Origin of the sequence: Aliiglaciecola sp. (assembly GCF_039982535.1) — a bacterium.
Lineage (GTDB): Bacteria > Pseudomonadota > Gammaproteobacteria > Enterobacterales > Alteromonadaceae > Aliiglaciecola.
On sequence record NZ_JBDWYG010000011.1, the window covers coordinates 1 to 57671 of the forward strand.

The following is a 57671-nucleotide window of genomic DNA, read 5'->3' on the forward strand; positions in this document are numbered from 1 at the left end:
TCACTTGCTTTACCACGCCAATATGACTTTCAACCTGGATGATATCGCCAATTTTAAACGGTTTTTGAATACTCAAGAGCAAGCTAGAAATAAAGTTTTCCGCAATATCTCTAAATGCAAACCCGATAATTAAACCCGCAACGCCCGTACCGCTTAAAATGGCAACGGCAAACTCACTTAAACCAGCAAAACGCAGAAAAATGTATGCGCCCAATAAAATAATCAATAATTGGAAAACTCGTCTAATAACCACCTTGATAAGTAAACTGGAGCTAATGTAAGAGAAGGGTTTAAGCATCCACTCTGAAATGTAGCGAGAAGATAGATAAAAAACGATGAAAACTACCAATCCAAAAATAACAGAGGGTAAAGTTTGCAAGAATTCCAACCAATAAGATTGGACTTCATTCCAGATAACATTCGACTCTTCAACGATAGTCGTAGGTGTACCTATCTCGCTTTGTGCGTGCACTTGGGCGCAACTCATGATGAATATGCATAGGAGATTAAGCGCTAATTGTTTAAACATAAAAAATAACACCTCACCTACAATTACTGTAAAACTTTACTCTACTATTCTTTCGTTGCGAATGCGCAGTTTTTTACTCAACCGGTTATCTAACAACTTTTCGCCCCTCAAATAACCCTCTTAGTACGCAATTTTAAATGGGTCACTTAGGGTATTGCTTAGACTTCATTTAACTGCATTTTTAGTTATCTTAGCCACCTATTTAGCCATTACGTTAAGCATTAAGCATTAAGCAAATAGATTTTGTAACTGTTGCAAACTTATTGGTTTGAGCAGTGCGCTTTTGATGCCGTTATCTGTTAATTCCTGATCAGAGACTTCTTCACCACTGATAATGATTAAATCACTACTTTCCTGAAGCTGATGAATTTCAGTAGCCAAATTAAGGCCGTTGCCATCAGGAAGATTTTTATCTAGTAAAATATGACTAAACTTGTTGCTTTGCGCAATACGATTTAGACATTGCTTACAAGAATTGGCAACCTCTGCCTTAGTTCCTAAACTTTCTAATAATAGAACAATGAGTTCAGCGGCGTCTGCATCGTCCTCTACAACCAATACACTTGCCTGTTCTTCATTATCAGCTTGGGTTTGTTTAGCGCTTTGTATTTCAAGCTCGGTTTCACTCGTCGATAAATAGGCAGCAATGGATTGATACAATACGTTGCGATCGATTGGTTTGCCGATAACGTTATCAAAGCCTAAGGACGTCAGCTCGATGTCAACACCTTTCATATTCGCTGCCGTTAATGCTAAAACAGGTTTATTGAAACCTTGATTGCGTATTTCAACAATTGCTTTTCGACCATCCATAACGGGCATATGAATGTCCATTACAACTAAATCAAAATCACTATCAGGCTCTTCAATTGCCATAAGAGCTTGACTACCATCTGCCGCGAAACAAACTTCAAGTCCAAACGAACGACACATTTCACCCACCAACTGCCTGATATCTAGCAAGTCATCAACAATTAATATTTTTCCTGCGAGCTGAGCAAAGCTGTCCATTTGTTGAGTGTCAGATACTTTAACGTCCAAGGGCTTAAGGGTAGTTCGCAGTTGCTCAGGTAGGTTCAAACTAACGGAGAATTCACTGCCTTCGCCTAGTTTTGACTTTACGCTTATTTCCCCTTCCATTCGCCTCACTAATTCAGTTGCAATGGCTAGACCTAGACCAGCTCCCTGCTCTTTTTTTAAGGTAACATCTTCTAGTTGCTGAAAAGGTATAAAGATGACGTCAATTTCACTCTCAGCAATGCCAATTCCCGTATCAGAAACCTTAAATCGAATTTTTTCGGGCTCAGCGGGATCATAATCAACCCATAACGCTACCTCACCAAAATCAGTAAATTTGATAGCATTGAACAGCAAATTGATGATGACTTGGCGAAGACGAGTAGGATCGGCATAAATGGACTCTGGAACCCTTGCAGAAGAGTAGAACTGCAGACTCAAACCTTTTTCACTTGCAGGCATTTGCATTAGAGTCAAAATATCCCCAACAAAACTATTCAACTTTACATTAGCAGGTTTAAGTTGCAGTTTTCCGGCAGCGATTTTTGATAAATCCAGAATATCGTTAAGCAGACTAAGTAGATGCTGGCCATTATTAAGAATAGTTGACAGCTCTTTAGTTGCATCTCGGGCTTTATCGCCATTTAACAATAATTCAGTGTACCCCAAGATTGAGGTAAGAGGCGTGCGTAATTCATGACTTAGGTGGGCAATAAAACGGTCTTTTGAGCGACTTTCTATTTCAGCATCTAGGCTCTGTTGCCGGGCTTTTTCTATCTCAGCTCGAGATATGGCGTAACGAATAGCGCGAGTAAACCTAGCGTTAGTAATATCCCCTTTTACCAAAAAGTCAGCTGCACCAGCCTTTAATGCCAGTCTATCGAGGTCTTCGTCAGACTGACCAGTTAACATAATTATTGGTACATGAGAACCTAGCGCTTGGGCCTTTTCTAATACATCAATGCCGGTATAAGCGCCAAGACGATAATCCAGCAGACAAATTTCATGAACATTACGCTCTAGTTGTCGCAATGCATCTTCTAGATTAGTAACCCAATCGATTTTAAAGCGATAACGATCAAGTTTCTCTAATTGATCTTGGGTGAGAATATAGTCATCTTCATCATCTTCAATAATTAAGATCCGCGCTGATTTCACATCCATATTAGACAATCACCCTAGTTTTTTATTCACTATTTTCAGGTAGCTCTACTATTTCTACCCAATATTTCCCCAACGCTTTCATCACCTCAACTAGCCCTTCAAAATTAACCGGCTTGGTTATATAAGAAGCGGCCCCTAAACCATATCCCTTAACTTTATCTTCCTCTTCTTTAGAGGTAGTTAAAATAACCACTGGAATACTTCTTAGGTTTGGATCAGCTTTAATTTCGACTAACGCCTCACGTCCATCTTTACGGGGCATATTTAAGTCGAGCAAAATTAAACCCGGTCTAGGATAGGTTTCCTTATCAGCGTATTTGCCCACCCGTTTTAAATAGTTCATTAACTCGACGCCATCTTCAACACACTTTAGGCTGTTCAAAACCCGGCTTTCATTCAAAGCGTCTTGTGCTAGTAGTCTGTCATCATCGTCGTCATCCGCCATTAAAATAATTAACGACTTTTTATTTGAATAAGGCATTTATTTCCTTTCTAGTTTATTTGTTTCATTAAATTTTATTCAGCACAGCATCAGTGGGTAATTTAATCACAAAAATAGACCCTTTACCTAATTCACTCGTAGCTGAAATCGTTCCACCATGTCGTTCCACAATTCGCCGACACACAGCAAGGCCTATCCCCGTACCTTTGTACTCATTACGCCCATGTAAGCGCTGAAAAGGAACAAATATTTTTTCAGAAAATTCATTTTCAAATCCAACGCCATTGTCTTTAATTGTGAACACATGCATGTCACCACTGGATATACCATTATCAATGATGGCCTCTTCGTGTCTGTATTCCAATTCAATAATAGGAGCAGTATCTGCTTTTCTAAATTTGATTGCATTTGACAATAAATTTAAAAATAACTGGTTCAACTGACTGGGGTCGCCTTTGATTACAGGCAATTGAGGAATAATAAGAGTTGTATTACTTTCATCTATGGCTATTTCTAAATCACCTTCAATCGCCTCAATCACCGATGACATATCAACGTCAGTAAAGTCTTTACCTCTAGTTGAAACCCGAGAAAACTCGAGTAAATCACTAATTAAATTAGACATACGCTCAGCCGCATTTTTCATCCGGTTTAAGTAGTCAGAACCTTTATCACCTAACTTTTCTGAATAGTCTGATTGTAATCTATCACCAAATGCGCGAATTTTTCGAAGTGGCTCTTGCAAATCATGGGATGCCACAAAAGCGAAATCTTCAAGTTCGCGGTTACTACGGGCTAACTCTTCAGAATAAACCGTTAATGTTTGAGTTCGCTCTTCCACTTTTAAGGCCAAGTTTTGGTTTTGTTTCTCCAATGAGTTTCGAAACTTTTCTTCGCTCACCAGATTCAGTCTTGCTAATACAATTAACCCCAACAACAATAATGCACTGGTTATCGCAGAGGTGAAAAATGTAAATACGGATTCTTTCTCCGCTCGATTTAGCTTGCTGTACAGAAAGTTTCGATAAGTTAGCTCGTTATCAATTACTTGCGAAAATAATTGACCAAGATCTTTAGTCAACTCGTTACCTTCTCCCCCTTTCACTAAGCGAATTGCTGAACGTTCACGATCAGATTGCGCTAAGGCAACGGTTTTTTCCATCTCATCCATTTTCATTTCGGTAAGTTGGATTATTTCGTTGATCAGCGTTTTTTGGCCTTCTATATCCACTTCAACTACGCGTACTTTTTCAATCTGATCAGACAGTTGTTTAACTGAACTTATATAAGGGGCAAGATATTCTTCAATTTCAGTTAATAAGTATCCTCTTTGACTACTTTCCGCTGCAAGTAACATGATATGTAACTCATCGAGCACTAAAATCACGTTACCGGTATTGGTCAGGTTTTCCTGTACTTTGGCTAGATCACGGGTAGTTTTAACAGCCAAATAAGCATTTACGCTGATAACACCTAAAACGATAATAGTAACTGCAAACCAAGTAAAAACGGTATTGCCAAATAAACGACCTTGTCTCATAAATTGTTACTCATTGTTAAGTCATACTGAAACGACAACACTAATCGTTTTTGTTTTTTTGAGAATCACTAATCATCTGAAGTTTGTCGCTGCAATCTTGACAGGCTGTAATAATTTTACTCAATGCATCAACCGCTTTATCGCGAGGTAAATCATTCTCCAAAACTAACTTGACCAATTCTGCGTTCATCGAAATACGATTTAAAGGACCTCGTGCATCGTGAACTAAGGTGCGAAGATCAAGGTTTTGATTACTTTCTGTTGTCATTGAATATCCTGTTATTGTTCAAAGTCACCATAGGCATGTAAACGGTTATATAATGTTTTGGTGCTTATACCGAGCATCTCAGCCGCAAGAGTCTTGCTGCCATTTACTTTTTCCAACGTTGCGCGAATTAACTCTTTTTCAACGTTTTCTATGGTTTGTCCTGCTGAAATCTGATTCGTTGAGCTTGAATTAGATGCAAAAGGAGAAGCAAAACTATTAGGTAAATCTACCGTCGACGAATCTGGATCGCTCATTATAAATGCCCGATGAACCGCGTGACGAAGTTCTCTCACATTGCCGGGCCACTCATACTCAGTTAATCGTGTTAACTGCGGTTGACTCCAAGCAAAAGATGTTCCGTTTTCTTGATTAAGCTCATTTAAGAAAGCCTCTGCCAGTAACGGGATATCTTCTTTGCGCTCACGCAAAGTAGGAATATCTATGGGAAAAACAGCTAATCTAAAATAGATATCTTCTCTAAGAACCTTACTTTCAGCCAACTCACTAACGCTTCTATTGGTGGCTGAAACCACTCGACAATTGACGTCAATTTCCTTAGTTCCCCCCACCCTAGTAACTCGTTTTGACTCTAGTACACGTAGCAGGTTAGGTTGCATATCAATGGGCATCTCGGTCACTTCATCAAGAAATAACGTTCCCTTCTCTGCCCGCTCAAATACGCCATCTTTTCGCCCAACAGCGCCGGTAAAAGCCCCTTTTTCGTGACCGAAAAGTTCGCTGCCAATTAGTTCCTTAGACAAGGCTCCACAGTTGGTGGCAATTAGTGGGCCTTCGCATTCGCTTGCAGCATGGATAGCTTGAGCTACGACTTCTTTTCCCACGCCACTTTCACCCATTAACATAACATTGGCGTTGGTTTTAGCGACTCGCTCTATCATTAGGTAGAGTTCTTTCATCTGAGCAGATTCACCGATTAAACAACCAAAATGCAGAGACTTACTTGATTTTTTAGGCGCTTTTTTTGTTTTGCGATTCAATACCTGTTCAATATCTTCTCGCTGAAGAGGTTTTACTAAATAGTTAATATTTGGACCACACAGGCCAGCTAACATGCCTTTGACAGAAGGGTGGCCTGTAATTAAGGTAATAAAAGTTTGCTTTCCAGCGCTTACCTCAAGTTCATCAATAAGATGTAATCCGCTACCATCAGGCAACATAAAATCAAGTAATATATGATCAAACTGTTGATGCTCTAACCATTGCCGAGCTTCCTTTAACGAGCCCGCTACGGACACCTCATGGCCCAAGAATTCGATAATTTGATAAGCCACATCTGTAAACTCATTATCATCATCAACCAATAAAACTTTTAACACATCATCGTCCTTTAATAATCAATATGTTTAAACTACGAACATTTATTACGAAGTGAAAGAACATTGCCCTACTAACTTGTTTTAATCAACTTTTACGTACTACATAAATTCGGAGTTTTTCGTTAAAACGTGCAAATTTTTCACACTAATGAAAGTATTACTCAAATAAGCATATTTCGATCACTCTAAAACTCAGAAATTTTTAAATGGCGGATTCACGAATCGGTTAACAACACAGCGCCAGTAATAGTAATAACTTCCGTTACTTTCATGTAAATGTTGCTTTGGTGTAGATATTGCTGTTTTAAGCAAAATGAATCTTCGTTTAGTACGTTTAAGCCGTTTAGCAGACTAAAACGATGAGTTTTCAAAAAGGTTTAGCATTTACATTTTGATTATTTTAAATCGGTAAACGGAATCACCGATCTGAAAAATCTCAGTTGATTACATTAAAAAGGCAAATCCTTAAGTGAAAAGATTAGCGGGTTTAACGATATTAATTGCAGATGACAACGCATTAACGTTGGAAGCTTTGAAGCGATTACTTAAAATGTCTGGAGCAGCGGTTTCCGCCGTTGCGAATGGAGAAGAAGTGATTGTTTGTCTGCAATCTTCGCCAAAAAAATTTGACGTCATCTTATTAGACATTAATATGCCTACCATGGACGGTCTAACTACAACTAAAAAAATTAGATTAGATCAACGCTTCGACAATTTACCCATTATCGCCGCTACAGCAGATTGTCAGCCTGAAGATCAGCTTAAGTGTTATGAAGTTGGCATGAATGCACACCTAGCTAAACCCATTAGCTTGCATAAACTTTGTGAAGGAGTACTCGCAGTTTTGCAAAAACACCCTAGTAATCAATCCGTTGAGAGTTTAAAAGACTCTAGCGCTGTGACCGATTCAGAGCTTAGACAACAAGTCTTAGACCGCTTCGGTCAAAACCATGAGGTGGTGGAAAACTTAATTCCCCTTTATGCTCAAGAGTTTTTAGAACAATTAAATATTCTAAAACACACTCGTGATTCAAAAACGATTATCTCATCGTTACATATTCTCAAAGGGTTAGCCGGAACAATAGGTGCTAACGATGTATATAATTATGTGGTTAATTTTCATGCTTCGGCTAAAAAAAACCAATTAAACGAACAGCAAATTATAGAGATGCTGGAAACCCTTTCTAGATTACATGCGTTCAACCTCCAACGTTTACAACAATTGTTTATAAAAACTGAGATGCCGAAAAACACCGAACCACATAGCAACCCGAAAATTACGCAAGAAAGTCGTCAAAAGATCATTCATTTATTAGAAGAAAGTGATCTATCTATCATCCGATACGTTAACAACCTGATTAAACAGTTTCCCAACGACAATGAATTAGCAACTCTCAACAAATATGTAGAGCAGTTGAAGTTTAAAGCAGCATTAGAATTCATTTTAGGTCAATCATGAAACTGTATACAGAGTACCAATAATGACAAATAAACAGGTAAGTTTTGGCAATATATCTCATCGGACACCTATTATGCTTATCGCAGACGATCAGCCTTTAGTGGTGAGACAGATATACGAAGTGTTTCAGGACGACTTCCACATTTTTATGGCAAGCGACGGCGCTCAATGCGTTGAAATGGCCAACGAATTACTACCGGACATCATCCTCCTAGATATCAATATGCCGCATTTAGACGGCTTTCAGGTTTGTGAAAAAATAAAGGAGAATGTAATCACCTCACATATCCCGGTAATTTTCATTACCTCAAATATTGATGAAGCTGATGAAGTAAAAGGGTTTGAGGTGGGTGGTGTTGACTTTATACGTAAGCCAATTAACCCCACTATCACTTGGGCGCGAGTGCAAAGCCATGCACAGATCAAACGACAATCGGATTTGCTACGCAGATTAGCCTTAATTGATGGTTTAACTGGCGTCAGCAATCGTTATCAATTCGACGAACAGTTGCTTACTGATTGGTTATCCTGTGCACGAGAGAAAAATCCCTTGGCACTACTGATGATAGATGCGGATAACTTCAAACAGTTAAACGACACCTATGGACATCAAGCTGGAGATAAATTCTTAAAAGTACTTGCTGAAAAAATAGCTACCTGCGCTCATCGTCCCGATGACTTAGTGGCGCGATACGGTGGCGAAGAGTTTGCGTGTATCCTTCCCAATACTGATCTTGCAGGAGCGTTAAAAGTTGCAGAAGACATTCGCACTTTAATTGAACAAACCGTAGTTTGCTTAGAAACAAGCCAAGACCAAAACTCAGCCATTAAAACCACCGTTAGTATTGGTTTGCACTGCTTAGTGCCAGACCGAAAGGATCAACCTGATGTTTTAATTAAAAGTGCAGATCAGGCATTGTATCAAGCCAAGGCCATGGGAAAAAACCAAGTGTGTGTTTTTGAACATGAACATATTGAACAGGCTTCAAATTAAAATAAAAGCAGACATACCCAACCTAGGGTTCCGAATAATCGTCTTGTATAGTATTTAGAAAGGTGGAGGGCAGACTCCGTGCACTTTTTTGCCTGTAACGGGGTGCTCAAAGACAATACTTTCCGCATGCAACATTAGCCTGTTAGCCCCTTGATGACTTTCGCCAGTAGCATATAAATCACAACCTAAAATAGGATGTTGTATAAACTGGCTGTGAATACGTAATTGATGGGTCCTGCCCGTGTGAGGATAAAACCGAACACGGGTAGAAAGAGGGTTATGTAGGCGTTCTAAAACGGTATAGTGAGTTATGGCTTCCTTACCTTCTGTCGAACAAATTTTTACTTTGGGAAATAGGCTTGCATCTTTAGCAATAGCTTGATTAATTTGGCCTTCATTTTCATGCAAATGCCCTTGGAGCAAACTCACATAAGTTTTGTGTACTTTACGCAATTGAAATTGGGTTGCTAGATGACTGTTAACCTCTTTGTTCAGAGCAATGACCATAATGCCAGAGGTTCCAAAATCAAGGCGATGAACCATAGTTGCAGAACTAAACTGTTTCACTAACCGAAAATGCACAGAGTCATAGTTCTTGGGATTTTTACCCGACAAAGAAAGCAAACCACTTGGTTTATTGATCAGTAAAATAGACTCATCTTGATAAAGTACGCTAATGTCATCTAAACATTTTGGTGCTACAAAATTATCGACAATGATGTTTTTCGTAGCTTTGGTCGTGGCTAAGTCAGGCTTATTTTCCACCGACAAAGTCACACCACGAATTTAGAACTTGCTTGAAGTCTTCCAGTCCACAGCCTGAGACAGATTCTTGATCATATAACTCAGTCCCTTCGGGAAGTTCATCAGGCCCCTGCATATCCAAGTCCTTAGATCTAACTTCCACTTCATCAGAGTCCATTTGCAGATCAAACTCTAATCCCGTTGACCGGTACTCTTTGATTTGGCGTTTTTCGAGTGAATCAATAGCAGAAAAGATTTCCACTATCTTATCTTTATTTGTCCCAAGCTCTTCTGAAAACCAACGGGAAAAAGCCTCATGTCCCATCTCAAATTGAGCTTCAGGAATACCTCGTAAATTGCGTATAAATTGATAATTCATGGTTACCTTATTAAGGGTGTTATGGCAGGTTCTGATAAACCTCGCCTTTATGCTCAAGATGCGTTAGATAAACTCGTACATCAAACTCTACCTGGTGGTAATTGGGTAACATATGACAACAAAGTTGATAAAACGCTTTGTTATGTTCCTTTTGTTTTAGATGCGCCAATTCATGCACCACTATCATGTTTAAAAATTCAACGGGCGTATTTTTAAATAAGGTACTGATACGAATTTCATTCTTACTTTTAAGCTTCCCCCCCTGCACCCGAGAAACATAACTATGTAAACCTAGGGCGTTATCAACCACATGGATCTTCTTATCAAATACTACCTTACTCAGAGGTTGGGACTTTTTAAGGTATTGATTTTTTATAGCGATGACATATTCACGCAGTGCATTATCGTTTGGCACACTGTGCACCAGCGGATATTTTTTCAGCAGATAATCAGTTAAACGATCAGACTCTAACAATTCAGTTATTTGCTGTTGTAAATCAGGGGAATAGGCGGATAGATATTTGAGCGACGACACAGTGTTACTTTCAATAATGGGTGAGAACCTAGTTTAACTTGCTAACAACAGTTAGTCACTAACGGTGTTAGTGCGCTATTCAACTTAATAAGCAGTTTAAAATTTTGGAAAAATGTTTGCTAAAGACTCTTGCCAGCAAATGATGAACTAGGTTTTGAATGTAACGCAAAGGTTGCTAAATATGCTTTAGCAAAATCAGGGTTATTTTAGCGGTTAGCTTAGTACACGCAAAAAAGGCCTCAAATTGGCCGTCCAATAGCAGCGACGTACGTTACGTGAAACTCAGTGGTAATAAGGCGTATCGATTAGAGAAACTTGAGATGGACGTGACCTAGGTATGATTGACTCTCTTCAAACAATGTAGATTAAACTTAGTTCATGGGCCCAAAGAATCAAATTTTAATATCATAAGGTGGGTGCCTGGATAGGTAGCTTACTCTTTGTCGCATAAATTTTACCTGCGTAGCAGAACACTCTACAATGGCGCTACTGAACGAATGGTCCATTCAATTATATATATCATCTCAAACCTATGAGATCGTGACAAAACACCAATAGGAAACATTAATGAAAAAGCTCGTTTGCCTTTTAACGTGCAGCTTGGGCATTTGGTCGGCCAATGCAATAAGCGAAACCCAATCAGCTGAATCACTAACAATAGAACGTATTTTTGAATCTCCTACTTTACAGGGATCATCGTTAAAAAAACTAAAAGTATCGCCAGATGGTCAACGCGTGACCTTTTTACAAGGCAAAAAAACAGATTATGAACGTTTAGACCTTTGGGAATACGATATTAAAAGTGGTAAAACCCAATTGTTATTTGATTCAAACGACCTAAGCTCTGGCCCAGAAATATTGTCTGATGAAGAAAAAGCCCGTCGAGAACGCATGCGTTTAAGTGGTTCGGGCATAGTAAGTTACGATTGGTCTGATGATGGCAAAGCCTTATTATTTCCTTTAGCCGGTGATGCTTTTTATTATCGTTTAGGCGATAAAAAAGCCCAGCAAATTTTAGACACACCAGAGTTCGAAACCGATGTTAAGTTATCACCCAAAGGTAATTACTTGTCTTATGTGCGTAATCAAGATTTGTACATAAAACATATTCAAAGCGGGGTAGAAACGCGCTTAACTACAGACGGTCAAGGCCCGATTAAAAATGCTATGGCTGAATTTGTCGCTCAAGAAGAAATGAAGCGAATGACAGGTTACTGGTGGTCGCCAGACGAAAAACACATCGCTTTTACGCAAATTGATGAATCTCCTGTTGAGCAAATCACCCGCAGCGAAATCTATGCTGATTCAATTAAAATGATCACCCAACGTTACCCTAGTGCTGGTACCAACAATGTACTAATTAAACTAGCGGTAATTGATTTAGCTTCTAAACAAAAACAATGGATAGATTTAGGCCAAGAGCAAGATATTTACTTAGCCAGAGTCAATTGGCTGAAAGACAGCCAAAGCTTGTCATATCAAATACAAGACCGTAGCCAACAGCATTTAACACTAAAAGCATTCAATTTAAAAACCAACAAACAAAACACACTGCTTGAAGAAAGCAGTAAAACATGGGTTAACTTAAACGAAGACTTACGTTTTTTAGATGACCAACAACATTTTATCTGGGCTTCTGAAAAAGACGGCTATAAGCATTTATACCTGCACAAAAACAACGGCCAATTAGTACGCCAATTAACTAAAGGCGAATGGATAGTCGATAAAATAGAAGCCATAGACCAAACCAATAATGTTGTATATTTCACTGGTCGGGCTGATACCCCAACCCAAAGCCACTTATATAAAGTTAGTTTAAAGGGCGGGCCTATAACTAAAGTCACTAAACGTAGCGCTTATCATTCTATTTCGTTTAGTGATGATGCTAGTGTCTACATTGATAGCTTTTCTACTACTAATACCCCGCAACAGGTTAGTTTGCATAATGCCAACGGTAAGCAACTGACTTGGTTAAGTGAAAACAATATCGACAATAATCATCCTCTTAAGCCATACCAGGCTAATTGGGTCAAACCGACTATCGATAGCTTTAACGCAGAAGATGGCACCGAAATATTTTATCGCTTGTACAAACCGCAAAATATTCAAGGCAAACACCCAGTAATTGTTTATCTGTATGGTGGACCAGGCGCGCAAGTCGTTAAAGATAGCTGGGGCGGCAATCGTGGCTTACTAATGCAATATTGGGCTAATAAAGGTTATGTGGTATTTAGTATCGACAACCGCGGCTCAGAAGGTAGAGGCAAAGCCTTCGAAGATCCACTCTACAAAAAAATGGGCAGTGTTGAACTGACCGACCAAATCCAAGGCGTGAAGTTTCTACGCAAACTCCCCTATGTAGATGTAAACCGTATTGGCGTATATGGCCACAGCTACGGTGGTTACATGACATTAATGGCCATGTTTAAAGCGGGTGATTATTTCAAAGCAGGCGTATCGGGCGCTCCCGTCACCGACTGGGGATTATACGACACCCACTACACTGAGCGTTTTATGGGGCACCCACTACAAGAAGTAGACGCTTATGCTGCATCGTCGGTGTTTCCTTACGCAAAAGACTTAAAAGGCGACTTGCTGATTTATCATGGTATGGCCGACGACAATGTTCTTTTTACTAATAGCACTAAGTTGTACAAGCACCTTCAAGATTTAGCCATTCCATTCGAAAGCATGGACTATCCAGGTAAAAAGCACAGCATAAGAGGCAAGCAAACCGGCATACATTTATACAAGACGATTACTAACTTCTTTGATAAACATTTTGGTATGGAATAGCTGTAACAGCCAATTTGTAATTAAGATAAAGTGAAAACATTGCCGTCAACGGTGACGGCAATGTTTGTATTGAGAATTTGTTTTAGCTCAATGATCATAACTAGCAGCTCGAAATCGATATTCATAAAATCGACACTAAGCAATTGAGTTAACTTGCCTTTTCTCACGCTATAAACACTCTTTCGGTGATACCCAGCCAGATAATTGATCCTGCATGCAACTGACAAGGAAGCGACAAATCAATATTTCTGATACCCCTTATTACCATTGTGTCTCTCGCTGTGTTCGACGAACATTAAAATATTTTGTTGACCTTTAATCATGATTTTTTACCCAATCACAACTACCTGAAAAGATGCCTGTCCATGTATTTTCTCAAGAGCTTGAGTCGGGAAATTTTCTAAAGAGGCCACTATTGCTTTGCGTTGATTGGTAGAGAAATTAGAGCTTAAGGCTGCAGGAAATGTAGATTTAGTTTTAAACCCTTTGGGTTTAACACAAACAAAAAAGGCCTCGAATAATCGAGACCTTGAATGTGGTTGCGGGAGCAGGATTTGAACCTACGACCTTCGGGTTATGAGCCCGACGAGCTACCAGACTGCTCCATCCCGCGCTTGAAACTGGTGTTGATTAAAGAGCGATTTAACTCACTTCCTTATCAAGAGGCGCGTATTATACATCGTTAGTTGAGTAGCACAAGACTTTGTTTATTAAATACAAATAAACGCGTTCACTTGAAACAAAAAAAGGCCTCGAATTATCGAGGCCTTTGAATGTGGTTGCGGGAGCAGGATTTGAACCTACGACCTTCGGGTTATGAGCCCGACGAGCTACCAGACTGCTCCATCCCGCGCTTGAAACTGGTGTTGATTAGGGAGTGATTTAACTCTGTTCCCTCTCAAGTGGTGCGTATTATACATAGCCATTAAGGCCACGCAAGAGGGATATGCAAATTATTGCAATAAAAGTTTAATATAACTGACCAATAGGTCAAAAATAGCACTCAACGCTTATTTTACGTACGATAGCGGGACTTTGCTAAGTAAGTCTTAATGAAATAAATCCATTTTCTGGGCTAATTTAAAATCTAATTCACTGATCCCATCCACATCATGGGTGGTTAATTCAACTTCCACCTTGTTATAAACATTAAACCATTCTGGATGGTGGTTTAATTTTTCTGCCCAAATCGCAACTTGTGACATCCAACCAAAGGCACGAACAAAACTTTTAAACTTGAAGGTCTTAATTAATTTACTACCGTTAACTTGCCACTTTTGTTCTTCACTTTTTCCTTCGTTAAGATCTAACAGTGCATCTCTGATTTGTTGTTGGTTGTATTTTTCAGCCATAACGTAGTGTCCTTAAATTAACTTGTGGATGTTAAGTGTTGATAAAAAATTAAAGAATTGAAAGCTTTCAGGCAAAAAGTGATTGCTCAATATGGCAGGGCTTATTTACAAAAAAATCCCCGAACTTAGTCGGGGATTTTGTATGGTCATTATATGGCTTAGAACTCTACCGCTAATCTAGCGTATATTTGTCTGCCACGTGGATCATGAACTTTCGAGTCAAATCCACTGTTAGTGAACAATTGCGGAGGCTCTTCATCCATTAAGTTAATACCACCAATAGATAGTACATAGCTCATGTCAGTTTCAAGCATAGAACCTAAGTCCAGGTTATATTGAGCATCAATAGTTACATGGCTATCTACTTCATAATAACTATTGGTTGCACACTCACCGCCCGTTGCCAAAGTACCATCGCTACAGTTTTGGTCATCGTCATAACCACTGATGTAACGAACAAATACATTAGCCGCATGAACACCTGTATTCCAATGTAAGCCAACATTCATACGTAACTCCGGTGAGGACACACCGATATTATTGAAGTTACGTCTGCCTGCCCCATCAATCATTCCAGCTTGAGGATCATCTAAATCATATTTAGTAATGTAAGTGGCATTAATCGATGGCGTAAAAGTACCCGCGTTGTCGGTTTCGATTTTGTAGCTACCGACGATATCTAAACCAGAGGTTTCCAACGAGCTCGCATTAACATAAGTGTTGTTAACTTGTAACACTGGGCCGGTTAATGGGTCTCCCGCTCGCACTACACGATCAGGATTGGTTGCATCAGCGTTTAACACAGCTTGTGCATTCTCTTGAATGATCAGGTTATCAAACTCAAACGTCCAGTAGTCCACTTCAATTGACAAGTCATCAATAGGTTCGAAAGATACACCTAGGTTGTATGCCGTTGACTCTTCTGGAGTCAGGTCTTCATTCCCCGATGTACGTACTGCTGCAAATGCCTGAGCTTCTTGAACAGGATCAACTAGCTGTTGTAATGACGTGGCTCCACCATTCCTTAAAAATACCGTTGGCGCTCTAAATGAGGTAGAAATTGAACCCCGTAGTGAAAATGTATCACTTACTCGATAAGAGACAGCAAGTTTTGGATCTAAAGTATCCCCTATAGTACCGCCGTAATCTTCGTAACGTAACGCAATTTGAATATCAAGATCTTCGGTTACCGGCAGAGCTAGTTCACCGAACATTGCCCACACATCTAACGAACCGTCAAAATCGGGGTTACCAATAACAAATGTGAAACTGTCTTGGTTTGCAAGTGAATCATAATCTTGTGACAGTTGCTCTTCTCTATATTGCACTCCCAACGCAATCCCTACAGCACCACCATCCAGTTCAAATGCCTCAAAAGATGCAAAACCTTCGAACACTTCTAGATCAGATTTGGAATCAATGACTTGTTCGCCAGTAAATGAGTCAACCACATATTGAGAATTAGGTGCGGTTGTATAAGAATTAGCAAACGGATTAAAGTATTCACAATCCCCTTCTCCAGGTGTTCCTGTTAACGGATTACACTGTCCACCGCCTAAACCATTTAAGGCTAAGTTAAACTCAGTATTTAACACATCAGGTACTTTAAATAAGAAATCATTCACCGCTCGGGTATAACTGACTTCCCAGAAGCCATTTTCTAACTCACCTTGTAAAGCCGTATTGAATCTAAAGGTATCCGATTCAGTTTGTGCAGGATCGCCATCAAATCCATTTCCTTCTGCACGGCCGAAGAATGCAACGGGTGCGCCAAAGGGATTTTGCGGATGATCTGCTGGTACTATGGGTGAGGTTAAAATAGGGAAGCTTGGTGCACCACCACGCTCAGCTCGGTTTCTTGCGTAACCAAACTCAGTAGTCCACATAATTTCGTCAGTGATTTGATAGGTACCTTGAGCATAAATATTCGTACGAGATTCATCTGCTACGTATGAATAGTAAGGGCCAAAGTCAAAACCACAAAGACCAATTTCAAGGCCAGGAATAGTGCCACTTGGAGCACGTAAATCAGGATAGCCGCCAAACTCTTCACAACCGTAAGGGTCAATAATAGGTAAGGTCCCTACCCCTGGAATAGTTAAAAAGTAAGAACCTGGGTTACCCAAGGCACTAGTATCATCTTCTGGTCGACTTAAACGGCGGTCGCTGATAAACAGAGGGGAACGATTTGTATAGCTAACGGCAGCCATAATATTGCCTTTATCACCGTTAGCGCCCCATAAACCTTGAACTACGTATTCTTTGTTATCGCCATGAGCACCGTCCTGATAGTCAAAACTCATCATAGCGCCTTCATAATTGCGTTTAGTTATGAAGTTAACCACACCTGCCACCGCATCAGAGCCATAGAGTGCAGAAGCACCATCTTTGACCACTTCCATACGGTTTATGGCAATCATAGGCACCAATGAACTGGTATCAACGAAGTTTAGACCGTCATTTGTTGGTTGTGAGTTAACAACCTGACGACGATTATTTAAAAGCACAAGGGTTGACGCAACTCCTAGGCCACGCAAGTTAATATTAGATGTACCTGCAGTTGCATTTTGGGTAAACGCATCAGGATTGTTTTCGGCTCCTGAGTTGATGGTTAAGGTTTGAGTTATGTCAGCTATGTTTTTAGCACCGATAGCGTCTATTGCGACGCTATCGATGACGGCTAATGGAGATGGTGATTCAAAATTTTCGGAGCGTCTAACGAAGCTACCGGTTACCATTATTAGTTCAACTTCTTCATCAGCCTGTTGCTCTTGCGCAACTGCCAAATTAGGCATCGCTAAAAATTGCGTAGAGACAATTGCCGCTATCGCGCTAATACGAGTCTTGATTTTCATTGAGTGTCCCCTAAATCAATGTGAGTAGTAGCGGTCGAAGCAACATCCAATCGCAATGTGTTTTAACCTATACTTTCACTTGATAGTTTAATTTTTGTTTTGAGCTAGCAATTTCTCCCAGCCTCAATCAAATATTAGGGACATATTCGCCATATGTAAATTTACTGTTAGTTATATGTAAACATTTTCTAAATATATGGCCCTACCAGTCAATGGGTAGGCAAATAAACTTCTATTGAATCAATAGCATCAAAAACTTACCAATCATGGCAGGCTTTTCTCTATTTTCAATTTCTACTTGCGTATTGAAGCGATAAAGTACGCCTGTAGATTTAGTTGTTTTAGAATCCAAACTAACCTGATAGCGAATGCGATCATTTACTCTCACCGGCTCTAAGAAGCGCAAAGTATCAACACCATAATTCAGTAACGTTTGCTTAGCTGGATTCAATTTAATTAGTTGATAAAACGCATTTGGCATTAATGCAGTTGACAATAACCCATGGGCAATTGGCATTCCAAATGGGCTTTCTTTTTCACAACGAGCTTGGTCCACATGGATCCATTGATGATCATTAGTTGCATCAGCAAATTGATTAATTGTTTCTTGATCAATAGTAATCCAATCGGTATGACCCAACTCATCACCTTCCACTAAATCGATTAACGCTTTTGACATGTATCATCCTTATTTATTTACATTTATTAACAAATTCTTTAAATCTTACCAACCTAAGTACTATTAATAAAATGAATGTTATGTATAATGTTCTATCATGATTTCTAATGAATTATCCATCTTGGTTAAGTGCAATTTAAATATAGGAACCACATGAATTTAAATCGAATTGACTTGAATTTATTTGCTGTTTTTGATGCGATTTATACCGCAGGCAGTCTTACCAAAGCAGCAGATGTATTATGTATCACCCAACCAGCGGTCAGTAACTCTCTTGCTAGATTAAGAGACATGCTAAATGATCCATTATTCGTCCGTACTGGACATAGCATGACACCAACGCCAGTGGCTCAAAATATTATTGGACCCGCTCGTGACGCACTCTCTTTGTTGCGCAAAAGTGTACAAGACAGCCATACATTTAATCCTGAAACCGCAGAAAAGACCTTCCACTTTGCGACTCGAGATCTTTTTGAAGCCAGTCTAATGCCTCGCCTGCTGGCCAATTTGCAAACACGAGCGCCCAAAATCGCTATAACCAATTTTGAACTATCGAGAAGCGCAGTGGTTTCAGCAATGGCAAGTGGCAGCCTAGACTTCTTTGCTGACTCATCTACATTTACAGACCCCCATTTGTGCAAACATCAATTTGCTCAAGATAGATTTGTAGTAATGGCGCGAAAAAACCATCCTGATCTTCGTAATGGCATCGATTTGGAAACCTTTTTAAGACTCGGTCAGGTCAATGTATCCCATAGAAGAAGCGACCCAGGACCAATTGAATTGGCCTTAGATAAAATAGGCAAACGTCGTAAAATAGTCTTACGCGGTCAACATTTCCTGACGATACCCAGTATCATCGTAAAAACAGATTTAATTGCTTGTATCCCCTATCATTTAGCGAAGCATTACGATCTGTCTTTTTATGAACTGCCTTTTGATGTGCCCCCCGTAGAGCATTATTTATATTGGCACGTAAGTGCGGATCACGACCACGCGCACATTTGGATGCGAGAGCAAATTTTGGAAGTAGCTCGTCAATTTAATCATCATTAAATTGTCATTTTAGCCATTCCAATTAGCACTCAGGCTCCACGTTAAACTTATCATTCCCCTACTCTAGGGGAATGACTTTATGCTTGCTATTTCCCCAAAAAGCTCAAACGATTATGAAATTAGAGCTGACTTGCTTCGTATCTGACTATATACCTTAGTATTAACAGTAAGGTTTTAATTGTTCAAAAATTGGCTTTTAATTAAAACCGTCAAACGCAGACGCAACTACTATTTTAAATTACTGAGGAATTTAACCATGTTGAAAATTGTTAAAACTTCGATCGCCATCGCAGCCACTTCTTTACTTTTAACGGGCACCGCTCAAGCTAATATTAACGATGCTTTGCAAAACATTTGCACCATTGTCAAAACCGATGATAAAGGTGAACTTCGTAAGAAGATGAAAAAAGTCCAATCTGACTACAGATTGAAATTAAAAGATTATTACGCCGGCGTATCCTGTGGCGGAAATAGTCTAATACGTACAGCAATGTTAAATGATGCTGTTGAAACAGGTACATTAATGGTTAAAAAAATGCCGAAGTCGGACCTAACTTCGCCAGAGAAAGACGGAAAAACATTACAAACTTGGATAGCAGAAAAGGGCTTAGATGGATCGCCTATCTCAGCCGTCATTAAAGACCGTATCTAAAAACGAATATAGAACTGAACCAGTTCAACATGGTAGGTAGACATGCGCTGTCTACATCCTCGGAAAACAGCCTCTTTTGAGGCTGTTTTTCGTTGGTCAGAATAAGCGTTGCCTAATTACTAATTAATTAAAATTCCGCCTGAGATTTTGAGGTGCTATGTAACAAAAAACAATTGAATGGTAACCATAAAAAAGCTTATTCACTCAAACAAAAAAATAAATTAAATGATTAAAATCATATAGATAGAATAAACCACCACCATAAAGGTATGACTTGGAATACCTTAGTATCAAGGTTAAGATTTTAAACTAAAGTCTAATACTGTTTAATTGAAAGCGTCGAAACACGAACCGAAACTATTAACTAATGAGGACTTTAACCATGTTGAAAATTGTTAAAACTTCTATCGCCATCGCAGCTACTTCTTTACTTTTAACGGGCACCGCCCAAGCAGATATTAATGATGCTTTGCAAAATATTTGCACCATCGTCAAAACCGATGATAAAGGTGAACTTCGTAAGAAGATGAAAAAAGTCCAATCTGACTACAGATTGAAATTAAAAGATTATTACGCCGGTGTAACCTGTGACGGGAACAGCCTAATACGCACAGCAATGCTGAGTGACGCAGTTAAAACAGGTACATTAATGGTTAAGAAAATGCCAAAGTCTGACTTAACCTCGCCTGAACATGACGGTAAAACGCTACAAGCTTGGATAGCAGAGAATGGCCTTGATACTTCGCCTATCTCAGCTGTTATCAAAGAACGGATCTAGAAAATCAAATAGAACTGAACCAGTTCAACATGGTAAGTAGGCAGGGCGCTGTCTACGTCCTCGGGAAACAGCCTCTTTTGAGGCTGTTTTTCGTTTCACAGACAAAATATTGCTTATCAAACACTGGCAAAACTGCATAAAATCAACTCAGCCCTAACCCAAAAAATGTTCAATTTGTTGGTTTACTTGTTGCGGGTATTGATGGTGTAACCAGTGATTAGCATTCTCAAAGGGAACCACTTTTAAATCCGCTACAAATTCATCTAAGCCATTTAACACCTCTGGCACAAATGCTAAATCTCGGATCCCCCACATCACTAAAGTAGGTACATTAATTCTAATATTTGGGATCTTCATATTATGTGTGTCAGTCACAGGGCCTGACGCATGACCATTAGTATTAACCGGCGCTAATTGCGGCATAGCGCGATAATAGTTCAACATGGCATCTAGAACCCCTGGGATTCGCCAACTGCTTTGATATTCTGCGATTTCATCATCGCTCAATGCTGAATTACCATCTTCATCTAAGAACATATCGGTTAAGAAGCGAAAGTTATCTTTTGCTACCGTTTCAATTGCATCCTGAGCAATCAATTGATGTATGTAGCCACTTTTTTCCCGTTGCTGTTGATTGCATATCATTTCACGAGTAAATGTACTTGGGTGAGCGGCGTTTAGAATAATTAAACGTTCAAATAAATCACCATGAAAGGCCACAAGCGGCCACGCAATTGCCCCGCCCCAATCATGTGCTACAAGTGAAACAGGCTGGCCTGACGACACAAAGCTGATAAATCGACTCATTACCTCAATTAAATTGGTAACTTGATAAAACTCAACGTCATTTGGTTTCGATGATTGATTATAACCGGGTAAATCAGGTGCAATAACACGATAGTGTTTTGAAAAGTGCATTAATTGATAACGCCAAGTTTGCCAATTTTCTGGAAAACCATGCAAAAAAACAAGGGTACCTTTTGGCGACTCGCATTCACACATCTCTATGTAGTGAATATAACATTCATCAATTTGAGCCAATTTACTTTGCATTCTCATATCCCATAGTTGTAATGAACAGAACAAAAAAAGCGGATGATACTTCATCCGCTTTCATTATTTATCGACTTACATTTTTAATGTCAGTTTAGTCAATTAAGAAATAATCAACAGGCATACTCATTAAGTTTTCAGAACCTGTTTCTATAGCCGATGCATGAGAACGCGTACGTGAAAGTAAACGTGCAAAATAGAAGTCAGCCGTTTGCAGTTTCGCTTCATAAAAAGCGACTTCAGAAGTGCCAGCATCTAGCTTTTCCTGTGCAACAACAGCCATTTTCAGCCATAAGTAACCAACAATGATGTAGCCAGAATACATTAGGTAATCTACAGATGCTGCGCCCACTTCATCAGGATTACTAGCTGAACGTTTAGCAATTTCCTGAGTCATTTGAGACCACTCATCAATGTGTGATTCAATTGCATTTGACCATGCATTAAATTGAGACTTATCACGAACACTCAAGCAATACTCTTGAACTTCCTTAATAAAAATCGTTAACAGTTGGCCTTTAGAACCTAAAATTTTACGACCTAATAAATCAATTGCTTGAATACCAGTGGTGCCTTCATACATAGTACAAATTCGTGTATCACGAGCTAATTGCTCCATGCCCCACTCTTTGATAAACCCATGACCACCATAGACTTGCATACCATAACTAGTAGCTTCTTGGGCAGTTTCCGTTAAGAATGCCTTAACGATAGGGGTCAATAATGCCAATTTAGCTTCAGCAACTTGTTTGTCTGCTTCGTCTTCACTGTAAAGGGTAACATCTACCATTTGCATACAATAAATGGCTAACGCACGATTCCCCTCAGCGAAAGCTTTTTGGGTTAGCAGCATACGACGAACATCTGGATGTACAATAATAGGATCTGCTGGACCGTCTGGATTAACAGCGCCCTTAGTAGAACGGAATTGTAATCTGTCTTTAGCGTAAGCTAATGCACCTTGAAACGCGGCTTCTGTTCCAGCTAGACCTTCTAAACCGGTACCAATTCGAGCACTGTTCATAAAGGTAAACATACAATTCAAACCACGGTTTGGTGGTCCAATTAAGTAACCTTTAGCATTATCAAAATTGATCACACAAGTGGCACTCGCTTTAATTCCCATCTTGTGTTCAATTGAGCCACAATTAACATTATTGCGATCAACAATTTCACTTTGCTCGTTAACGTTAAATTTAGGTACAACAAACAATGAAATACCTTTAGTTCCTGCTGGTGCATCTGGCAAGCGAGCAAGTACGATGTGCACGATATTGTCAGAGAAATCATGTTCCCCAGCAGAAATAAAGATTTTTGTTCCTGTCAGACTATAAGTACCGTCATCATTTGGAACCGCTTTGGTTTTCAACATACCTAAATCTGAACCACAATGTGATTCGGTCAAACACATGGTGCCTGTCCAGCGACCTTCAATTAGTGGTGGTAAGAATGTTTGTTTTTGCTCTTCTGTACCATGACTATTGATAGTGGCAATACAACCCTGGCTCAACCCTGGGTACATTGCCCAAGAATGGTTTGCACCAGAAGTCCATTCAGCAATTGCTGAGGCCAGAGAATACGGTAATGCTTGACCACCAAACTCAACTGGATGTGTCATTGACGGCCAGCCGCCTTCACAATAGGTTTTATATGCTTCTTTGAAACCTGGAGGAGTGGTGACGTTGCCGTCTTCCCACTTACACCCTACTTCATCACCAATAGCATTGATTGGCGCTAATACGTTTTCAGTAAATTTCGCAGCTTCTGATGTAATAGCTTCAACCATTTCTGGATTGGCATCTTCAAAACCTAATTTTTCATAGTGTTTTTCAAAACCAAGCAGTTCGTTCATAACAAATAAGGTATCACGTACCGGAGATTTATAATTTTGCATAATTTTTACTACCTTATTATTCTATTAATATACTTCAAACAGACCAGCAGCGCCCATGCCACCGCCAATACACATAGTACATACTACGTATTTAGCGCCTCTGCGCTTGCCTTCAATTAATGCGTGTCCAACCATACGCGCACCACTCATACCGTAAGGGTGTCCAATAGAAACCGCACCGCCATTTACGTTAAGTAGTTCAGCTGGAATACCAAGGGTTTTCTGGCAATAAAGCACTTGTACAGCAAAGGCTTCATTAAGCTCCCAAAGACCAATATCTTCCATTTTCAAACCATGCTGTTTAAGCAACTTAGGAATGGCAAAAACCGGACCTATGCCCATTTCATCTGGTTCACAGCCAGCTACAGCAATGCCTCTATACGCACCTAACGCGTTAAGGTTCAATTGCTCAGCTAGTTTGCTGTCCATCATTACACTGGCTGAAGCGCCATCAGATAGTTGACTTGCGTTACCTGCCGTAATACAGCCACCTTCGATGACAGGTTTAAGGTTATTTAAGCCTTCAAGAGTCGTCTCAGCACGATTACCTTCATCTTTCGTCAAGGTAACTTCTTGTAAGCTTTGCTCTTTAGTTTCTTTATTAAAAACAACTTTGGTTGCAGTTACAGGAACGATTTCATCGTCAAATTTACCTGCTTCTTGTGCAGCAGCAGTACGCATTTGACTTTGATAAGCGTATTCGTCTTGTTCATCACGACTGATGCCATAACGATTAGCAACCACTTCAGCGGTTTGCAACATAGGCATATAGATATCTTTGTGCTTGGCTACTAAAGCTTTATCAACCGCGCGATACATGTTCATTTTATCGTTTTGAACTAAGCTGATTGAATCCAATCCTCCCGCAACCATAACAGGCACATTATCGGTAATAATGTGTTTCGCTGCAGTGGCGATAGCATACATTCCAGAACTACATTGGCGGTCTAGCGTCATGCCACCAACAGTCACAGGTAGTCCGCCAGCAAGAGCACCTAAACGACCAATATTCATACCGCCAGAGCCTTGTGTTAAGGCACTACCTAAAATAACGTCATCCACACTTGCTGGATCAATGCCGGCTTTTTTAACCGCAGCGCTAATAGCGTGACCGGCTAAGCTTGGTGCTTCTAAATTATTAAAGGCACCGCGATACGCGCGGCCAATTGGAGTACGTGCTGTTGAAACAATTACTGCTTCTTTCATAGTCTTTCCTTAAATTCTTGTTTTCTTAAAATCTTAAAATACGTTTGCTGTTGATAATGCTTACTTACGGAAGTCAGCGAATCGCTTACCTTGCTCTGCTAGTTGTTTTAATAAAGGCGCTGGTTCAAACCAAGCTTTTCCGTATTCGCCGAACTCATCACGGTATTTACACATGGCGGCATACACTTTATCTAAACCAATTTCATCCGCGTATTGCATAGGGCCACCACGATGCACAGGGAAACCATATCCGTATACATAGATCACATCGATATCACTGGATTTAGCGGCAATGCCCTCTTCCAAAATGTAAGCACCTTCGTTGATAAGTGTGAAAATACAGCGTTCTAGAATTTCTTGATCACTATGCTCACGCTGCTCAACGCCTAGACGCTCAGCTTCTTTTTTGGCAATCTCTGCTACTGCAGGATCTAAAATAGGTTTTCTATTACCCTTCTCATAAAGGTAGGCACCTTTACCCACTTTTAAGCCCACTCGGCCATCTTCGACCAAACGATCGGCGACCACGGCATAAGTTGGATCATGAGCAATATGTTCTTGTCTAGATTGACGGATGAAATAACCAATATCCAAACCGGCCATATCACCCATAGTGAATGGTCCCATGGGTAAGCCAAAATCATAGATGACTTTATCCACGTGCTCTGGAGATGCGCCCTCAAGAAGCATTCTGTTAGACTCTCGGCTATAAGGTTCGATCATACGGTTGCCCACAAAACCGAAACATACGCCAACTAACACACCCACTTTGCGAATTTTCTTGGCTAATTGCATGCTTGTTTTGATCACATCAGCAGAGGTCTTTTCACCTTTAACCACTTCCAACAACTTCATTACGTTGGCTGGACTGAAGAAATGTAAACCAATCACATCTTCTGGACGTGAAGTACACTCAGCGATCTCATTTACGTCTAAGGTAGAGGTATTGGAAGCTAAAATTGCACCTGGTTTACAAACGGCATCAAGTTGAGTGAAAACTTGCTTTTTCACATCCATCTTCTCAAATACCGCTTCGATAACTAAATCGACATCGGCTAAACCCGCGTATTCTGTTGTGCCTTGTAACAATGCCATGCGGTCTTCAACATCTTGTTGGCTAAGCTTGCCTTTCTTCGCAGAGTTTTCGTAGTTACGACGAATAACACTTAAGCCTTTGTCTAGGGCTTCTTGCTTAAGCTCTAGCATGACAACAGGGATACCAACGTTCGCAAAATTCATTGCAATGCCGCCGCCCATGGTGCCTGCACCAATAATACCGACAGACTTAATTTCTCTGACTGGGGTGGATTTATCAAAATCGGAAACGTGCCCTGCTGCTCTTTCAGCGAAGAAGAAATGCTGTTGCGCACGAGCTTGAGGTGAATTCATGCACTCCATAAACAATTCGCCCTCTTTTTTGAGGCCCTCATCAAGAGGTAAGCGAACTGCAGCTTCAACAGCTTGAATACAGCGCTCTGGAGAGAAGAAACCACGGGCTTGCTTGGCAATTCCTTGACGATACTGCGCAAACAATTCTGCAGGGGCAGTAGCAGGATCAATCTCGATGTCTTTTACTCGTTTGATTGGACAACCATCGCTGATTAGCCCCTGGATGAATGCCAAACTATCAGTTAATAAGCTTTCAGGTTTTTCAACAATTAGGTCGAACACACCAGACACTGAAGAAGCTTTAACAGGCTTACCAGACACAATCATATCCAACGCTTTAGCTACACCGGCTAAACGTGGTAAACGCTGAGTACCACCAGCACCAGGTAAAATTCCCAAATTCACTTCTGGCAAGCCAACTTTATTGGCAGCAAAAGTAATTCGGTAATGGCAGGCTAAAGCAACCTCTAATCCGCCACCAAAGGCTGGACCATTTAATACTGCGATAATGGGTTTGTTGGCATTTTCAATTAGATCGAGGACTTCGGGTAAAGGAGGCTCAATATCTCCTGAAGAAAATTCGCTGATATCAGCACCACCGGAAAATAAACCTAGCTGAGATGAAATAGCGATTGCTTTCACATTTGAATCTTCTAGGGCTTTTTTTATCTCGTCAATTAATCCTATTCGTACCGACTTCGACAATGCATTGACGGGTGGGTTTTGCATCATCACTAAGGCGACTTCACCTTGAATTTGACTTACTACAGCAGCAGATTGTTCAGCGCTCATAAAATCCTCTATTTTTAGATTATGAATTAATAGAACGAAGATACTAGGCCAGCCCAACCAATCATCCAAATTTATTGATTTTATAATTAGAAATAAATGAAATTGATATACCCGATAACAGTTGATTTTGCTGATTATCAGCCAAACTGCTTATAGACGCTTACTTCACAGCTGTTGACTTTCGGTTTTGCATCTGATTTTCTAAGTGTCTAGCTTTACATGCCATTAACACAAAGATATTTTTTAGCTTATTAAAAAATGGTTAGATTTAGACTGATTTTCAACAACTAAATCCAACATCATTGCGCGCTAAAGTAGTAGCTGAAAGGTTGTTAATACGATTTAAATTGTTTTTAAAGAAGGTATATTTTTTTGGACTCACTTCTCAATTTTAGCGGCCAAGTGGCCATGATCACAGGAGCTGCCAGTGGATTTGGTCGTCTGCTGTCACAAGGATTAGCAGCTAGAGGTTGCAACTTAGTAATAAGCGATATAAATCGTGAAGAACTAGACAAAACGGTTTCTTCTCTTCAGTTGGGTGAAAACCAAGTTATATCAATGCTTTGTGACGTCAGCGAAGAAGACCAAGTTAAGGCAATGGTAGATGCCGCCATGGAAAAATTTGGTAGGTTAGACATAGGTGTAAATAACGCTGGCATTGCCCATGCTTTAACGCCCCTGCATAAAATCGATCAAGGCATTATGGACAAGCAAATGGCAGTTAATGTAAATGGTGTTTTATATGGCATGAAGTACCAAATTGAGGCCATGTTAAAACAAGGATCTGGACATATTCTCAACCTAAGTTCAATGGCTGGCATCGGTGGCGCGCCTAAAGGTGCAGCTTACGCCGCAGCGAAACACGCAGTGGTTGGTTTAACCCGTACTGCCGCCGTGGAATATGCCAAAAAAGGGATCCGTGCTAATGCTATCTGCCCTTTTTATAGTCCGACTAATATTTTAGCAGTAGACGGTTTTGACTCTCCAGAAAATCAACAACGTTTAGCTCAAGGATCACCCATGCGACGCTTAGGTGCCCCCCAAGAAATAGTGAATACCATGATATTGATTTTATCGCCTGGCAACTCGTATATGAGCGGCCAAACCATCGCGATTGATGGAGCCGTTAGCGCTTGGTAAAGGGCGTCAGCGCTTGGTAAAACGCCCGAAGTGCCAGCTGAACTAGCTGGCACTAAACAGCAATCACATAAACACTAAAATACTGATATTAAAGGTTATTAATAAACTGATACTGCACCTCCACAATAACCAATATCGCTATATTAAATGACAATTTATTTCCCTAAATAGGAGCCGATAAATGCAAGGACTAATGATGAAAACGCAATTGATGATATCGTCAATTTTGCGTCATGCTGAAAGAAACTTCCCCACCCGTGAAATTGTATCTGTCACCGCAGACAATCCAAGACATCGATATACCTATAAAGATTTTGCCAAACGTACTCGCCAATTAGCTAATGCGTTGGAGTCCATGGGTGTCGAATTTGGCGATCGCATAGGCACCTTAGCTTGGAATGATTATCGTCACCTTGAACTATATTACGGCATTTCCGGGACAGGTATGGTCTGCCATATGATCAACCCAAAACTTTTTCCCGAACAAGTGAATTACATAATCAACCATGCAGAAGATAAAATTTTGTTCGTTGATGTGTTAGTGATGCCATTAGTGGAGTCGTTACAAAGTCATCTGAAAAGTGTCGAAAAGATTGTAGTATTGACCGACAAAGATCACATGCCACAAACGACCTTAGACAATGTCATTTGCTATGAAGATCTCCTAGCCCAATTTGATGATAACTACCAATGGCCTGAGTTCGATGAAAATAGTGCTGCAGGTATGTGTTATACCTCGGGTACAACGGGCAATCCAAAAGGTGTTGTATACAGCCACCGCTCAACTATTTTACATGCCTATGCTGGTTCATTGCCCGATACCACAAACGCTTCATGTAAAAGCGTTACCATGCCTATCGTACCTATGTTCCATGTTAATGCGTGGGGTATCCCTTATGCGGGAGTCATGGTTGGCAGTAAATTAGTTATGCCAGGGCCTAAAATGGCAGATGGTGAAACTTTACAATCTTTGATTGAAAACGAAGGGGTTACCCTCAGTTCAGGTGTCCCCACCATTTGGATGGCGTTATTGGAATACCTTGATAAAACAGGTAAAAAAGTCCCTACTTTAAGCGCCGTTACTTCCGGTGGAGCAGCTTGTCCTAGAGGCATCATTGAGCGCTTCAAAAACGACTATCAAACAGAAGTGAAACAGGGTTGGGGCATGACTGAGATGAGCCCCCTTGGCACTGTGTTTACGTTATCTCCAGGCATGGAAAACCTCACTGATGAAGAAGATACCGAATTAAGACTCAAACAGGGTAAAAGCGTATTTGGCGTCGAAATGAAAATTGTCGACGAAGAAAACAACGAGTTACCTTGGGATGGTGTTGCTTTTGGTGCGTTAAAAGTCAAAGGGCCGTGGATTGCAACAGGTTACTACGGTATGTCACAAACTCCTGGAGATGCTGATTGCCCAGTAGATACAGATGGATGGATGAACACCGGCGATGTTGCCACAATAGATCCACAAGGCTATTTACAAATTACCGACCGTACCAAAGACGTGATTAAATCGGGGGGGGAATGGATAAGCTCAATCGACATCGAAAACGCGGCAGCCAGCCACCCACAAATAGCCGAAGCGGCAGCAATTGGACGTTATCATCCGAAGTGGACAGAACGCCCCTTGTTAGTCGTGGTGCTAGCTGAAAATGCCGAGTTAAGCCGTGATGATGTGATTGAATACTTGAAAGACAGAATGCATAAATGGTCACTGCCAGAAGATGTTGTTTTTGCTAAAGAACTTCCTCATACAGCAACCGGCAAACTGAATAAATTAGCATTACGGGATACCTTTAAAGACTACGAATTCCCCAGCAAATAGTGCAATCAAGCATATATCATAAAGTGCTAAGCACTTTATGATATATCCCCCTCCTGTATTACTCCCTATACCCGTGTATCAATCCCTCTGTATCTTTGTCCAACTAAATTAATTTAAAGTTAAGCCCTAAAATTTTTATTAGTAAAACGGACAGCTCTAGAATGAAAATACTCACCGCTTTGATATTGATCTGCTCTTGGTCAGCACACGCCTCCATTATAGGTACTGAGGTAGTCTGTGGTATTGAGCCGTCAATTATTTGGGATTGTGACAATAAAATGTCTATTGCTAATGAGAATGAAAGTGAATTTAACTTATTATTGGTGGGCACCCCCTATCTTAGTGTAGATTTTGAAGATAACTCACTGATGATCAGTAACCTACAAGACAACTTAGGACTTGGTGCTAACGAATTACTAACCCTATCTATAGTTCCCAGCCTATTCAATCCTGCCGACTTTGACTTACTGACTAATGTGGTGGGTTTTAATGCATCTGATATTAATTTTAATGGCGAGTTATTGGCACTGGATTTACATAATACTCGCTGGTCATCGGACGACTATATTTTGCTCAGCTTCATAAATAGCGCTAGCGCCATATCAAACGCGCCCACCTTGTTACTCTTTTTGATTGGCATCGTTGCTTTAAGGCGACGTTTAATTAAAAACAATCGTAACTTCCCCCTCGAAAAATAATCTTAAATTGATTAGCAATTTGAAACAGGGATAAATCAGTTGATAAGAAAATTATTTATTATTTTAACCTTTGTAATGATAAATGTTTTTTATGCAAGCAACGCTAAAGGAGATATCAATACGGCTTTAAATAGTCTTTGTGCCATCGTCGCTTCCGATGATTATTCGAACTTGCAGCAAAAACTGACTGAAATGAGAACCCAATATAGACTGAAGCTACAACACTATTATGACGGAATTAGTTGTGGTGGGCAGAGTCTCATTAGAACCGCTTTGCTAAATGAAGCTCACCATACAGCGCAACTGTTGATGAAAAACCTGCCTAAGAGCAAATTAACGGCCCCAGAACGCGACGGCAAAACATTGCGACAATGGATTAATGAAAAAAACCTAATGGGCACTCCCAGCTCAGATGTTTTATCAAACCAACTGTAGAAACCTGATGGTTCTTAATCACTCTCACTTAAATTATCAACGCTTTGGTGTATCAATTGAACTCCTTGAGTTTTCTTAAGGTCATGGACTCGAGGATACTCTTCCTCTAACAATGCCAATACAGACATCATGCCCCAATGATAACCAGAAGATAACATCAGGTACGCAAAGTCATTGTGCTTGTTTTGCACCTCGACTTCGCTATAACGAATTGACAGTCGAGATACTTCTTCGCCATATAATTCAACGTTTTCAAACTTATTGATTTCAAAAAACAAAGATTGATATGCCTCTGATTGTTGATATGCGTGACTGTAAACCAATGCATCAAATTGTGCGTAATGTTGATCAAGTAACTTTTGAAATGCTTTGTCGCCATTACGAGCATGCGCCTGTAATCCATTTAAGTTTTCCAGAAGAGCGCTATCAAAAGAACGCCAGACAACCGAATTTCGATACCCCAAATAGTAAGCGTTGCCTTCATCCACTTTTCCATCGCATAGCTCGTCTCGCAAACCTGGAGACAGTTCATTCGCCAGTTTTATTTGGTGGGCATAACCCTTTGCATAACTGATGCTAAAAAGGCGATATGCGAGTTGAGAAACATCTGCTAAAACATTTTTCTCTTGTTCAGAGGTAAATAGAGACTCAGACTCTGCCAAGGTTTGCATAGCGTCAGTGAAAATGGGTTGGTTTTGATTATAAGAGTTGTCTAGTGTTCTGTGGTCTAGATCAGCTGAGCAAGAGTAGGTTTTTAAAAGGTTATTCCAACTTTGTAAGCTGCTAGCCCGCACATGAACCATGCCCGTAAAAATGTTTCCATGGACAAAATGTTCTGCCTGACTTAATAGTTGATTGTGCTCATTGAACGCGTCTAACTCGGCTTTGGTTAATGCCTTTTGGGTCGAACAACCACTTAGCAGCATCCAGCCTGCTAGCAGTAAAACGATAAATTGACGCGCAGATACATCCATGAATAAAAAGGGCCTCAGAAAAATGAGGCCGCAGTGTATTATTTCACTTGCAGTGATTCAAGCACGATTATTAACCACTTATATCATCTACAGTGGATTAATCGGTTTAAGGTCGCAATGCCATTTTACCTTTTACTTCACGCCCTAGTACCTTGTTAAGGGCTTCGTGCGCTCGTTCTAAAGGCAATGTTTGATCAACAATTACTTTTACTTTGCCTTGCAAATACCAAGTAAGTAGCTCTTTCATATTAGCTTGGAATTCTTTAGGTTGATGCTGAGTAAATGAACCCCAGAACACTCCTACCACCGAATACCCTTTCACTAACGCTAGGTTAACAGGGAATTCTGGGATAGTGCCCCCAGCAAAACCGACCACCAACAATCGCCCATTCCAGCCCATACTGCGTGAACATGCATGGAAGGTATCCCCACCAACACACTCATAAACCACATCAGCACCTTTGCCGTCAGTCGCTTCTTTTAACGCTGTTTTCAGATCCTTTTCGGTGTAATTGATCAGGATGTCCGCACCATTTTGTTTGGCAATATCGAGTTTCTCTTGCGTAGAACAAACGGCAATCACTTTCGCGCCCATGGCTTTACCAATTTGGACCGCGGCTAACCCTGTGCCACCAGCTGCACCTGTAACCACTAAGGTTTCCCCTGGTTGAATGTTGGCGCGCTGTTTTAACGCATGATGAGCCGTAGCGTGGGCGGTAACTAAGGCCGCAGCTTCATCGTCAGGAATTTCATCAGGTAAAGGCAGAACATGGGTAGCCGGAACAGCGACCTTTTCAGCATACCCACCTAACATGCACAGAGCGATAACACGACTGCCAACTTTTAAATGTGGAACCCCTTCCCCTACTTCGCTGATCACTCCTGCAACTTCACCACCAGGAATAAATGGAAAGTCTGGTTTGATCTGGTATAGGCCTTGTACTAATAGCCCATCAGGAAAATTCACCCCAGAGGCACTTATATCTACAACAACCTGACCTTTTTCAGCTTTTGGATCAGGTACATCTTCGTAACTCAATTTTTCGACGCTGGCGAACTCTTTACACACTATTGCTTTCATTGATGTTCCTCAATTAATTCTACTGCCATTCTGGCTAACGGCGGTACCATGGCTCCCACCTTATTCGCTTGTGCACTGGATGCATTGCCTTCTTGGGCACGTTTAGCGACACCTTGGGCGATGGCCGCCAGACGGAAGAAACTAAAGGCTAGATAGAAATGCCAATTTTCAATTTTATCTAAACCTGCACGCTGACAATACCAATCAACAAACTCCTGCTCACTGGGTATGCCTAAGGCTTGCCTATCTACGCCACCTAAACCACTAGAATGGCCGATATGCGCTGGCAGACGCAATTGCATGCACTGATAAGCTAAATCAGCCAGTGGGTGCCCTAGAGTGGATAATTCCCAATCTAAAACCGCGATAATCTCTGCTGATGTTTTCGAAAACATTAAATTATCTAGACGATAGTCACCATGAACTAGGGATACTTTGCCGTCATCATCTGGAATATGGTTGCTTAACCAAGTGATCAATGTGTCCATGTCGGGAATAGGATCAATCTCTGATAATTTATATTGTTTCGACCAGCGACTAAGCTGCCGTTCAAAATAATTACCGGCTTTGCCGTAGTCACTCAGCCCTACCTCTTCCACATCCACAGCATGCAAATCAGCCAACACTTGACTCATCTGCTGATACATTGCATGACGTTTTTCATTGCTATCAATCTCTGGCAAGCTACTATTCCAGTAAACCGCGCCATCGACATATTCCATCACATAAAACATACTGCCAATGACACTGGTGTCTTCACACAGGTGATAAACTTTGGCCACTGGCACTTTAGTATCTTGCAATGCATTGATAACTTTAAACTCTCTATCTACTGCGTGAGCAGATTTGAGCAATTTACCTGGCGGTTGACGTCTGAGTACATAACTCGTGTCTCCCGCCGTGATCTTAAACGTGGGATTCGATTGACCGCCACTAAACTTTTCAGCTTTAAAGGCCCCCGTAAAATCAAATACGTTGGCACGAAAATAAGCTTCTAATGTTTCCATATCAAGTTGGTTAACTGAATCTGATTTCGTCACTTCAACCTCTTTAAATAGTTAATTTAGCTGATTAATTGATACTGCGTTTAAATCTAGCTTTGTTGCTTTCCAACATGATCTTTAATCAAATTGCGACCGAGTTGCATCATGTGCACTTGATCTGGGCCATCTGCTAATCTAATGGTTCTTGCATAGGCATAAATAGCTGACAATACAGTATCTTGACTGGTTCCCTCAGCGCCATGCATTTGGATAGATTGATCAATCACTTTGCACGCCATGCTCGGAGCAACAATTTTAATTGCGGCGATAATATCTCGTGATACTTTGTTACCGTAACGGTCCATTTTGTCAGCCGCTTTAAGAGTAAGCAGTCTAGCCTGCTCTATGTCACAATGCATTTGCGCAATAGACTCTCTCACCGATTGCTGCTTACTTAGAGGTTGACCAAATGCAACACGCTTCTCAACCCTTTCACAGGCTAAGTCTAAAGCACGTTGAGCACATCCGATAAGACGCATACAGTGGTGAATTCGACCCGGCCCTAAACGACCTTGGGCAATAGCAAATCCTTCCCCCTCACCGACTAATAAATTGCTCGCAGGCACACGCACATTTTCAAACAACACTTCAGCATGACCAATAGGCTCATCATAAAAGCCCATGGCTTTCATTGGACGCACAACAGTAACACCAGCGGTGTCCATTGGTACCAATATTTGAGATTGTTGTCTGTGTCGGTCTGCAGAAGGATCTGTTTTGCCCATGACAACCATGATTTTACAGTTGGTATTCATTGCACCACTGGTATACCACTTACGGCCATTGATCACATACTCATCGCCATCGCGAACGATAGCCGTTTCGATATTGGTAGCATCACTGGACGCTACCGCAGGTTCTGTCATCGCAAATGCGCTACGAATTTCACCATTTAGCAAGGGCTCTAACCATTGCTTTTTGTGGGCTTCACTGCCGTACTTAGATAATACTTCCATATTACCGGTATCTGGCGCGCTACAGTTAAATACTTCTGGGCTCCATAACACTCGGCCCATTGCTTCACACAATGGCGCATATTCAAGGTTAGTTAAACCCGCCCCATAAGGTAAATATTCTTCAGGTAAAAACAGATTCCACAAATCCGCAGCTTTAGCTTTCTCTTTCAACTCTTGCATTAAAGCAGGCGTTGTCCAGCGTTGCGGATTATTGTCCACAAGCTCAATATATTCTTGTTCTATGGGATAGATATTTTCGTCCATAAACTGGTTAAGACGATCAAGTAAAGCTTGGGTTTTTGGAGAGTAATCGAAATGCATGAAATGTATCCTCTGATTTAGAATACAAAAATAGTAGAGATATTAGTTGTATAAGTTTAATTAATTATTCGAATACTTTTGTATTAGTTTTATATATAAATTGTAATTAACAACCCAATATAAAAGCCAAGCTATTGTTTTTAATAAACTTTTAAAACAAAACAAACACAACAACAACTAAAAACAAAGCAACTTATTGATAACAATTAATTTACACAAAGGGTTAAGGCAAGCATTTACGCATTTTTAAAGAAGCCACTAATGATGAATTCAAAAAAGATCCATATTTGTGACCGATGCTTAAGCCAGAAACAACAGTATTCAGTTGAGATTTACCGAGTTTTATTAAACCTTAATTAACCGTTCGTTAAGCGGTTTTATACTCGGAAAGACATTAAATTTCGGCCAGGAAAACTTGATGGCCAGTATTATCACGCAGTGATGCCAGTTTACACTGGCATCACTCGCTAATTAGGCTTCATCAAACCAATGGCGGGTGCGATTAGCAAACCAAACTAATGAAAGCATTACAGGAACTTCCACCAACACCCCCACTACCGTTGCCAAGGCTGCTCCTGAGTGCAAGCCAAATAACGAAATGGCCACTGCCACAGCTAGTTCAAAGAAGTTAGAGGTGCCAATCATACAAGCTGGGGCGGCAACCTTGTGGGTGAGTTTCATCTTCTTCGCTATAAAGTAAGCAATGGCAAAAATACCGTAAGTTTGAATTAACAGTGGAATGGCTATCAATAGGATTGCTTCAGGCTTGGCTAATATGGTTTCTGACTGAAAACCAAATAACAGAACAACTGTGGCCAATAAACCAATTATTGACCAAGGTTTCATGGTCCCTAAAAATCGATCAATTTGGGTACTTTGTTCGTTCTGCTCTAATTTTTTACGAGTAATTGCACCCGCCACAAGTGGGATCAAAACGTAGAGCACAACAGATAGAAATAACGTATCCCAAGGAACTGTTATATCAGTCACCCCTAACAATAATCCTGCAATAGGGGCAAACGCAAAGATCATAATGATGTCATTGATAGAAACCTGCACTAAGGTGTAGTTCGCATCTCCTTTAACCAGTTGACTCCAAACAAACACCATAGCTGTACACGGTGCTACACCGAGCAAGATCATCCCGGCAATATATTCAGTGGCCGTTTGCGGGTCGACCCAATCTGCGAATAGCCCTTTGAAAAACAACCAGCCTAAAAACGCCATAGTAAAGGGTTTGATTAGCCAGTTGACGACTAAGGTAAGTGCTAAACCTTTGGGTTTTTTACCCACATCTTTTAATGATGAAAAATCAATCTGTACCATCATTGGGTAGATCATTAACCAAATCAAAACCGCAATGACAATATTCACATGGGCATATTCGATACGGGCAATTACCGCAAACGCATCCGGTGCAATACTACCGGCTAAAATACCCAGAATAATGGCTAATCCCACCCACACTGATAAAAAACGCTCAAACATTCCCATGATTTTCTCCTTTATTTTATATGGAGCGCTGGTTCACCCGCTGACTTAGTTGCTCAGCAGATTCCACACGTTCAGAATAACGGTCAACAAAATAGTCTTTGTTGTTGCGCAATAACAAAGTGAATTTCATCAACTCTTCCATTACATCAACGATGCGATTGTAATAAGCAGAGGGTTTCATACGATCGTTTTCATCGAACTCCAAATAAGCTTTTGCCACACTAGACTGATTTGGGATCGTTACCATACGCATCCAGCGGCCTAAAATGCGTAATTGATTAACTACATTAAATGACTGGGATCCACCACAAACTTGCATCACCGCCAAGGTTTTGCCTTGAGTTGGACGCACACCGCCAATATTTAGCGGCACCCAATCGATTTGGCTTTTAAAGATACTGGTCATAGAGCCATGTCGCTCAGGAGAGCACCATACCTGGCCTTCCGACCACAGCATAAGTTCACGCAGCTCTTTGACTTTTGGATGATTTTCATCTTCCGTGTCGGTTTGCGGCAACCCTTCAGGGTTGAATATTTTGGTTTCTGCGCCAAAGTGGGTTAACAATCTGGCACACTCTTCAACCACTAAGCGGCTAAAGGCCCGTTTTCGCATGGAGCCATGTAACAACAAAATACGCGGTGCATGCTCAGCAGGTTCTGCCAAGCATTTTTCAAAACTTGGTTTATGCAAGCTTTGCTCGTCAATGTTAGCTAAAGAGGTATCCTGAATCATAATTAGTGCGCTCCCAATTCAGCTAAAGCTTGTTTCAACTGTGTGGAATTAAGGCCTTTTTCTGCTAAGGTTTTTAATTGTTTAACCCTGGCGGTAATTTCCTCAATGCAGGCTTCAAAAGAGGCGGCGATCTGTTCTTCTGACCCTTGAACTTTAGAGGGGTCACTTAACCCCCAATGAACTTTCAAAGACTTTCCAAACCATAGGGGACAAGACTCTCCTGCGGCAGAGTCACAGACTGTGACCACCAAATCTGCATCGAAGTGTTCAAAGTCGTTCCACGATTGACTCTGCAAACCCGCAATTGAAATACCCGCTTGTTGCAAATATTTTATAGATAAAGGATGAACTTCTCCCGCGGGCTGACTACCCGCACTCTTTGCTTCAATCACCTCCCCCGCTAACTGATTTGTGATAGCTTCAGAAAGGATGCTACGGCATCGGTTGTGAGTACAAATGTATAAAATTTTCATGCTAAAACCTTAATTAACAGCAGTTGGAGGGAATTATTTGTGCAGCCTTAAGTCTGTCTAGTGCCTCTTCGTAGTATGACTTGTTATGCACACTAGATTCGCTGATCACCTTATTTGCCCATTCAGGTAATTCAGGGTGAAGTCGGTAATACACCCACTTTCCCCGTCTTTCATCAAGTAACACACCACATTTACGTAACTCGGCAAGGTGGCGGGAGATTTTGGGTTGTTCAAGACCTAGCGCCTGCATAAGATCACAAACGCACAACTCGCCAAATTCCGCGATCAACATTACGGATTTCAGTCGAGTATCGTCAGACAGACATTTAAAAATTTTTAAGGGGCTCATACACACATACGATTATTCACATATGTTATTTATCATATATATGAAATTTCATATGTCAATGGAAGAATATCAATTGCTGTTAATTAGAAAATGTAGATTGACCCTTGGAGTTACGCTCTTTTAGGTTTAGTGGAGATAACCATTTTAATGCCAAATAGGGTTAATAAAATTAATAGCATCAGGCCAAAAAAACCGAAAATTTGATTAAACTCTTTGAATGGGGTCCACTGCAAATAATGTATTTTGTACAATAAATTTATAAGCGCAGTATCTTGGCCACTTTGTCTTAAACTAAGTTGCGACCAGTTCAGGCTCACCTCAACGCCAGTGTTTGTAATAGCTTGGTTGCCGTCTATGGATGCCACTACCCCATAACGTTGAGGATCATGTAAAAATGTATCATTGATGAGCAATTGCAAGGCTTCACCGTCGACTAACTTCTTAGGTTGATAGGAAATAGGATCTAAATGCTCAAAACCATCTTTTGTTTTCACCAATAAATGATGGCCCAATATGGTTTTAACAACTTTTGCTTCCAACCAGTTAGCCTCTGGCGGAATAACAAATGCTCTCTGTAAAGGATAGGTTTTAATCGCTAGTTGATCATAAGCACCTTCATAGCCAGGCTTGGTAAAAAATATGAATCCAGTTACCACCCAGCCAAACATAGGTAAAATTAACAACATACCGATAATTCTATGCATTTTTCTACTTTTCATTGCTGTTCCCGAATAACCTATAACCGCTGTTAATTCATAAAAAAGCCGGCAAAAGCCGGCTTACATATTATTTATGAATATTGATGTTTAGATTGGCGAACCTGGAGGAAGTGGTTTCACTTCAAAGTTGCCTTTCCATTCACCTGTTGCCATAAACCAATCCAACTGTTTGGCCATAACTTTGTTTTGACCATAACGTGAATTTTTCTTCAACCAAGTGTGTAAATCCATCAAGCCATCTAACAATGCGCCTTGGGCTTCTGGAGCAATTTCCTTAGCCTGCATTGCTTGGATAACACTATTAAGCACTACATAATCTACCCGCAGCTTAACATCAGCAGCAAATTTACTCGATTTTTGCTGTATTGTCGCATCGAATAATTTCTCCAATAAGACAGGGATAGTTAACTGATCTCGGCTATTTATCGGACGCGCAGCAAGGCGATTTAAGCGTTCTGCTTTAAGCAGTAGACCCAAAGTATATCCTGCTCCTGATTCCGCAGCACTAATGGGATCAAAGCTCAATCCATTACGACCATGGAAACTTTCACGGCTATTTGACTCACCCAAACTCTTAGGCGCGATTAACGCTGTAATATTAGCTGGGATATGCAGAAATTCAGGTGAAAGAGTTTCAAGCATGGCATCTAGTGCCGCCATTTGTTTACTTTGCTCTACATAGGATACGCCCTTAGGTTCTGGGTAATCACCTTTGCTTTCATAAGCATAGTTTAAACCACCAATCAGTTTAACCACAGCGTCTAGCTGATAACGGTGGAGGTAATAAACTGGCACTAGGGTTTCTTGCAATGACGCTAGGGTTTTCCCCTCAGGAATGGAATTAATGCCAAACTCTGATAAAGCAACATCGCGTACTTCTATTAGGTTGTGTAACTCTTCAACCGGATCTTTACCGTTATCCCACAAATGACCAATAGGACTAATGGCATGGCTAGGTCTAGCATCACGATCGCTAATATAAAGTAAACCAGAATTAAGTGCTTTTTGAATCGTATCTTCTAGATAGTCTGCTTCATTTACATCATCAGGTAAATCTTGGTAACCATAAGCTATGGTGTGGTCATCCCATTTTCCCATACCCACTGCATAGGCATCAGAGATATCTACTTTGCCATTTTTTATTCTGACCGTAGGATGGGGATAATCCATTACCGACTCACGACCATAAGCACTAGCGGCAAAGTTATGCGCCAGACCTAGGGTATGACCCACTTCGTGTGCGGAAAGTTGCCTGATACGAGCTAAGGCCATTTCCTTTTGCTCTTCGATACTGCTATCACTTTGTTTAAATGGACTAGTTAAACCCAAAGCAATGAGGTAGTCCTGACGTACCCGCAGTGAACCTAAGGTAACCTGGCCTTTAATGATTTCACCTGTACGCGGATCGCGCACCGACATACCGTAAGACCAGCCACGAGTCGCGCGGTGAACCCAATTGATAACGTTGTATCTCACGTCCATGGGATCTGCATCTTCAGGCAACATTTTCACTTGAAACGCATTTTTGTAGCCAATTTTAGTGAACGCTTGATCCCACCACATTGCACCTTCATACAAAGCACTTCTCACCGGCTCAGGTACACCTGGATCTAAATAATAAATAATAGGCTCTACGGCTTCACTGACCGCAGCATTGGGATCTTTTTTAAATAAACGATGACGTCGAATTAAACTTTGCTCCATTGAATCTTCAATGGGCACCGAATAATCCTGAAATGTCATTTTATTAAAGCCAGAGTTAGGACTAAACGCTCTTGGCTCATACTTATCGTCAGGTAATCTGATTAGTGAATGGTGCAAATGTACGGTTACGCTATCAGGAGAAGGAGTAACTTGTTGTAGATATTTGCCAGGATTAGTACCACCAAAGGTAACTAATGATTCCATTTCAGTATTGTCGACGAAGGATTTAGTGCGTGGCATATAAACTGCGCTGCGCTTAGTATCTACTTTAAAACTGCCCTGTTTGGCACGAGTTAAACGTGCTGAAATACCGTGGATATCAGATAGTAGAAAGTCCGTATAGTCGACTAAAACGGAGCCATCTTGTTGGGCTAAGATTTTGAAACCGGCAATAACCGAATCAGCAAAAGCCTCATCAATACTGGCCGCTTCTGCAGCATTATCCGTAGTCGAACGGAACTGTGTATTAAGCTGTTTTAGGAGGACTTTATCGCCAAAACGTTCGAAAATCACTAAACGTGTTTTACCAAGTTGCAGTCTATCGAGGCCAATATCATTTGAACCAATACCTTGAGGTAAACTACTTTGGAATATAATTTGTTCCCCAAAGTTATCAATTTGTAAGTATAACTTCCCACTATCTTGTTGGTAATAGACGGTGTAAAACCCCTCCTTTGACTGCATTCCGCTAGTAAAATCACTGATTGATTTACTTTGGGAAAACGCTACTGATGAAAATAACATCAAGCAAATAACTACGTATTTCTTCACACCTGTCTCCTAAATTTTTAGTTTATTACCTAATAGAAAGCACTCTAAAGCATGTTTGTCACATGACGATGTGCAACTATTTAACGGTTAATATTATAATTATGATTAGTCTGTTTCAGGCTATGCCGATTATCACAAAACAAGTACACTATGCACTCGCTAATTCTACACAAGGACTTTTATGCTCTCCTCAACTCAACTTAATACTATGCTTAACCTTCAAGCCAAAATGAATCAAAAGGTTAATGCCCAGTGGTTAACTGCCGGATATCAATACCTTAGAGCTGCAATGATAGAGGCGGTCGAGGGGATTGAACATCATGGGTGGAAATGGTGGAAAGCGCAACAAAAAGACCTACCCCAGTTGCAAATGGAATTAGTGGACATTTGGCACTTTGCACTTTACGCAATCATTATCGACTTTGATGGCAACATAGAGTCCTCTGCCGAAACTATTGCAAGTGAATTAATTAGTGGTGTCCAGTCCGTTACGTTCGACGGCAAAGAATATGCGTTTAATGACCAAGACATTTTAGATAATTTGGAATTAATGGCTGGCTTGTGCGCCGCTAAACGCTTTTCAGTACCATTATTCATTAAAATTGTTGAACAAGCTGAAATGGACTCAGATGAGCTTTATCGTCAATACGTTGGTAAAAACGTTCTTAACTTTTTCCGCCAAGATAATGGCTATAAAGACGGCACCTATTTAAAAGTTTGGTTAGGCCGTGAAGATAACGAACACCTAGTTGAAGTATTAAACGAGCTAGATATCAGCCTCCATAATTACAGCGATTGTGTTTATCAGGGCCTGCAAAAACGCTATCCAAACTAAGCCGTTTGCTAGTTAACCCTGTGTGCAAGTTAAAGGTTAAATCACAAGACCAATTTTATGAAAAATAAAGTGACTCCAGCACCTGTTATTGATGAAAAATTGAAGCTAGTGAATAAACCTAATGGCAAAGGGTTAACGCGAATAGTCAAAGCCACACAATGCTCTTTTCGTGGTTTTGCCGCGGCTTGGCAGCATGAATCAGCATTTCGCCAAGAATTGATCATGGCACTGGTTTTGTTACCATTTTCATTTGTGATTGCATCTTCGACCTTACACCTGCTGATGCTGATTAGCTGTTTACTTTTTGTATTGTTTGCGGAGATTGTTAATTCCGCCATTGAAGCTTTGGCTGACGCGATTACTCTGGAAAACAATGTTCTCATTGGTCGCGCTAAAGACATGGGATCTTCGGCAGTATTTATCGCGTTAACCTTGCTAACCTTAGTTTGGCTTGAGGCAATTTGGCGGTATGTAACACTTCATATTTAATCAAAAAATTTTGATTCTTCACGGTATAAAATCAAAAAGACCTCCAATTGGAGGTCTTTTTATTTATTGGCTTTTTAACTAAAGCACCAAGGGTTTAGAAACTATATTTACCCTGTACATAGTAATATCCGCCATTGTAATCGAAAGGACCACTTTCATAATATATGGCACCTAACTCACCCAAAGTACCATCTTTAAGTTTTTGAGCTTCTTGATCAAACAAGTTGTTTGCTCCGGCAGAAATGGTAAATGAGTCATTGATGTAATAGCTCACTTCAATATCTACAGTTACCGCAGAATCAGCAATCTCAGAACCCCAATCAGAGGTATCATCTGCATGCGTCGCGTAATATTCACCAAAGTAGTTAGCACGAATGAACATGCTTACATCTTCCCAGCTCTGGGATACTGTGAATGTTCCACGATGGTCTGGCATGCCTCTTTCTAAACGGCGCACTTTACCTTCATCGGTTGTTTCTGGGTTAAATGAATCAACTGAAGTTTCATTCCAGTTATAAGCAAGACTTAAAGTTGTATCACCGTCAAACAAATTAAGAGAATAATTTGCCACTAAATCGATACCTTGAGTAGTCGTATCGAAATCGTTTGCGTAGTAAGTAACGGCTGAAATCAACTCAGGATTTTGCACACCTAGACTTCTAAGTTCCTCATAGTCTTCTTCAAGAACAGTAATCTGACTTGACTGTGCGATACGATCTGTCACTTCGATATTGTAGTAATCAATGGTGAAGAAAACATCACCCGTTTCAATTACAGCACCAAATGCAAAACTAGTTGATTCTTCAGGATTTAACTCTTTACCGCCGTAGAACGATGACAAAGGATCCGTTGGTGGCGCGATAAAGGTCTGGATTAAATCACCATTAACAATTGAAGTCTGGGTATTTACAACATTCGCCTGACCAACAGTTGGCGCTCTAAAACCAGTACTGTGAGAACCACGTAGAGACACAGTCTCGTTAACAACATACTGAACCGTCAATTTATAATCTAATGTGTCACCAAAAGAAGAGAAATCCTCGTATCTAAGTGCTGCACCTAGTAGGAAATCGTCGGTTAAGTAACTTTCCACATCTAAATATGCACCCACATTGCGACGTGTGTTTACACCTGCAGACTCTGGACCAAAACCTTTGAAGCCGTGAGAACCGATGTTAAAGCCTTGGTCTGCGTATTCACCAGCTTCCCAAGAAGCCTGTTCACCTGCAACAATTTCAAAGCTTTCTTCACGCCACTCTAATCCAGATGCGAAATTAACATCTTTACCGCCCATTTCTAATTGTTTAACTAAATCGAAGTTAAAGGTTTTTTCTAATTGGATGTATGAGCCTGTTTCAAATTCCGTAGGTGTATCTAAACCTAAAGAAGGGTTTAGGGTATTTTTCAGATTAAATTTAGATTCACTGCGGCCTACTGAACCACTTAAATCAAAATACCAATCCGCCAAAAAGCCTGATTTAATCTCGCCTTTGGTTCCCATTGTTAAAGATGTATCGGTAATATTACCACCGAACTGAGGTGTATAACCGCCTGCAAAACCAGGAACCATGTTCATTGAGAAACAATTTGGATCTGCAACCATATCCAAATATTCTTGCGTGTTTAACACGTTAGGAACATTTGCAGGCACTACGGCACAACTGCTTTGATCGCCATTTACAGCACCAACCAACAATGTTTCACCGCCGTCATTTGAATAAACGTTACCGCGGTTGTGGGGGTTACGGTAATAAAAACCACCTGTCACGTCACGCTCTGAGTAGTTACCGAATAAATAAAATTCTTTATCATCACCTAAATCAAGACCGATATTACCAAAAATGGTTATATCGTCATCAATCTCTGGGTTACCCCATATTTGTGCAGGGTTTTGTATTTCTGTATTGCCGGCTTCAAATATAGCCTGAGCATCTGGTCTTTGCACACTGCGGCTTGTGGCGTCTGCAGTTTTATATTGAAAACTAAAGTTGGCAAAACCTTCGGTTGTGAATGGTAATCCAATGTTGCCGTCGATTACTGTTGAATCGCCGTCACCTTCATAATAACCACCTTGGCGAATAGAGAAGGATCCTCCCTCAGAATCGTCTTTAAGCACAAAGTTCATTACCCCAGCAATGGCATCAGAACCATATTGCGCTGCCGCACCATCTCGTAACACTTCAACTTGCTTAAGGGCTACGCTAGGAATAACAGAAATGTCTGGGCCTTGAGCCCCATCGTTTACACCACCACCTTGGAAAGCAATTACCGATGCACGGTGACGGCGCTTACCATTTAACAAAATCAACGTACTATCAGAGGATAAACCACGCAAATTTACTGGACGAATTAAGGAAGCCGCGTCACTAATAGGTTGTGCACGGACGTTAAATGACGGAACCGCTGCAACCAACATATCTAGCATGTCGGTAGATGCGTTTTTCGACAGCTCGTCTCCGCCAATTATATCGATGGGTACAGGAGAATCACCTACTGAACGTGGAGCTCCACGACTACCAACTACCGCAATTTTTTCAACGTCAGCGTTTGCATCAGCAGACTCTTGAGCCATTAGTGATGAGGTCATTGTCAAAGATAGTGCAGCCGTTGCCGACAATCCCATCTTTATTCCCATCGAAAGTTTAGAAAAGTTTTTCTTCATGTGTTGTTCCCATAAAATTATGTTTGGATTTTTCAATAAATTTTCCAATATAAACACGTGATTTAGCTAAGCTCTTATGTGCGAGCTGATACTAAAATCAACATGATGGATTGGTTTTTTTGATGTATAAGATTTTTTTAACCTATCCACAGTTTTATTTATAGATAAGTATGACCAATAATTCAACTTATTTGATTAAAATCCCTTTATAAAATAGTAAGTTAGTCAATATTTTTCACAATGAAATGGAATTAACATTAACCCCAAATAGCCTAGCACTAGGTATAACCTAAGGCTATACCTTTCATTTAATTTCATATGGTAAATTAACTTCACACAAAGATTTCATAAAGTTTCACTTAAAAAGGTTACCACGATAAGTTTTTTTCACATTGAAATTTTCCAACCTAGCTTTAAAAACGCTGGAAATAAAAAAGCCCCGTATAAAACGGGGCGAAAGCATCCAGCTAGACTGGAAAATTGGGGAGAAGCGTTTCACTTGTTGCATTAAGGTCAATCATTGACGAGCTTTGATCAGCAAATATTATCCACAAAGTGAACAGTTATTTAATCAACCTTAAGCAATCCAAGAAAACAAGTTCACTATTAGTTTACGCTTTGCTATGTAATTCAACATACCATCTACCGTATAATTCCTGTCATATATCGCATAACCAACTGAATTTTGGTTAGAAATGAAAAAAGAAGTCTTTTTTGATGATCCACGGTTTGCTGTTATGGGCAGAACCTTAAGCACAAATAAAAGCCTTGAGCTCAGTTATCCTGGGGTCAGTGTGCACTTTAATGTTTCAGCCAAAAGCGTTCAATTGGTTGCCCACAGCCCACACGGCAAAGGCCGAATAGACGTTGTTGTAAATAATAAACTAGCCAAGATTTTAGTGGTTTCCAAGACACCTAAACCTTTTTATCTAATCAAAGCTAAACAAGCAAAACTCAACAAGATAGAACTGATTAATCGCGGAGAATCTTGGCATGGCATCATTAGTCTCAAATCACTCATTTTAGAAAGTGGCGACTTGTTAGAGACACCTTCACTGCCTTCCAAAAAATTACTTTTTGTTGGCGATTCAATCACCTCAGGTGCTTTAATGGAAAGGCCGGCATCAACCAGTAATACCCGAAAAGGCCCTCACTTATCCAATGCTAGACAATCCTTTGGCATGCTCTTAGGCAGAATGTTAAACGCCCAAGTACACTTAATCGCTTACGGGGGACGAGGACTGCTTCAAGGTTCAGATACGTCAGTACGTTTACCACAGTTGCCCCAGATTTTTCCTCTGACAATTCCAGAAACACCTTATAACCATAGATGGCCCATTGACGCCTATATACCAGATGGCATTTTTATTTGTTTGGGCACAAATGACTTCTATAATGACATTCCCAATATCGATTTATTCAACCAGCACTACACTGATTGGATTGAGCATTTATTGAGCCTATATCCTAATACTCAAATTATGATTTCAGAAGGGCCAATGCTCAGTAATAGCTTGGAAAACAAGCTCAAAAAACACTGCTTGAACCAATGTTTGCTCACCATAGTCAAACAAGTAAATCACCCACAACTTCATCATGTACCCTGCATAAATTGTGAGGGGGATGAGTTCGATCCCCACCCTACAATTGACCAGCACTTGGCAATAGCAACGCATTTTTCGCCACTGTTTGCCGATATTTTAAACTGGTAATCTAGGTTAAATTGCGGACATAAAAAAAGCTGCAAATGCAGCTTTTTTAAGCCTTAAATTACTTACACATCGTAGGTAGTTGAAGCTGTATCTCCGCCTCTGCCTGTCCAATTTGTATGGAAGAATTCACCACGCGGTTTATCTTTACGCTCATAAGTGTGAGCACCAAAATAGTCCCGTTGAGCTTGCAATAAATTCGCAGGAAGGTTTTCCGTGCGGTAACCATCAAAATAACTCAAGGCGGATGATAAACAAGGAATCGCAACACCTTGCATAGCTGCGGTAGAAACTACTTCACGCCAACCTTGCTGAGCGTTCGCAACCACTTGGTTAAAGTAGTCATCTAACAATAAATTATCTAAGCCAGGGTTGTTGTCGTAAGCGGCTTTGATGTTATCCAAGAATACCGAACGAATAATACAGCCTTCGCGCCACATCATAGCGATGCTGCCATAATCGAGGTCCCATTTATATTCTTTAGCAGCTTCTTGCAAAACAGCAAAACCTTGGGCATATGAGACGATTTTAGAAGCCAGTAGCGCCTGACGTAAGCTTTCAAGGAAAGCTTCCTTATCCCCGGTAAATTCTGCCTTAGGACCTGAAATAGTTTTCGCCGCTTGCACACGCTGATCTTTTATCGCCGAAAGACATCGAGCAAACACAGCTTCACCGATCAACGTTAAAGGGACGCCTAAATGCAACGCAGTGATGCCTGTCCATTTACCAGTACCTTTTTGTCCTGCAGTATCCAATATACTATTAACCAGAGCTTCGCCATTTTCTTTATAACCTAGAATATCGGCGGTAATTTCAGTCAGGTAGCTAGATAATTCAGTTTCATTCCACTGTTTAAAAACAGCCTGCATTTCATCGGTGCTCATGCCCAATAAATCTTGCATTAGAATGAAGCCTTCGCAAATAATTTGCATATCGCCATATTCAATACCGTTATGGACCATTTTCACGAAATGTCCTGCTCCGCCTTCCCCTACCCAATCACAACATGGGATCGATAGCTCACCGTTTTCATCTTTCACTTTAGCCGAAATAGCTTGGAAAATAGGTTTAACGTGTGGCCATGCTTCTGGGTTTCCGCCCGGCATAATTGATGGACCAAGTAATGCGCCTTCTTCGCCACCAGACACACCGGTACCCACGTATAACAAACCTTTTTCGGTTAACATGGCGGTACGACGATTAGAATCTTCAAACTGACTATTGCCGCCATCAATAATAATGTCACCTTTATCTAAATGGGGGATCAATTGTTCGATAAAGTCATCTACTGGTTGGCCGGACTTCACCATTAACATAATCTTGCGTGGTGAACTTAATGAGGCAACAAGAGACTCTATAGAATCTGCTCCACGAATGGTTTTGTCTTTTGCTCGCGTTCCTAGAAAATTTTCCACTTTGCTATAAGAGCGGTTATAGGCCGTAACCGTAAACCCTTTACTAGCCATATTTAAAATTAGGTTTTCGCCCATTACGGCTAAGCCAACTACGGCTATGTCAGAAAGTGCTTTCATAAATTTCCTCGTTGAATATAAGTTCAATCTACTCTGATGTTTGCACAAGTATAATCTAGACAGTGTCAGATTGATTAAGAATGATGACAAAAAGTGCGCGTAATTTACAGGAATATGGGCTGCATTTATAGTTTGATACTTAATCAATTGCTTAAAATTTCCAGTTTTAAACATTTTTCATATAACTAGACTTTATAAGACGCTAATTTTATGCTGTTTAGCAAATTAATTATTCGTGGATTATTATGCTATTTCGACGCTCTTTATTCTTTTCTCTCACTCTATTTTCTGTGCTTGTAAACGCCGCTCAGGTTAGTCCGCGTATCGAAGCTAAGATTGTTGATACTTTGAATCAGCAATTGCCTGAAGCCAAAGCGCTGTTGATAGAGTCCGTTAATATTAATAGTGGCACCATGAACTTTACTGGGGTCAAACAAGTGGGCATGTTATTTAAGGATGAATTAGAGCCCCTAGGATTCGATGTACAATGGCAAGATGGTGCTGAGTTTGGACGAGCTGGACACTTAGTTGCTAGCTACGGGAGCAAAGGTCCCAAAATTTTGATGATCGGACACCTTGATACTGTGTTTGCGAAAACGGACAGTTTTCAAAGCTATCAAAGTTTAGCAAATAACAAAGCCGCAGGCCCGGGCGTTACCGACATGAAAGGCGGCGACGTTATCATTATTGAGGTGATGCGAGCGTTAAAAACCCTAGGGCTGCTGGATGAAGTGAGCATTCAGATTGTGATGACAGGTGATGAAGAACGCAGTGGCAAACCTTTGTCAGCATCAAAAGCCGCCATAATAGACGCTGCAAAATGGGCAGATATTGCCCTTGGATTTGAAGATGGTGATGGCAGTATTAAAACCGCAGTAGTGGCGCGCAGAGGCTCTGTTGATTGGCAATTAGAAGTCAGCGGACGGCCAGCTCATTCGTCGCAAATTTTTAGTGAAAAAGTAGGCTATGGCGCAGTATTTGAAGCCGCTCGTATCTTAGATACCTTCCGTCAAGAATTAGCGAATCTGGGGGATTTAACTTTCAATCCTGGTGTGATTTTAGGAGGGACTGAAGTAACCTTCGATGATGAGTCAGCCAGTGGCACTGCATTTGGGAAAAATAACGTAGTTGCGCAAAAGCTGCTAGTGAAAGGCGGAATACGAGCATTAACTCAAAACGAGTTAACGACAGCCAAAACCACTATGCACAATATTGTTAAACAAAACTTGCTGCATACCAGTGCCACCCTGACGATTGGCGAAGGGTATCCGCCCATGGCACCAACGGAACAAAACTACCAGTTACTGCAATGGTATAGTGATATCAGTGACTCCCTTGGTTACGGTAAGGTAGAAGCGGTTAACCCACGTAATGCGGGAGCAGCAGATATTTCCTTTGCCGCTGAGCACGTGGATATGGCGCTGGATGGATTAGGTTTAATGGGCAGCGGAGGTCATACTAAAAACGAGATTGCGGATATGGACAGCTTTGCTAAGAATATGCATAAAGCAGCGTTATTGATTTACCGCATAAGTCAGAATTACCCAAGCCAACAACCATAGTTAGCAATAGTAATTTACACTCTTAACTCCTATCGTTAATCCAAAAAAGCCTGAATGGGGTTCATTCAGGCTTATTCAAATATTCAAAACTAGCTTATTAAGCCCAGGTTACGTTATAAACGTCTTTTAAATAACGCACAAAATTTTCATCATCACATAGGTTTTTACCCACAGTGTCAGATATTTTGGCGACGGGTTTTCCATTTACTTTAACTAACTTCATTACCATGTTTAGAGGTTCAACCCCTTCAACATCGTTTGATAAAAAAGTGCCTATACCGAAAGAGGTACGAATCCGACCTCGAAAGTGCAGAAATAGCTCTACCATTTTTTCAAAGTTCAGAGCATCACTAAAAATCACTGTTTTGGTTGTCGGATCGAGCTTTAAATCTGTGTACATTTTTATGGCTTTTTCACCGAACTCAAAAGGGCAACCCGAGTCTTGGCGTAGGCCCTCAAACAACTTAGCAAAATACAAATCAAAGTCCCTTACAAAGGCGTCCATACCAATAATATCAGTAAGTGCATAACCTAATTGTCCGCGAAACTCCTTCACCCAACATTCCAAAGTATGTTTTTGAGAGTGAGCTAATTGAACCCCAACTTGCTGGGATAACATAAAGATTTCATGGGCCATAGTACCAATAGGATTGACGCCCAACTCTTTGGCAATATGCATATTAGATGTCCCCAGAAAAAACTCTGGAAGTTGCTTGTTAAGCATATCAACCACGGTCAATTGGGTTTCGTAGCTAAATCTACGTCGAGTTCCAAAATCCGCTAAGGTTAAGCCTGTAAGGTCGTGCTTTTGATGCTGTGCCTTTAACCAATCAATTTTGTTGAATAAAGGTTTACGCACATCTTGATAGGACTTATTCGGGTAATTTCGGCGGTTATATACCTCGGCTACTGTGGATAAAACCGGCATTTCAAAATTATGAATGTGCATTAATGGCCCGCGAGCACTAATAGCCAATTGACCGTTTTCTTCAGTAACGAACAAGAATCGACTTTGAAACGACCACATTCTTGCCCACTCTATGAAATCTTTGGTGTACCAAGGTGTTTTCTCTAACCAACGAATTTGATCATCGGTAAACTTCAAACCGTCGAGCTTTTGTAACTCTTGTTGAATCTCTGCCTTATAGGGCCTCAGATCCACATCGCTTCGCATAAAAAAACGATATTCAGCTTCTTCAATATATGGGTATTGGTGCATGAAACACTGCCACATATTCATTTTATAATAATCGTTGTCTAGGGTAGAAAAATTGAGATTTTTACGAAAAATAGAATTACGTTTAACTGAAGCCTTCGAAAAGTTCACTAACCTACACTCCGCTTAGCAAGCCATTTTTTGACTTCATGACTGTTTTGCAAGATTGTAATTCCTTTGTTTTTCATTATTTCAATCTGTTCCTTTACTCCATCAGGGGTAATTCCCCGACACGCTGCCAAGTTCAGGACAACATTAAAGCGTTGCGAATTTTGCAACTGAATGGCTGTAGTGGCAACACAAAAATCGGTAGCTAAGCCGCCTACAATGACAGTATCAACATTGTTAAACACCAAATATTCAATCACCCCGGTGGATAATTTTTCGGCGAGATCGTGATAACAGGCCCCATAAGGATGAAGCTCAGGTGCTACTCCCTTCCACACAAAAAAGTCATACTCTGTGGCGGCAGGCAGACCATCCAATAATTCAAACCCAGTGGTTCCAGGTCGACAATGCATTTTGAATGTACAATCGGTATTGGCATATTCAAGGGGTTTAAATTGATCTTCATCTTTTTCTACTCTGAACAAAGCTTGTTCACAATGGGCATCACTTGAACCAATAATAAAATCAGCTAGCGCATTTTGAGCAACAAGTTCAGGGACAATTTTATCACCTTCATTCACTGGCAATTCATCTGGGCAAATAGGCGTAAAACCTTTTTGAGGATCCACGTTAATTGACGCAATTTTAGATTTCATTAACACCTTTCCCTGAATTTTAATGCTGTATTTACGCAGTATACATTTCTACAACATTTTGATTTTTATGTTTATATTTTTTCGCGGTTTTGACTACACTTTTAGTCAAAGTTATGGCTCAATAGTAAGGCGTTAAAACCGAGTCAAATTAGTCACAACACTTATTTTTACTGGAACCTGAAAGTATGAAAATAGCGATTTTTGGTGCTGCATTTAACCCCCCCACTTTAGGGCATCAAGACGCAATAGAATACATATCTTCTCAACAACCAAGTTTCGACAGCATATTGCTTATCCCCTCATATGCCCACGCTTTTTCTAAGAAAATGCTTTCCTATGAGCACAGAGTATCAATGTTGCATTTATTTGCACAGCAACTAAATGATCCGAAGATTGAAGTATTCCCCGTTGAAGATCAACTTAGCGATGGTACCAATCCAATTTATACATTTGATTTACTTACCTATTTACAAGCAGAATACTTTCCTGATGCAAAGCTAACCTTCGTTATGGGACCAGATAACCAGGTAAACTGGCACAAATTCTATAAATCCCAAGAAGTAACTGATAATTGGGATATATTAGTCGTGCCTGAACGTGTTGCTATCCGCTCAACTGCCGTGCGAGATAATTTAGTTAATCATCAAAACATCGATAATCAAGTTCCCAAAGAAGTGGCCCAATACATAAACCAACACGATTTATACGTAAACTAGCCACATCACTTGAGATTGCGGGTTAACGGAATGTAAACCCGCTTAGTGGTCCTTCAGCTCAGCTTTACGCTGATTAAATAAGTCTTCTAGTATGGCTAATTTGTCTGCTCGTACCTCAGGTTTAACCGCAATTTTGTCGGCAATCTCTAACCAGTCATCTGCTGTATTCGTTAACCTTGGCCATTTTGGCAAGTTCGGGCCGTTGGGGTTTTGCTGTTTAATAAAGTTATACCAATATTGACGCATTTGATTTAATACCGGCACATTATCAGATTGAAACAACATATAGGTTTCTGAGGCATGCTTAGCACCGTGGGGAAATGCTTGTTTATCACTGACGTAATTGTAAAAGTAGCGATACCCTGCTTGACCAATTTTAGGCATACTTTGAGTGGTCAACTTAGCGGCTAGTAGATAACGTAAATCACCAAATAAATGCTGATAAGGTACTGCAGAGGTGGAAACCTCATCGAGTTTATATAGCTGTTTTATCCGCTGTTTATGTTTCCCCATTAACGAAAATAAAGCTGTTGGTGCTACCCCAGAATAAGGGTAAACGCTGCCTTCGTAACTATTCCCGCCACTGATGTAAGGTACCGAATGTTGCCGACCTTGCACAAACATAATGGCCGGCTCTTCAGGTAAGGTTTTGCCATCAATAATGGGAATGTGAAAACCATCAATGGCGGCCACTAGTGCTGCTGGTGAGGCCTCATACAGTAGACTTTTTGTCACCTTTTGAGGCGTGTGGTCTTGCGCTTCTATACTTAGCGCTTTGCGTGCAATCTGATCAGATATATGTTCGGCCCTAGGGCTAGTTTTAAGTTCAGTAACTAACTTCGTTCTAGGCAACGGCCAAGCGCCATAACCACTTTGTGCAATAGCACCTTGAAACAGTCCCTTACTTTCGGGGTTAACCATTAGCATCTGCACGGCCATACCCCCTGCGGAACCACCGGCAATAGTGATGCGCTTTGGATCACCACCAAAGGCACTTATATTGGCTTTTAACCATTTAAGTGCAGTGACCATATCCATTACACTAAAATTATTTCCCTCAGGCGTTGTCAGTGCACTCGGGGCGAAAATACCTAACGCTCCCAATCGATAATTAAAAGTGACTAAGATAATTCCATTGTCATTCCAATTTTTATGTCCTTGGGCTGTCATATTGCCAGAACCAAAAACAAACCCACCGCCGTGGATCCAAACTAATATGGGTAAACCTTGAGCTTCTAAATCAATTGAATCTGGACTGAATATGTTTAGGGTTAAACAGTTCTCACTTTGCTTTAATTTTTGATTTTTTTGCGGGCAAACTGGGCCATATTGATCTGCGGAAAATTCACCAGAAAATTGACTAGCAGAAACAGGCGGTTGCCAACGTAATTCACCAACGGGAGGTTGGGCATAAGGTATCCCTTTGAATTGAATACTATTGCCTTGATGTACCCCTTTCACGGTTCCCTGAGATAGCTGTTTTACGGTCAGTTCGTCAACAGCCTGCCCTTGTAAAGACACCAACAACAGTGATAACACTGCCATTAACCTTATTACACCCATTGGGTTTTTAGATAAAATATTCAAAGTGACTCTCCATTTCTAGCCAATTGTTGGGTCCATTAGATTTTCTGTTGTTCAATCCACTCTTTAGTAAGTTGTTCGAGCAAATCCAAGGGTAAACTGCCATTTTTTAGGATTTGATCATGGAATTTGCGAACATCAAATTGCTCACCTAATTGCTGCTGGGCAAAATGACGTAACTCCATAATTTTTAATTCACCAATTTTGTAAGACAAAGCTTGTGCTGGCCAACTAATATAACGATCTATTTGGCCTATCACTTCATTCATACTTAGCGCGGTATTTTGTGCTAAATAATCAATGGCTTGCTGCCGAGTCCAGCCTTTGGCATGGATACCGGTATCGACCACTAAGCGACATGCGCGCCACGCTTCGAACGTCAAGCGACCAAAATCACTAATGGGATCTTGATAGAACCCCATCTCCTTGCCTAAACGTTCTGAGTACAAGCCCCACCCTTCACCGTAAGCAGAGTGATAAAGTTTTTTCCGAAAGTTTGCCATATCTATTTCTTGGGCAATAGAGCTTTGAAAATGATGTCCAGGTTCTGCTTCGTGGAATGTTAAAGCTTCTAATGTGTATAGGGGTTGGCTTTTCAAGTCTTGGGTATCTAAAAAGTAAGTGCCGGGCGTAGTACCACTGCCATCAGATCCCACGTAATAAGCTCCACCGTTAGGACTGGATTTAATATCAAATGTGGTGCGTGGCAACACGCTAAACCACTTTGGTAATTGGCCTGCCATCATACGAGTGATGTAACTGGCTTTTTCTAACATATCTCGAGGGCTATCCGTATAAAACTTATCGTCGGTTCGTAAGTATTCGATAAACTCACTAAAACTGCCTTTAAAGCCCACATCTTCAATAATACTTTGCATTTCTGCTCTGATACGAGCCACTTCATCTAAACCAATTTGGTGAATTTCCTCAGCGTCCATATTGGTTGTGGTGTAATACTCAATCAGATATTTATAATACTCAGCCCCCTTATCGACACTGCTAATACCGGCAGTTTTGCGACAATTAGGCATGTATTGCTGGGTAAAGAAGTCGTAAAACTTTTGGTATTCAGGAATGACCTTTTGCATTATCAGTTGTTTGGCATCTTGTTGCAGTTTGCCTTTCACTTGCTCAGAAATCCGCGCTGGAATATTGGCAAATGGACGCCAAAACACACTATCTTCAACATTATCCACTATGTGTTTACTGATGGACTTATCATAGTTTCTAAAGGTCTCACAATAATGTACATAGCCTTTGTCCACGGCTTCAGACAGATCATCTAAGAACTCTTGATTGTAGCGAGGAAAGTCAGCCAAACTAATCAAATAGTTGTCATAATCTTTACGGGTTAAAAATGACATATTCGCTGGTGCGCCAGCGAAATAACTATGATAACCGGAATAATAATTTAATGGGAAAAAGCGGTCTAACTGTTGATAAGTTTTGGCTTCAGCTTGGCGCTCATACGCGAACAATTTGTAGGTGACCTGATCATTTTCTGACAGCTTAGAGACATCAATAGTCCCTAAACGCTGAATCAAGGTTCGATTAAATTTTTCTCTTCTATCCCGCCCTGCTGCTGACATATCTGGTAATTTACCATTAGTTCTAAAGGCATCTGGATCATTGCGAAAAAACAACTGCTCCTTGTTCTCATGTTGCCAATGATCATCGAGTAATTGTTGAAATAACTGGGCGTTTTTTTCGCTGTTACTATTAGCATCTTCGTCACTGTGGGCGTAGGCTAAACTCGAAAGGCAAGTAAAGGTGATAATGAAAACAATGAGTTGACTTAAATTTGTGACGCGCATACTAGCTCCTAAGGTTCAGCAAGCAGTGTAATATTTTTTGTCATGTCACACCATAAGCACTGTTACTGAACTGATTTTATTATTATTGATGAGAGTTTTTTAATGCCTCACTAAACAAGGTGGGAACAAATGGGGCAATCTGCATGCTTATTGACCTTAAAGCTCTGCCACTGCATTGTCATTGCATCAAACAGCATTAGTTTGTTACTTAATGATTGTCCAAAATTAACCAGAATCTTAATTGCCTCTAAAGCTTGCATCGCGCCAATGACACCTACCACTGGAGACAGCACACCGGCATCAACACAACTCAGTTGTTGCTCGCCAAAGAACCGACTTAAACAGCCATAACATGCATCCTTGTTTTGCGGTTGCATACTAAACACCTGCCCTTCCATTCGAATGGCTGCCCCTGACACTAAGGGTACGTTTTTTTGTAGACAGGCAAGATTAAGTTGATTTCGAGTGGCTAAATTATCGCTACAATCCAGCACAATATGATGCTCTGTTAGGACTTGGCCTAAATGATTGTCATCCAATCGCTGAGCGATGGTTTTAATCGTTGTTTGGCTGTTAATTAACGCCAGTTTTTGTTTTGCTGATTCGCATTTTTTGACCCCGATATCAGACTCAGTGTGTAAAATCTGGCGCTGTAAATTAGAGTGCTCCACAATGTCATCATCAACTAGGGTAATTGCCGCAATCCCGCTGGCCACCAAATATTGGGCGGCAGCACAGCCTAAGCCGCCAACTCCAATTAACAATACTTTTTTAGTAAGCAAAAGCTCTTGTTTGTCTAAATCAAACCCTGGCAACATCACCTGCCGACTGTATCGCATTGCTTGCTCATGAGTCAGTTGGCGAGGTTGATTGTGTTGGCTCATTTGCTAGTCAGGCCGTTTTGAATGGACTGACGATAGGCGCTAATTGCAGGTATACACGCAATTAAGAAAGTCGCGCCACTGACTATGCCAATAATCGCCAATGAACGCAGTCCAAAAATACTGTTTTCAATAAATAAACCGTATTCAGCGCTTAACCATTTGGCCCCAAATTGGAAACCTAACCAAACTAACACTAAGGCAATCACACTGGCTGTCAGGCTCAGCAACATTGCTTCCATTTGAATTAATAAAAAGACCACTCGGGAATGGGCGCC

At 40.6% G+C, this 57671-nt stretch carries 50 protein-coding genes and 2 tRNA genes (1 of these 52 running past the window's edge); 15 read left to right on the forward strand and 37 right to left on the reverse strand.

Annotation, left to right across the window (positions count from 1 at the left end; all coding sequences use genetic code 11):
- The 6 genes from ABJV04_RS02095 to ABJV04_RS02120 all read right to left on the reverse strand — a co-directional run.
- On the reverse strand, positions 1-529 hold a 529-nt coding region (locus ABJV04_RS02095), incomplete at its 3' end, for a mechanosensitive ion channel domain-containing protein (protein WP_348489454.1).
- A gap of 228 nt (positions 530-757) precedes the next feature.
- The gene (locus ABJV04_RS02100; protein WP_348489455.1) at positions 758-2710 is read right to left on the reverse strand and encodes a response regulator; all 1953 of its coding nucleotides are present in this window, start codon (positions 2708-2710) and stop codon (positions 758-760) included.
- Positions 2711-2732: 22 nt separating this feature from the next.
- The gene (locus ABJV04_RS02105) at positions 2733-3191 is read right to left on the reverse strand and encodes a response regulator (protein ID WP_348489456.1); all 459 of its coding nucleotides are present in this window, start codon (positions 3189-3191) and stop codon (positions 2733-2735) included.
- Between the two features lie 28 nt (positions 3192-3219).
- Entirely contained in the window at positions 3220-4692 is a 1473-nt protein-coding gene (locus ABJV04_RS02110) for an ATP-binding protein (protein ID WP_348489457.1), read from the reverse strand.
- A 40-nt stretch (positions 4693-4732) separates the two neighbouring features.
- A complete protein-coding gene (locus tag ABJV04_RS02115; protein WP_348489458.1) occupies positions 4733-4960 on the reverse strand; it encodes a histidine kinase in 228 nt (75 codons plus the stop codon).
- Positions 4961-4971: 11 nt separating this feature from the next.
- Positions 4972-6297 (reverse strand): sigma-54 dependent transcriptional regulator, encoded by a 1326-nt coding sequence (locus ABJV04_RS02120; protein ID WP_348489459.1) that lies wholly within the window; start codon positions 6295-6297, stop codon positions 4972-4974.
- Between the two features lie 469 nt (positions 6298-6766).
- On the opposite strand from ABJV04_RS02120, the gene ABJV04_RS02125 reads away from it, so the two are divergent.
- Both ABJV04_RS02125 and ABJV04_RS02130 read left to right on the forward strand, forming a co-directional pair.
- Entirely contained in the window at positions 6767-7756 is a 990-nt protein-coding gene (locus ABJV04_RS02125; protein ID WP_348489460.1) for a response regulator, read from the forward strand.
- A gap of 22 nt (positions 7757-7778) precedes the next feature.
- On the forward strand, positions 7779-8750 hold the full coding sequence (locus ABJV04_RS02130) for a diguanylate cyclase (RefSeq protein ID WP_348489461.1): 972 nt from the start codon (positions 7779-7781) through the stop codon (positions 8748-8750).
- Between the two features lie 54 nt (positions 8751-8804).
- Here ABJV04_RS02130 and ABJV04_RS02135 read toward each other — a convergent pair whose 3' ends face one another.
- Genes ABJV04_RS02135 through ABJV04_RS02145 form a run of 3 tightly spaced genes read right to left on the reverse strand, consistent with a single transcriptional unit; the run spans position 8805 to position 10408 of the window.
- The gene (locus ABJV04_RS02135) at positions 8805-9521 is read right to left on the reverse strand and encodes an RluA family pseudouridine synthase (protein WP_348489462.1); all 717 of its coding nucleotides are present in this window, start codon (positions 9519-9521) and stop codon (positions 8805-8807) included.
- Positions 9505-9873 carry a YacL family protein gene (locus ABJV04_RS02140; protein ID WP_348489463.1) on the reverse strand — a complete coding sequence of 123 codons (369 nt, stop codon included), beginning with the start codon at positions 9871-9873 and terminating at the stop codon, positions 9505-9507. The genes ABJV04_RS02135 and ABJV04_RS02140 overlap by 17 nt, the downstream gene beginning before the upstream one ends.
- 19 nt (positions 9874-9892) lie before the next feature.
- Positions 9893-10408, reverse strand: a complete 516-nt coding sequence (locus ABJV04_RS02145) for a M48 family metallopeptidase (RefSeq protein WP_348489464.1) — start codon at positions 10406-10408, stop codon at positions 9893-9895.
- Positions 10409-10975: 567 nt separating this feature from the next.
- Between ABJV04_RS02145 and ABJV04_RS02150 the strand changes: the two genes are divergently transcribed.
- Complete coding sequence (locus ABJV04_RS02150; RefSeq protein WP_348489465.1) at positions 10976-13204, forward strand: DPP IV N-terminal domain-containing protein; 2229 nt, start codon at positions 10976-10978, stop codon at positions 13202-13204.
- Between the two features lie 20 nt (positions 13205-13224).
- On the opposite strand, the gene ABJV04_RS02155 is transcribed toward ABJV04_RS02150, so the two are convergent.
- From ABJV04_RS02155 to ABJV04_RS02180, 6 genes are all read right to left on the reverse strand, one after another.
- Positions 13225-13371 (reverse strand): hypothetical protein, encoded by a 147-nt coding sequence (locus ABJV04_RS02155; RefSeq protein WP_348489466.1) that lies wholly within the window; start codon positions 13369-13371, stop codon positions 13225-13227.
- Between the two features lie 369 nt (positions 13372-13740).
- Positions 13741-13817: transfer RNA gene (locus ABJV04_RS02160), tRNA-Met, on the reverse strand.
- Between the two features lie 163 nt (positions 13818-13980).
- Positions 13981-14057 (reverse strand) — tRNA-Met (locus tag ABJV04_RS02165).
- Positions 14058-14253: 196 nt separating this feature from the next.
- Positions 14254-14556, reverse strand: a complete 303-nt coding sequence (locus ABJV04_RS02170) for a 4a-hydroxytetrahydrobiopterin dehydratase (protein ID WP_348489467.1) — start codon at positions 14554-14556, stop codon at positions 14254-14256.
- Positions 14557-14714: 158 nt separating this feature from the next.
- Positions 14715-17411, reverse strand: coding sequence for a TonB-dependent receptor (locus ABJV04_RS02175; protein WP_348489468.1), 2697 nt, complete (start codon positions 17409-17411; stop codon positions 14715-14717).
- A gap of 232 nt (positions 17412-17643) precedes the next feature.
- A complete protein-coding gene (locus ABJV04_RS02180; RefSeq protein WP_348489469.1) occupies positions 17644-18090 on the reverse strand; it encodes a MaoC family dehydratase in 447 nt (148 codons plus the stop codon).
- A gap of 153 nt (positions 18091-18243) precedes the next feature.
- Here ABJV04_RS02180 and ABJV04_RS02185 point away from each other — a divergent pair, with 153 nt between their 5' ends.
- From ABJV04_RS02185 to ABJV04_RS02195, 3 genes are all read left to right on the forward strand, one after another.
- Positions 18244-19146 (forward strand): LysR family transcriptional regulator, encoded by a 903-nt coding sequence (locus ABJV04_RS02185; protein ID WP_348489470.1) that lies wholly within the window; start codon positions 18244-18246, stop codon positions 19144-19146.
- Positions 19147-19402: 256 nt separating this feature from the next.
- The gene (locus ABJV04_RS02190) at positions 19403-19798 is read left to right on the forward strand and encodes a DUF3718 domain-containing protein (RefSeq protein ID WP_348489471.1); all 396 of its coding nucleotides are present in this window, start codon (positions 19403-19405) and stop codon (positions 19796-19798) included.
- Positions 19799-20180: 382 nt separating this feature from the next.
- The gene (locus ABJV04_RS02195) at positions 20181-20576 is read left to right on the forward strand and encodes a DUF3718 domain-containing protein (RefSeq protein ID WP_348489472.1); all 396 of its coding nucleotides are present in this window, start codon (positions 20181-20183) and stop codon (positions 20574-20576) included.
- A 153-nt stretch (positions 20577-20729) separates the two neighbouring features.
- Here the strand turns inward: ABJV04_RS02195 and ABJV04_RS02200 are convergent, their stop codons facing one another.
- From ABJV04_RS02200 to ABJV04_RS02215, 4 genes are all read right to left on the reverse strand, one after another.
- Positions 20730-21629, reverse strand: coding sequence for an alpha/beta hydrolase (locus tag ABJV04_RS02200; RefSeq protein ID WP_348489473.1), 900 nt, complete (start codon positions 21627-21629; stop codon positions 20730-20732).
- Between the two features lie 94 nt (positions 21630-21723).
- Positions 21724-23523 (reverse strand): acyl-CoA dehydrogenase C-terminal domain-containing protein, encoded by a 1800-nt coding sequence (locus ABJV04_RS02205; RefSeq protein WP_348489475.1) that lies wholly within the window; start codon positions 23521-23523, stop codon positions 21724-21726.
- Positions 23524-23547: 24 nt separating this feature from the next.
- A complete protein-coding gene (locus tag ABJV04_RS02210) occupies positions 23548-24729 on the reverse strand; it encodes an acetyl-CoA C-acyltransferase (protein ID WP_348489477.1) in 1182 nt (393 codons plus the stop codon).
- A 60-nt stretch (positions 24730-24789) separates the two neighbouring features.
- Positions 24790-26910 carry a 3-hydroxyacyl-CoA dehydrogenase NAD-binding domain-containing protein gene (locus ABJV04_RS02215; RefSeq protein ID WP_348489478.1) on the reverse strand — a complete coding sequence of 707 codons (2121 nt, stop codon included), beginning with the start codon at positions 26908-26910 and terminating at the stop codon, positions 24790-24792.
- A 372-nt stretch (positions 26911-27282) separates the two neighbouring features.
- Here ABJV04_RS02215 and ABJV04_RS02220 point away from each other — a divergent pair, with 372 nt between their 5' ends.
- From ABJV04_RS02220 to ABJV04_RS02235, 4 genes are all read left to right on the forward strand, one after another.
- Positions 27283-28050 carry a glucose 1-dehydrogenase gene (locus tag ABJV04_RS02220; protein WP_348489479.1) on the forward strand — a complete coding sequence of 256 codons (768 nt, stop codon included), beginning with the start codon at positions 27283-27285 and terminating at the stop codon, positions 28048-28050.
- A 181-nt stretch (positions 28051-28231) separates the two neighbouring features.
- A complete protein-coding gene (locus ABJV04_RS02225) occupies positions 28232-29878 on the forward strand; it encodes a long-chain-fatty-acid--CoA ligase (protein ID WP_348489481.1) in 1647 nt (548 codons plus the stop codon).
- A gap of 161 nt (positions 29879-30039) precedes the next feature.
- Positions 30040-30576 (forward strand): hypothetical protein, encoded by a 537-nt coding sequence (locus ABJV04_RS02230; RefSeq protein WP_348489483.1) that lies wholly within the window; start codon positions 30040-30042, stop codon positions 30574-30576.
- 39 nt (positions 30577-30615) lie between these two features.
- Positions 30616-31011, forward strand: a complete 396-nt coding sequence (locus ABJV04_RS02235; protein WP_348489485.1) for a DUF3718 domain-containing protein — start codon at positions 30616-30618, stop codon at positions 31009-31011.
- A 14-nt stretch (positions 31012-31025) separates the two neighbouring features.
- Here the strand turns inward: ABJV04_RS02235 and ABJV04_RS02240 are convergent, their stop codons facing one another.
- The 10 genes from ABJV04_RS02240 to ABJV04_RS02285 all read right to left on the reverse strand — a co-directional run bounded on the left by ABJV04_RS02240 (position 31026) and on the right by ABJV04_RS02285 (position 41602).
- Positions 31026-31985: a hypothetical protein gene (locus ABJV04_RS02240; RefSeq protein WP_348489487.1), complete on the reverse strand. Its 960-nt coding sequence runs from the start codon at positions 31983-31985 to the stop codon at positions 31026-31028.
- Positions 31986-32091: 106 nt separating this feature from the next.
- Positions 32092-33066: an NADPH:quinone oxidoreductase family protein gene (locus ABJV04_RS02245; RefSeq protein ID WP_348489489.1), complete on the reverse strand. Its 975-nt coding sequence runs from the start codon at positions 33064-33066 to the stop codon at positions 32092-32094.
- On the reverse strand, positions 33063-34073 hold the full coding sequence (locus ABJV04_RS02250) for a phosphotransferase family protein (RefSeq protein ID WP_348489547.1): 1011 nt from the start codon (positions 34071-34073) through the stop codon (positions 33063-33065). The genes ABJV04_RS02245 and ABJV04_RS02250 overlap by 4 nt, the downstream gene beginning before the upstream one ends.
- An 86-nt stretch (positions 34074-34159) precedes the next feature.
- The gene (locus ABJV04_RS02255) at positions 34160-35386 is read right to left on the reverse strand and encodes an acyl-CoA dehydrogenase family protein (protein WP_348489491.1); all 1227 of its coding nucleotides are present in this window, start codon (positions 35384-35386) and stop codon (positions 34160-34162) included.
- 471 nt (positions 35387-35857) lie between these two features.
- On the reverse strand, positions 35858-36880 hold the full coding sequence (gene arsB, locus ABJV04_RS02260; protein ID WP_348489492.1) for an ACR3 family arsenite efflux transporter: 1023 nt from the start codon (positions 36878-36880) through the stop codon (positions 35858-35860).
- A gap of 16 nt (positions 36881-36896) precedes the next feature.
- The gene (gene arsH, locus ABJV04_RS02265) at positions 36897-37613 is read right to left on the reverse strand and encodes an arsenical resistance protein ArsH (protein ID WP_348489494.1); all 717 of its coding nucleotides are present in this window, start codon (positions 37611-37613) and stop codon (positions 36897-36899) included.
- Positions 37614-37615: 2 nt separating this feature from the next.
- Positions 37616-38086 (reverse strand): arsenate reductase ArsC, encoded by a 471-nt coding sequence (locus tag ABJV04_RS02270; RefSeq protein WP_348489495.1) that lies wholly within the window; start codon positions 38084-38086, stop codon positions 37616-37618.
- A 13-nt stretch (positions 38087-38099) separates the two neighbouring features.
- Positions 38100-38435 carry a metalloregulator ArsR/SmtB family transcription factor gene (locus tag ABJV04_RS02275; protein WP_348489497.1) on the reverse strand — a complete coding sequence of 112 codons (336 nt, stop codon included), beginning with the start codon at positions 38433-38435 and terminating at the stop codon, positions 38100-38102.
- Positions 38436-38545: 110 nt separating this feature from the next.
- Positions 38546-39154: a hypothetical protein gene (locus tag ABJV04_RS02280; RefSeq protein WP_348489498.1), complete on the reverse strand. Its 609-nt coding sequence runs from the start codon at positions 39152-39154 to the stop codon at positions 38546-38548.
- An 87-nt stretch (positions 39155-39241) separates the two neighbouring features.
- Entirely contained in the window at positions 39242-41602 is a 2361-nt protein-coding gene (locus ABJV04_RS02285; RefSeq protein WP_348489548.1) for a zinc-dependent metalloprotease, read from the reverse strand.
- 208 nt (positions 41603-41810) lie between these two features.
- Here ABJV04_RS02285 and ABJV04_RS02290 point away from each other — a divergent pair, with 208 nt between their 5' ends.
- Positions 41811-42464 (forward strand): dUTP diphosphatase, encoded by a 654-nt coding sequence (locus tag ABJV04_RS02290; protein WP_348489499.1) that lies wholly within the window; start codon positions 41811-41813, stop codon positions 42462-42464.
- Positions 42465-42521: 57 nt separating this feature from the next.
- Positions 42522-42953 carry a diacylglycerol kinase gene (locus ABJV04_RS02295; protein ID WP_348489501.1) on the forward strand — a complete coding sequence of 144 codons (432 nt, stop codon included), beginning with the start codon at positions 42522-42524 and terminating at the stop codon, positions 42951-42953.
- A gap of 94 nt (positions 42954-43047) precedes the next feature.
- Here ABJV04_RS02295 and ABJV04_RS02300 read toward each other — a convergent pair whose 3' ends face one another.
- Positions 43048-45615 carry a TonB-dependent receptor gene (locus ABJV04_RS02300; protein WP_348489503.1) on the reverse strand — a complete coding sequence of 856 codons (2568 nt, stop codon included), beginning with the start codon at positions 45613-45615 and terminating at the stop codon, positions 43048-43050.
- Positions 45616-46310: 695 nt separating this feature from the next.
- Here ABJV04_RS02300 and ABJV04_RS02305 point away from each other — a divergent pair.
- The gene (locus ABJV04_RS02305) at positions 46311-47327 is read left to right on the forward strand and encodes a GDSL-type esterase/lipase family protein (protein ID WP_348489505.1); all 1017 of its coding nucleotides are present in this window, start codon (positions 46311-46313) and stop codon (positions 47325-47327) included.
- A 62-nt stretch (positions 47328-47389) separates the two neighbouring features.
- On the opposite strand, the gene gnd is transcribed toward ABJV04_RS02305, so the two are convergent.
- A complete protein-coding gene (gene gnd, locus ABJV04_RS02310) occupies positions 47390-48856 on the reverse strand; it encodes a decarboxylating NADP(+)-dependent phosphogluconate dehydrogenase (protein ID WP_348489506.1) in 1467 nt (488 codons plus the stop codon).
- Between the two features lie 245 nt (positions 48857-49101).
- On the opposite strand from gnd, the gene ABJV04_RS02315 reads away from it, so the two are divergent.
- Positions 49102-50418: a M20/M25/M40 family metallo-hydrolase gene (locus tag ABJV04_RS02315; protein WP_348489507.1), complete on the forward strand. Its 1317-nt coding sequence runs from the start codon at positions 49102-49104 to the stop codon at positions 50416-50418.
- Positions 50419-50515: 97 nt separating this feature from the next.
- On the opposite strand, the gene pncB is transcribed toward ABJV04_RS02315, so the two are convergent.
- Both pncB and ABJV04_RS02325 read right to left on the reverse strand, forming a co-directional pair.
- Positions 50516-51745 carry a nicotinate phosphoribosyltransferase gene (gene pncB, locus ABJV04_RS02320; protein WP_348489509.1) on the reverse strand — a complete coding sequence of 410 codons (1230 nt, stop codon included), beginning with the start codon at positions 51743-51745 and terminating at the stop codon, positions 50516-50518.
- On the reverse strand, positions 51745-52398 hold the full coding sequence (locus tag ABJV04_RS02325; protein WP_348489511.1) for an isochorismatase family protein: 654 nt from the start codon (positions 52396-52398) through the stop codon (positions 51745-51747). The genes pncB and ABJV04_RS02325 overlap by 1 nt, the downstream gene beginning before the upstream one ends.
- Before the next feature lie 185 nt (positions 52399-52583).
- Here ABJV04_RS02325 and ABJV04_RS02330 point away from each other — a divergent pair, with 185 nt between their 5' ends.
- Positions 52584-53114 (forward strand): nicotinate-nicotinamide nucleotide adenylyltransferase, encoded by a 531-nt coding sequence (locus tag ABJV04_RS02330; protein ID WP_348489513.1) that lies wholly within the window; start codon positions 52584-52586, stop codon positions 53112-53114.
- Between the two features lie 42 nt (positions 53115-53156).
- Here the strand turns inward: ABJV04_RS02330 and ABJV04_RS02335 are convergent, their stop codons facing one another.
- The 4 genes from ABJV04_RS02335 to ABJV04_RS02350 form a co-directional block, all read right to left on the reverse strand.
- Positions 53157-54701, reverse strand: a complete 1545-nt coding sequence (locus ABJV04_RS02335) for a carboxylesterase family protein (RefSeq protein WP_348489515.1) — start codon at positions 54699-54701, stop codon at positions 53157-53159.
- A 35-nt stretch (positions 54702-54736) separates the two neighbouring features.
- Complete coding sequence (locus tag ABJV04_RS02340) at positions 54737-56512, reverse strand: DUF885 domain-containing protein (RefSeq protein ID WP_348489517.1); 1776 nt, start codon at positions 56510-56512, stop codon at positions 54737-54739.
- 110 nt (positions 56513-56622) lie between these two features.
- Complete coding sequence (gene moeB / locus ABJV04_RS02345) at positions 56623-57396, reverse strand: molybdopterin-synthase adenylyltransferase MoeB (protein ID WP_348489519.1); 774 nt, start codon at positions 57394-57396, stop codon at positions 56623-56625.
- Positions 57393-57671, reverse strand: the final stretch of a protein-coding gene (locus ABJV04_RS02350) for an ABC transporter permease (protein WP_348489520.1). The gene runs 966 nt beyond the window's last position; 279 of the gene's 1245 nt are visible here — the last part of the coding sequence; the start codon falls outside the window, past its right edge — the gene reads right to left on this strand; it ends in the stop codon at positions 57393-57395. The genes moeB and ABJV04_RS02350 overlap by 4 nt, the downstream gene beginning before the upstream one ends.

Coding starts and splice junctions, on each gene's coding strand:
- ABJV04_RS02100 (WP_348489455.1), bottom strand. CDS start 2,710: ATGGATGTGAAATCAGCGCGGATCTTAATTATTGAAGATGATGAAGAT.
- ABJV04_RS02105 (WP_348489456.1), bottom strand. CDS start 3,191: ATGCCTTATTCAAATAAAAAGTCGTTAATTATTTTAATGGCGGATGAC.
- ABJV04_RS02110 (WP_348489457.1), bottom strand. CDS start 4,692: ATGAGACAAGGTCGTTTATTTGGCAATACCGTTTTTACTTGGTTTGCA.
- ABJV04_RS02115 (WP_348489458.1), bottom strand. CDS start 4,960: ATGACAACAGAAAGTAATCAAAACCTTGATCTTCGCACCTTAGTTCAC.
- ABJV04_RS02130 (WP_348489461.1), top strand. CDS start 7,779: ATGACAAATAAACAGGTAAGTTTTGGCAATATATCTCATCGGACACCT.
- ABJV04_RS02140 (WP_348489463.1), bottom strand. CDS start 9,873: ATGAATTATCAATTTATACGCAATTTACGAGGTATTCCTGAAGCTCAA.
- ABJV04_RS02150 (WP_348489465.1), top strand. CDS start 10,976: ATGAAAAAGCTCGTTTGCCTTTTAACGTGCAGCTTGGGCATTTGGTCG.
- ABJV04_RS02170 (WP_348489467.1), bottom strand. CDS start 14,556: ATGGCTGAAAAATACAACCAACAACAAATCAGAGATGCACTGTTAGAT.
- ABJV04_RS02175 (WP_348489468.1), bottom strand. CDS start 17,411: ATGAAAATCAAGACTCGTATTAGCGCGATAGCGGCAATTGTCTCTACG.
- ABJV04_RS02180 (WP_348489469.1), bottom strand. CDS start 18,090: ATGTCAAAAGCGTTAATCGATTTAGTGGAAGGTGATGAGTTGGGTCAT.
- ABJV04_RS02185 (WP_348489470.1), top strand. CDS start 18,244: ATGAATTTAAATCGAATTGACTTGAATTTATTTGCTGTTTTTGATGCG.
- ABJV04_RS02190 (WP_348489471.1), top strand. CDS start 19,403: ATGTTGAAAATTGTTAAAACTTCGATCGCCATCGCAGCCACTTCTTTA.
- ABJV04_RS02195 (WP_348489472.1), top strand. CDS start 20,181: ATGTTGAAAATTGTTAAAACTTCTATCGCCATCGCAGCTACTTCTTTA.
- ABJV04_RS02200 (WP_348489473.1), bottom strand. CDS start 21,629: ATGCAAAGTAAATTGGCTCAAATTGATGAATGTTATATTCACTACATA.
- ABJV04_RS02205 (WP_348489475.1), bottom strand. CDS start 23,523: ATGCAAAATTATAAATCTCCGGTACGTGATACCTTATTTGTTATGAAC.
- ABJV04_RS02210 (WP_348489477.1), bottom strand. CDS start 24,729: ATGAAAGAAGCAGTAATTGTTTCAACAGCACGTACTCCAATTGGCCGC.
- ABJV04_RS02215 (WP_348489478.1), bottom strand. CDS start 26,910: ATGAGCGCTGAACAATCTGCTGCTGTAGTAAGTCAAATTCAAGGTGAA.
- ABJV04_RS02225 (WP_348489481.1), top strand. CDS start 28,232: ATGCAAGGACTAATGATGAAAACGCAATTGATGATATCGTCAATTTTG.
- ABJV04_RS02230 (WP_348489483.1), top strand. CDS start 30,040: ATGAAAATACTCACCGCTTTGATATTGATCTGCTCTTGGTCAGCACAC.
- ABJV04_RS02240 (WP_348489487.1), bottom strand. CDS start 31,985: ATGGATGTATCTGCGCGTCAATTTATCGTTTTACTGCTAGCAGGCTGG.
- ABJV04_RS02245 (WP_348489489.1), bottom strand. CDS start 33,066: ATGAAAGCAATAGTGTGTAAAGAGTTCGCCAGCGTCGAAAAATTGAGT.
- ABJV04_RS02250 (WP_348489547.1), bottom strand. CDS start 34,073: ATGGAAACATTAGAAGCTTATTTTCGTGCCAACGTATTTGATTTTACG.
- ABJV04_RS02255 (WP_348489491.1), bottom strand. CDS start 35,386: ATGCATTTCGATTACTCTCCAAAAACCCAAGCTTTACTTGATCGTCTT.
- arsB (WP_348489492.1), bottom strand. CDS start 36,880: ATGGGAATGTTTGAGCGTTTTTTATCAGTGTGGGTGGGATTAGCCATT.
- arsH (WP_348489494.1), bottom strand. CDS start 37,613: ATGATTCAGGATACCTCTTTAGCTAACATTGACGAGCAAAGCTTGCAT.
- ABJV04_RS02270 (WP_348489495.1), bottom strand. CDS start 38,086: ATGAAAATTTTATACATTTGTACTCACAACCGATGCCGTAGCATCCTT.
- ABJV04_RS02275 (WP_348489497.1), bottom strand. CDS start 38,435: ATGAGCCCCTTAAAAATTTTTAAATGTCTGTCTGACGATACTCGACTG.
- ABJV04_RS02280 (WP_348489498.1), bottom strand. CDS start 39,154: ATGAAAAGTAGAAAAATGCATAGAATTATCGGTATGTTGTTAATTTTA.
- ABJV04_RS02285 (WP_348489548.1), bottom strand. CDS start 41,602: ATGTTATTTTCATCAGTAGCGTTTTCCCAAAGTAAATCAATCAGTGAT.
- ABJV04_RS02290 (WP_348489499.1), top strand. CDS start 41,811: ATGCTCTCCTCAACTCAACTTAATACTATGCTTAACCTTCAAGCCAAA.
- ABJV04_RS02295 (WP_348489501.1), top strand. CDS start 42,522: ATGAAAAATAAAGTGACTCCAGCACCTGTTATTGATGAAAAATTGAAG.
- ABJV04_RS02300 (WP_348489503.1), bottom strand. CDS start 45,615: ATGAAGAAAAACTTTTCTAAACTTTCGATGGGAATAAAGATGGGATTG.
- ABJV04_RS02305 (WP_348489505.1), top strand. CDS start 46,311: ATGAAAAAAGAAGTCTTTTTTGATGATCCACGGTTTGCTGTTATGGGC.
- gnd (WP_348489506.1), bottom strand. CDS start 48,856: ATGAAAGCACTTTCTGACATAGCCGTAGTTGGCTTAGCCGTAATGGGC.
- ABJV04_RS02315 (WP_348489507.1), top strand. CDS start 49,102: ATGCTATTTCGACGCTCTTTATTCTTTTCTCTCACTCTATTTTCTGTG.
- ABJV04_RS02325 (WP_348489511.1), bottom strand. CDS start 52,398: ATGAAATCTAAAATTGCGTCAATTAACGTGGATCCTCAAAAAGGTTTT.
- ABJV04_RS02330 (WP_348489513.1), top strand. CDS start 52,584: ATGAAAATAGCGATTTTTGGTGCTGCATTTAACCCCCCCACTTTAGGG.
- ABJV04_RS02340 (WP_348489517.1), bottom strand. CDS start 56,512: ATGCGCGTCACAAATTTAAGTCAACTCATTGTTTTCATTATCACCTTT.
- moeB (WP_348489519.1), bottom strand. CDS start 57,396: ATGAGCCAACACAATCAACCTCGCCAACTGACTCATGAGCAAGCAATG.